The 44272-nt window shown below is 60.9% G+C and carries 54 protein-coding genes and 2 pseudogenes; 12 read left to right on the plus strand and 44 right to left on the minus strand.

The genetic code is table 11. The features are described 5' to 3' along the window. The first annotated feature begins 157 nt into the window (after positions 1-157). Both JJB74_RS16245 and JJB74_RS16250 read left to right on the plus strand, forming a co-directional pair. Complete coding sequence (locus JJB74_RS16245; protein WP_200593347.1) at positions 158-685, plus strand: metal-dependent hydrolase; 528 nt, start codon at positions 158-160, stop codon at positions 683-685. After that, positions 682-1656, plus strand: a complete 975-nt coding sequence (locus tag JJB74_RS16250; RefSeq protein WP_200593349.1) for a DUF5710 domain-containing protein — start codon at positions 682-684, stop codon at positions 1654-1656. The genes JJB74_RS16245 and JJB74_RS16250 overlap by 4 nt, the downstream gene beginning before the upstream one ends. Here JJB74_RS16250 and JJB74_RS16255 read toward each other — a convergent pair. The 3 genes from JJB74_RS16255 to JJB74_RS16265 form a co-directional block, all read right to left on the minus strand. Next, positions 1653-2060: a hypothetical protein gene (locus JJB74_RS16255; protein WP_200593351.1), complete on the minus strand. Its 408-nt coding sequence runs from the start codon at positions 2058-2060 to the stop codon at positions 1653-1655. The genes JJB74_RS16250 and JJB74_RS16255 overlap by 4 nt on opposite strands. Positions 2061-2179: 119 nt before the next feature. Continuing rightward, positions 2180-2833: a hypothetical protein gene (locus JJB74_RS16260; protein ID WP_200593353.1), complete on the minus strand. Its 654-nt coding sequence runs from the start codon at positions 2831-2833 to the stop codon at positions 2180-2182. A gap of 215 nt (positions 2834-3048) precedes the next feature. Then, the gene (locus JJB74_RS16265; RefSeq protein ID WP_200593356.1) at positions 3049-3312 is read right to left on the minus strand and encodes a flagellar protein FliT; all 264 of its coding nucleotides are present in this window, start codon (positions 3310-3312) and stop codon (positions 3049-3051) included. Between the two features lie 158 nt (positions 3313-3470). Between JJB74_RS16265 and JJB74_RS16270 the strand changes: the two genes are divergently transcribed. Next, positions 3471-4058 carry a hypothetical protein gene (locus JJB74_RS16270; protein ID WP_200593358.1) on the plus strand — a complete coding sequence of 196 codons (588 nt, stop codon included), beginning with the start codon at positions 3471-3473 and terminating at the stop codon, positions 4056-4058. A gap of 40 nt (positions 4059-4098) precedes the next feature. On the opposite strand, the gene JJB74_RS16275 is transcribed toward JJB74_RS16270, so the two are convergent. The 7 genes from JJB74_RS16275 to JJB74_RS16305 form a co-directional block, all read right to left on the minus strand. After that, positions 4099-5277: an EAL and HDOD domain-containing protein gene (locus tag JJB74_RS16275; RefSeq protein ID WP_200593360.1), complete on the minus strand. Its 1179-nt coding sequence runs from the start codon at positions 5275-5277 to the stop codon at positions 4099-4101. Between the two features lies 1 nt (position 5278). Beyond that, on the minus strand, positions 5279-7843 hold the full coding sequence (locus tag JJB74_RS16280) for a hybrid sensor histidine kinase/response regulator (RefSeq protein ID WP_200593362.1): 2565 nt from the start codon (positions 7841-7843) through the stop codon (positions 5279-5281). A gap of 142 nt (positions 7844-7985) precedes the next feature. Further along, on the minus strand, positions 7986-8231 hold the full coding sequence (locus JJB74_RS16285; RefSeq protein ID WP_200593364.1) for a hypothetical protein: 246 nt from the start codon (positions 8229-8231) through the stop codon (positions 7986-7988). 10 nt (positions 8232-8241) lie between these two features. Beyond that, positions 8242-8751 carry a DUF1643 domain-containing protein gene (locus JJB74_RS16290; protein ID WP_200593366.1) on the minus strand — a complete coding sequence of 170 codons (510 nt, stop codon included), beginning with the start codon at positions 8749-8751 and terminating at the stop codon, positions 8242-8244. Positions 8752-8781: 30 nt separating this feature from the next. Further along, complete coding sequence (locus tag JJB74_RS16295; protein WP_200593368.1) at positions 8782-9657, minus strand: M14 family zinc carboxypeptidase; 876 nt, start codon at positions 9655-9657, stop codon at positions 8782-8784. A gap of 160 nt (positions 9658-9817) precedes the next feature. Next, complete coding sequence (locus JJB74_RS16300) at positions 9818-10474, minus strand: hypothetical protein (RefSeq protein ID WP_200593370.1); 657 nt, start codon at positions 10472-10474, stop codon at positions 9818-9820. Positions 10475-10483: 9 nt separating this feature from the next. Next, entirely contained in the window at positions 10484-11653 is a 1170-nt protein-coding gene (locus JJB74_RS16305; protein ID WP_200593372.1) for a hypothetical protein, read from the minus strand. A gap of 167 nt (positions 11654-11820) precedes the next feature. Between JJB74_RS16305 and JJB74_RS16310 the strand changes: the two genes are divergently transcribed. Beyond that, positions 11821-12423, plus strand: a complete 603-nt coding sequence (locus JJB74_RS16310; protein ID WP_200593374.1) for a hypothetical protein — start codon at positions 11821-11823, stop codon at positions 12421-12423. Here the strand turns inward: JJB74_RS16310 and JJB74_RS16315 are convergent. Further along, positions 12420-12857 carry a hypothetical protein gene (locus JJB74_RS16315; RefSeq protein WP_200593376.1) on the minus strand — a complete coding sequence of 146 codons (438 nt, stop codon included), beginning with the start codon at positions 12855-12857 and terminating at the stop codon, positions 12420-12422. The genes JJB74_RS16310 and JJB74_RS16315 overlap by 4 nt on opposite strands. Before the next feature lie 15 nt (positions 12858-12872). After that, entirely contained in the window at positions 12873-14360 is a 1488-nt protein-coding gene (locus JJB74_RS16320; protein WP_234484217.1) for a hypothetical protein, read from the minus strand. Between the two features lie 101 nt (positions 14361-14461). Here JJB74_RS16320 and JJB74_RS16325 point away from each other — a divergent pair, with 101 nt between their 5' ends. Then, positions 14462-14800: a hypothetical protein gene (locus JJB74_RS16325; protein ID WP_200593380.1), complete on the plus strand. Its 339-nt coding sequence runs from the start codon at positions 14462-14464 to the stop codon at positions 14798-14800. Between the two features lie 39 nt (positions 14801-14839). Here JJB74_RS16325 and JJB74_RS16330 read toward each other — a convergent pair whose 3' ends face one another. Then, positions 14840-15973 carry an HD-GYP domain-containing protein gene (locus JJB74_RS16330; protein WP_200593382.1) on the minus strand — a complete coding sequence of 378 codons (1134 nt, stop codon included), beginning with the start codon at positions 15971-15973 and terminating at the stop codon, positions 14840-14842. Positions 15974-16070: 97 nt separating this feature from the next. On the opposite strand from JJB74_RS16330, the gene JJB74_RS16335 reads away from it, so the two are divergent. From JJB74_RS16335 to JJB74_RS16345, 3 genes are read left to right on the plus strand one after another with little or no spacing between them, the layout of a single operon-like run. After that, positions 16071-16616, plus strand: a complete 546-nt coding sequence (locus JJB74_RS16335) for a hypothetical protein (protein WP_200593384.1) — start codon at positions 16071-16073, stop codon at positions 16614-16616. Next, positions 16613-16993, plus strand: a complete 381-nt coding sequence (locus tag JJB74_RS16340) for a hypothetical protein (protein ID WP_200593386.1) — start codon at positions 16613-16615, stop codon at positions 16991-16993. The genes JJB74_RS16335 and JJB74_RS16340 overlap by 4 nt, the downstream gene beginning before the upstream one ends. Then, complete coding sequence (locus JJB74_RS16345; RefSeq protein ID WP_200593388.1) at positions 16990-17865, plus strand: Mom family adenine methylcarbamoylation protein; 876 nt, start codon at positions 16990-16992, stop codon at positions 17863-17865. Before JJB74_RS16340 ends, JJB74_RS16345 begins: the two co-directional genes overlap by 4 nt. A 52-nt stretch (positions 17866-17917) precedes the next feature. Here the strand turns inward: JJB74_RS16345 and JJB74_RS16350 are convergent, their stop codons facing one another. Next, the gene (locus JJB74_RS16350) at positions 17918-18448 is read right to left on the minus strand and encodes a hypothetical protein (protein ID WP_200593390.1); all 531 of its coding nucleotides are present in this window, start codon (positions 18446-18448) and stop codon (positions 17918-17920) included. 252 nt (positions 18449-18700) lie between these two features. Here JJB74_RS16350 and JJB74_RS16355 point away from each other — a divergent pair, with 252 nt between their 5' ends. Next, positions 18701-19174, plus strand: a complete 474-nt coding sequence (locus JJB74_RS16355) for a hypothetical protein (RefSeq protein WP_200593392.1) — start codon at positions 18701-18703, stop codon at positions 19172-19174. Between the two features lie 78 nt (positions 19175-19252). Next, complete coding sequence (locus JJB74_RS16360) at positions 19253-20203, plus strand: D-alanyl-D-alanine carboxypeptidase family protein (RefSeq protein WP_200593394.1); 951 nt, start codon at positions 19253-19255, stop codon at positions 20201-20203. Between the two features lie 25 nt (positions 20204-20228). On the opposite strand, the gene JJB74_RS33295 is transcribed toward JJB74_RS16360, so the two are convergent. The 6 genes from JJB74_RS33295 to JJB74_RS16385 all read right to left on the minus strand — a co-directional run bounded on the left by JJB74_RS33295 (position 20229) and on the right by JJB74_RS16385 (position 23219). Next, positions 20229-20423: a hypothetical protein gene (locus JJB74_RS33295; protein WP_234484218.1), complete on the minus strand. Its 195-nt coding sequence runs from the start codon at positions 20421-20423 to the stop codon at positions 20229-20231. A 37-nt stretch (positions 20424-20460) separates the two neighbouring features. Further along, entirely contained in the window at positions 20461-20733 is a 273-nt protein-coding gene (locus JJB74_RS16365) for a hypothetical protein (RefSeq protein WP_200593396.1), read from the minus strand. Positions 20734-20810: 77 nt separating this feature from the next. Beyond that, positions 20811-21215 carry a hypothetical protein gene (locus tag JJB74_RS16370; protein ID WP_200593398.1) on the minus strand — a complete coding sequence of 135 codons (405 nt, stop codon included), beginning with the start codon at positions 21213-21215 and terminating at the stop codon, positions 20811-20813. 3 nt (positions 21216-21218) lie between these two features. Continuing rightward, on the minus strand, positions 21219-21560 hold the full coding sequence (locus JJB74_RS16375; RefSeq protein WP_200593401.1) for a hypothetical protein: 342 nt from the start codon (positions 21558-21560) through the stop codon (positions 21219-21221). A gap of 27 nt (positions 21561-21587) precedes the next feature. After that, positions 21588-22616, minus strand: coding sequence for a hypothetical protein (locus tag JJB74_RS16380; protein WP_200593403.1), 1029 nt, complete (start codon positions 22614-22616; stop codon positions 21588-21590). A 9-nt stretch (positions 22617-22625) separates the two neighbouring features. Further along, a complete protein-coding gene (locus tag JJB74_RS16385; RefSeq protein ID WP_200593405.1) occupies positions 22626-23219 on the minus strand; it encodes a hypothetical protein in 594 nt (197 codons plus the stop codon). Between the two features lie 280 nt (positions 23220-23499). Between JJB74_RS16385 and JJB74_RS16390 the strand changes: the two genes are divergently transcribed. Together JJB74_RS16390 and JJB74_RS16395 are read left to right on the plus strand one after the other, a co-directional pair. Next, positions 23500-24402, plus strand: a complete 903-nt coding sequence (locus JJB74_RS16390) for an HNH endonuclease (protein WP_200593407.1) — start codon at positions 23500-23502, stop codon at positions 24400-24402. A 241-nt stretch (positions 24403-24643) separates the two neighbouring features. Next, entirely contained in the window at positions 24644-27034 is a 2391-nt protein-coding gene (locus tag JJB74_RS16395; protein ID WP_200593409.1) for a penicillin acylase family protein, read from the plus strand. Between the two features lie 172 nt (positions 27035-27206). Here the strand turns inward: JJB74_RS16395 and JJB74_RS16400 are convergent, their stop codons facing one another. The 24 genes and pseudogenes from JJB74_RS16400 to JJB74_RS16505 form a co-directional block, all read right to left on the minus strand. Further along, positions 27207-27533: a hypothetical protein gene (locus JJB74_RS16400; RefSeq protein WP_200593411.1), complete on the minus strand. Its 327-nt coding sequence runs from the start codon at positions 27531-27533 to the stop codon at positions 27207-27209. A 116-nt stretch (positions 27534-27649) separates the two neighbouring features. Next, complete coding sequence (locus tag JJB74_RS16405; protein WP_200593413.1) at positions 27650-27949, minus strand: hypothetical protein; 300 nt, start codon at positions 27947-27949, stop codon at positions 27650-27652. A 156-nt stretch (positions 27950-28105) separates the two neighbouring features. Beyond that, complete coding sequence (locus JJB74_RS16410; RefSeq protein WP_200593415.1) at positions 28106-28498, minus strand: hypothetical protein; 393 nt, start codon at positions 28496-28498, stop codon at positions 28106-28108. Positions 28499-28530: 32 nt separating this feature from the next. After that, entirely contained in the window at positions 28531-28899 is a 369-nt protein-coding gene (locus tag JJB74_RS16415) for a hypothetical protein (protein WP_200593417.1), read from the minus strand. 204 nt (positions 28900-29103) lie between these two features. Beyond that, complete coding sequence (locus tag JJB74_RS16420; protein WP_200593418.1) at positions 29104-30030, minus strand: hypothetical protein; 927 nt, start codon at positions 30028-30030, stop codon at positions 29104-29106. A 12-nt stretch (positions 30031-30042) separates the two neighbouring features. Further along, positions 30043-30504, minus strand: a complete 462-nt coding sequence (locus JJB74_RS16425; RefSeq protein ID WP_200593420.1) for a hypothetical protein — start codon at positions 30502-30504, stop codon at positions 30043-30045. Between the two features lie 335 nt (positions 30505-30839). Continuing rightward, a complete protein-coding gene (locus JJB74_RS33680; RefSeq protein ID WP_267913161.1) occupies positions 30840-30971 on the minus strand; it encodes a hypothetical protein in 132 nt (43 codons plus the stop codon). Between the two features lie 13 nt (positions 30972-30984). After that, positions 30985-31500, minus strand: coding sequence for a hypothetical protein (locus JJB74_RS16430; protein WP_200593422.1), 516 nt, complete (start codon positions 31498-31500; stop codon positions 30985-30987). A 168-nt stretch (positions 31501-31668) separates the two neighbouring features. Continuing rightward, entirely contained in the window at positions 31669-33225 is a 1557-nt protein-coding gene (locus JJB74_RS16435) for a methyl-accepting chemotaxis protein (RefSeq protein ID WP_200593424.1), read from the minus strand. A gap of 45 nt (positions 33226-33270) precedes the next feature. Beyond that, a complete protein-coding gene (locus JJB74_RS16440) occupies positions 33271-33705 on the minus strand; it encodes a chemotaxis protein CheW (RefSeq protein ID WP_200593483.1) in 435 nt (144 codons plus the stop codon). A 383-nt stretch (positions 33706-34088) separates the two neighbouring features. After that, complete coding sequence (locus JJB74_RS16445; protein WP_200593426.1) at positions 34089-34724, minus strand: RES family NAD+ phosphorylase; 636 nt, start codon at positions 34722-34724, stop codon at positions 34089-34091. Further along, complete coding sequence (locus tag JJB74_RS16450) at positions 34721-35599, minus strand: hypothetical protein (protein WP_200593428.1); 879 nt, start codon at positions 35597-35599, stop codon at positions 34721-34723. The genes JJB74_RS16445 and JJB74_RS16450 overlap by 4 nt, the downstream gene beginning before the upstream one ends. A gap of 201 nt (positions 35600-35800) precedes the next feature. Beyond that, entirely contained in the window at positions 35801-36514 is a 714-nt protein-coding gene (locus tag JJB74_RS16455; RefSeq protein ID WP_234484219.1) for a hypothetical protein, read from the minus strand. A gap of 177 nt (positions 36515-36691) precedes the next feature. Further along, positions 36692-37252: a hypothetical protein gene (locus JJB74_RS16460; RefSeq protein WP_200593432.1), complete on the minus strand. Its 561-nt coding sequence runs from the start codon at positions 37250-37252 to the stop codon at positions 36692-36694. A gap of 242 nt (positions 37253-37494) precedes the next feature. Then, positions 37495-38043 (minus strand): hypothetical protein, encoded by a 549-nt coding sequence (locus tag JJB74_RS16465; RefSeq protein WP_200593434.1) that lies wholly within the window; start codon positions 38041-38043, stop codon positions 37495-37497. A 209-nt stretch (positions 38044-38252) separates the two neighbouring features. Continuing rightward, positions 38253-39161 carry a hypothetical protein gene (locus JJB74_RS16470; protein ID WP_200593436.1) on the minus strand — a complete coding sequence of 303 codons (909 nt, stop codon included), beginning with the start codon at positions 39159-39161 and terminating at the stop codon, positions 38253-38255. A gap of 126 nt (positions 39162-39287) precedes the next feature. Then, entirely contained in the window at positions 39288-39728 is a 441-nt protein-coding gene (locus JJB74_RS33300; RefSeq protein ID WP_234484220.1) for a hypothetical protein, read from the minus strand. Then, the gene (locus tag JJB74_RS16480) at positions 39725-39964 is read right to left on the minus strand and encodes a hypothetical protein (protein ID WP_200593438.1); all 240 of its coding nucleotides are present in this window, start codon (positions 39962-39964) and stop codon (positions 39725-39727) included. Before JJB74_RS16480 ends, JJB74_RS33300 begins: the two co-directional genes overlap by 4 nt. 152 nt (positions 39965-40116) lie before the next feature. Then, positions 40117-41673 (minus strand): hypothetical protein, encoded by a 1557-nt coding sequence (locus JJB74_RS16485; RefSeq protein WP_200593440.1) that lies wholly within the window; start codon positions 41671-41673, stop codon positions 40117-40119. Between the two features lie 142 nt (positions 41674-41815). Further along, entirely contained in the window at positions 41816-42628 is an 813-nt protein-coding gene (locus JJB74_RS16490) for a hypothetical protein (RefSeq protein WP_200593442.1), read from the minus strand. 264 nt (positions 42629-42892) lie between these two features. After that, on the minus strand, positions 42893-43249 hold the full coding sequence (locus JJB74_RS16495) for a TM2 domain-containing protein (RefSeq protein ID WP_234484221.1): 357 nt from the start codon (positions 43247-43249) through the stop codon (positions 42893-42895). A gap of 59 nt (positions 43250-43308) precedes the next feature. Further along, positions 43309-43848, minus strand: coding sequence for a type II secretion system major pseudopilin GspG (gspG, locus tag JJB74_RS34185; protein WP_407672360.1), 540 nt, complete (start codon positions 43846-43848; stop codon positions 43309-43311). A gap of 51 nt (positions 43849-43899) precedes the next feature. Then, a pseudogene (locus JJB74_RS33310) lies at positions 43900-44127 on the minus strand (NINE protein); the annotation flags it as partial. Positions 44128-44152: 25 nt separating this feature from the next. After that, positions 44153-44272: pseudogene (locus JJB74_RS16505) on the minus strand (IS5/IS1182 family transposase); the annotation flags it as partial.

A 44272-nucleotide genomic window follows, 5' to 3' on the forward strand; every position in this document is an offset into this window, starting at 1 on the left:
CCTACGTCTCGCAACGGTCAGAGCACGCCATGGCGTGCAGGCAGCACGCTTAAGATCCTCCATCATCAAATCTTTCTCGTTTTATTACCTGGCAAGACTTCAGGCGATACGATTTGTTGACGATAATGCTTTCGGAATCCTGAACGGAAGGTCGACGATGGCATCGCGGCAGGCGCATGTGGCAACCGGATGGGCGGCAGGCGTGATCGCGGCCGCGCTCGTTGCGCATGCCGGCATGGTCGGCCCCTTCCATGTCTGGTGCGTGTGCGCTTTTATCGCCGGTATCTCGGGCGGTACCGCGCCGGACTGGCTTGAGGTCGCCTGGTGGTCGCGCCGGCGCAGGCTGTGGATCAAGCACCGCACCCTGACCCATTGGGGCGTCGCGTGGATTGCCTTGGTCATGGGGTCCTATTGGGCAATGCCGTGCTACCCATACGCTGCGGTTCCTTTCGGCTTTGCCGTCGGTGGCCTGATGCATTTGGTCTGCGACACGCCGAACCCTTACGGCGTACCCTGGCTGCTGCACCGTGTTTCCCTGAACTGGTGGAAGAGCGGACGTTGCGACCTGTTCGTGGTCACGTTCGCATGGGCCGCGGCCGTGGCAGCGGCCGATATGGTCTGGTTTCGCAGTGTTCATGTTCGCGCTGCGATTGTGCTAATGCAGTCGTGGCACCCATTCGCATGAGACGGCTGCGCGTTCACCTCATCAACCAAGAGAATTCGCTCATGGGCCGACATCGATCCCATCTGCGCCATCCGGCGCTCGCCTCGGAAGGATACGTCCTTGCAGAAGGCCTACTGCACACGCTGCGGCTGCGGGCCGAGCACCTTGACCTGGAAGACCACGACAAGCGCCTGATGAACATTCTTGCGCACGCGCTCAAGGGCTTTCGCCGGGAATACGACGACGCGGTGCCCGACCCCCGACACCAACGCGCCTGGGATGAATACTGGCGCGCTACGGGCGATCGCATTGCGGCGTTCTTCAGCTTCCTTGACGTGCCGTACGCGGAAAAGGGCGAGGCCTCTCATCTTGGAGCGAAATTCGAGGAGCACATCAGGAAGTGGTACATACCGCCTGGCCTGCCGCGCGAGCAATTCCGTTGGCCAAGCTACTACCCGACGCCGGACGAAAAGCATGTTCTTGCGATGGCCGAAGCCGAGGGCAAGTTGCGCCGGCCGAACTACGCGGAAGACCCTTCCGAAAGAAATACCGGGCGCGGATTTCATCCATCGCATCTGATGTGCGAACCCCAATCAACAATGGCTCCCTTCGACGAATCGTGGCTAAGGGAACCTGAAATGCGCCTACCGGGTGTGCCCTACGTCGTCAAAGTCAAACGTGGTCCGCACCTGTCATACCGCAGCGCGTTCTTTGCGGCAAAGCGGTTCGCGGAAGAACTGGAGCAGATTGCCGGCAGCCATGAATGCGTCGTCGCAGTTCTGCGCAAGATCGAGCGTATGGGGCTCCTACGCCGGCGTGGTGCCTGGAACCCAGCAACGCCAGAGTTTGTCCAGACGTTTTACGCACAGACCGACTCCGCGGCGAAGGCGGCGATATTAGGAATTGGGAAGGAGGCCACCGGCACGAAGTTTGAGTTGGCGCTTCCGAAAGCTCATCTCGGCTGCAGGCCGGTGTTCCAGTTGCCTGCCTAGCGCAGATAGATCAGCGTATCGCCGTCGACGATCGCAGTCACGCCACCCTTGAGCTGCAGCTGGCACATCACCGGAGCGTCCTCGCCGGCGGGCGGCTCAACCATTACGGCCCTGCACATGGGAACCATGCGGTATTCGAGCATTTCGCCCCTCTCATGCACCAGCACCATGGGGGTACGCCCGGCTCCGCTAAAGTCGCCGGTGCATTGCGGCGTATCGGCAAAGCATACTGCCGTCGTGACATTGACGAACTTGAGCAGAGGTGGCGCGGCCGGGTGGAGGGACGTGATGGCGCCGAGTTCTTCGCCCCGCGCGCGGGCTAGGCGATAACGCCTGCGCTCGCATACGTTGGTTCGACGACTGACCGGCTTCGATGTGGCGACTGCGGGGGATGAAAGGGGCATGGGATTCTCCTTTCACTATCCTCACAGAAATCTTGTCTCCAATCAATATCCTTTTCAAAGCTTGTGCGCTGCGGCGACGCGCGGCGCGAATTGGCGCCTGTGCGGCACGGACCGCGTTATCACAGCGCTTCCCAGCCTTGGTTCGTCAACTTCATGCGCATCGGAACAGCCAACGTCCCGCTACCGTCGAGCACTTTTTTGATTGGAGGATAGGCGGCCTGAATGTCTGGCCGCTTGCTCCACTCGGCAATATCGTTCAGACGATAAGTATAGAAGACCGAGGTCTCTTCATAGCTGCCCAGCTTCATCGGCTGGTCCCACTTCTGCACCTTATCGAGCGTGACCTTGGCAAAACAGAGCGCAGAAGCTTTCACGCGCACCATCGAGCCCTGGTTGTTCATCGATCTGATTTCCTGCTCTCTGGTGAACGGTTTCGCGGCATCGGTCAATGAGTATCGCCGCACGTGCGCCTTGAGCGGTTTTGCTGACATTGAAGGTTGGTCCACCAAAGCATCAGTCGATTGGGTCAGGCCGGCCTGCTCGAGCGCGGCCATCTGGACCGCCTTCCCCTGATGGGTGCTAGCAGCTACGCGCTGGTCGAAGTCTGTGATATCGACCGGCCACTCCATCGCCGGAGCGCAAACATCCGGGGATTTCGCCAACTGCTGCGAGACCACCGCACTAAAGTTCGCATCGTTCGCGTCTGTCTTGTTACCACAAGCGCAAAGCAACATCGCGCTGACTGCCGTCACATACATGCCGCTGACTCGCATCACGTCTCCTCGTGTATCGATGAAGCAATGAGTCACGAGTGTACGTTCAGAAATTCGGCAACTTGATTTAACGGCGAAAGAAACCGCTAAAAAGCGACAAACATTGATTTTGCGCTAGTCGCCCGTGCGGCAATTCATAATAAAAAATTGCTGCAAGGCGTAATTCGGGGCATTCACACAACACACGGCGACGGGAGGGTAATGAGGCAGTCGGACTATTGAGACGCGAGGGATTCGGCGATGGCCTGCAATTCGCGGTCATCTGCCAGCATCGCCCGAACGATTGCGACCTTGCGCAGGCGTTCGTCCGCTGAGAGCGCCGGGTACGGACCGCGAGCTTTCAAAAGCGCGATGAACGTGTCGTAGCAGCTTTGCAGGTAGTCGAAGGTATCCCAACGGCCCTGCCGCGCCGCCTCTAGCATCTGGTGCATCGTCGACGCGAGGTCCTCATATTGCGCGAGAAGCGATGGCTGGCTCATGGCGGTCTCCGATCGGTAGTACTCTCGTTATCGGCGGGATACCGCGGGATTTTAGAGTGGGTGCGCATGTTCGACTTTTGTCAAAGGCGGTGTGACCCATTTGCCTAGAGTGATGCGTCTGTACGCTATCCATGCTCCCGACATCGGAGGATCTCGACATGCTTGATCGATCACCGTTTTATGCGAACTGGCCGCCCAAGCAATGGCAACAGCAATTCGCCCCATTTGAACGTTTTCCTGCACCTGACTTGCGCGTAGCCGACTTTTCGGAGCCGGCGCCGAACGGAGTCGACCCGAAATGGGAAGGATGGGTCTACGTCAAGGCAAATATCTGGCGCGACGAATGCAAGGTCGGCTATACGGACGGACCCATTGCAGGAAGACTCTCCGAGACGGGTGCCCCGGACCTGATCCTTCATGCCGCCTTCGCAGTGCCGTGGAGCGGCAATAACTGGGCTCATTGGGCCGAGCAACACTGCTTCGATCGTCTCGGCCGGCATAACATGAAGCCGCACCTGCCGACTGGTGAGACCAGTGAGCTGTTTCCATGGTCGGCCGAGTACACTACCGAGCTCGTCGCCAGAGCGATGCAGGAATTCTACGACCATCTATGGGCGCTCTGTGATTTTCGAGTCGACGTCAACGCGATGCGATACGAGCCGATCCTCCGGCCAGCGGCGATTAAAAACGCAGGCGTCATGAACGCTCCCTATTTCGCAAGACGGTTTAACCCTTTCGGTTACTAAAATCGGCTATACGCTGCGGGCGTCCAGTAAGACTGCGTGTTCATACTTGCAGGTTCATCGCCCATACCAGGGCGGCAAGATGCGCGGCGTTGACCTGCTCTGCTTCCATGAACAGCCTGTCGGCAAGCCGGCGGCTGTTCCCGCTGTCGTCTTCGCAGCTCTCGGCAAGCGCGAGGAACGGGCCATAGACGCCGCGGCGGTCAGTCAGCGCATGGGCCAGCGGCTCGGCAAGCGGCACCTTTTCCAGTACCTTTTGCATCGGCATGCCAAGCATTTGGTCGAGCAGCGAAAACATTCCCGCGACGAACAGGTTTTCGGATTCGTACTTTGGCACCAGGCCCTGACCGAGAAGCTCGACAAGACGGCCGCGTATGACCGCTGTCTGCATCAGCGCCGCGGAATAGGTGCTCGAAGAAGAGGATGCGAGCAGCACGGACAGCCAACGGTAAAGCGCCCGGTAGCCAAGCATCGTGACCGCATGGCGCAGCGAGGTGATTTCCGCGCCCGGGCTCACGCCGGCCGAGTTGATGTAGCGGAAAAGCTTGAACGACACTGCCGGCTCGCGCTTCAACGCCGCCTCGATGTCGCGCACATCCGCGTTCCTGTTCACCAGGTTGATGATCTGCAGGATGTTGGATTGCGTCGAGTTCAGGCCACCAGCATGAGGTGGCACCGGCGCTCGCACCAGGCGGCCGGCATAGACGTCGATGCCGGCCGCAGCGCAGGACTCGTACTGCGCCCAGCTGGCGATGTTGCGCAGCGCGACGCGGGAGTCACGGCTGCGCAGACCGGCGACGTCAGAGAGCTGCGCACGAAGGTAGGTAGCCGAACCATCGAGTTCAAAGAAGGTTGCGTGTGCGGCCAGTGCCAGCTCAGCCGGAACCCCGCGCACGCCAATTCCGAAGCCTCGCCGCCTGAGCGCAGTGCAGGTGTCGGCATCCAGGCTATCCTCGGCGTCGAGGTTGAATGTGACCGATGGCGCCCAAAGCGTTTGCGGCACTGCGCTGCGCAGCACCTCGGGCGTCGCCGGCACAACCAAATGCCCACGCAGCAGTGTCCATCCCTGTGCGGCGTCATTCAGTTCCGACGCCAGCAGTAGGAGCAGGCGCTCGCAATCATGGCCTGTCGAAGCGATGGCTTGCCAGTTCAGGCTATAGGCGAGCACCTTCCTTGCGGGGTCAAGCAGCGGTTCTCGCGTGAGGAACAGGGGCGCCTGCATGCTACTTCAGGGTCAGGCTTGCGATGACCGCGACCAGCTCTGCCGTGTCTACCGGCTTTGTCACGCTGGCATTGAAGCCGGCGCGAAATATCCTTGCCCGGTCCTGTGCTGCGGGCAAGTCGAACAGCGCGATCGCGGGAAGTCGTGCAATCCCCTGCTGCTTTTCCAGCGCCCGTACCTTGCGGATGAGGTCGAAGCCATCTTCGACCGGCATGGCGATATCGCTGAGGAGAATTTCGGGGACCTCGCGGGCGAGCATATCGAGCGCCGTGCGTACCGACGCCGCGACGGTGACCTGTGCGCCGGCCTGTATCAATGCTTCGCGCAGATGCGCCTGCATGGCGTCGTCGTCATCGACTACCAGCACGCGGATCCCCGCGAGGTCCAGTTCCAGCGCCTCGCCGCCATCGACGTCGACTTCATTGTCCGCCTCCGCGACCTCGCTACCATCACTCTCGGGCAACAGCACGGTGAACTCCGCGCCGCTGCCAATACCCTCGCTGTGCGCCGAAATGGCGCCGCCGTGTTGCTCGACCAGAGCCTTGGCGATTGCAAGGCCAAGGCCAAGGCCGCCGTGCTTCCTGGCGATCGAGCCATCCTCCTGCCTGAAACGGTCGAACAGGTAGGGCATGAACTCCGGCGCGATGCCCCGGCCGGTATCGGCCACGCGCAGCGCGAAGCGTTCGGATTCCCGGGCGACCGATACCGTCACCGCCGCACCTGCCTGGGAAAACTTCAGCGCATTCGACAGCAGGTTCCAGATCACCTGGTGCATGCGAAGCGGGTCAGCGAAAACGATTGCCTCCTGCAGTTTCATCTGCAGGACCACGCGCACGCCAAGGGATTCGGTCAATGGCCTCAGACTTTCCGCCGCCTCGCGCACCAGGCGCAGCAGGTCGACATGGGACATGCGCAACGGCATTTTGCCCGCGATGATGCCGCCCATGGCGAGCAGATCGTCTACGAGCCGGGCCTGCGCCTTTGCGTTGCGCTCGATCACCGCGATTGCCTTTGCGAGCAGCGGGTCGCCGTGGTGGCTGCGCGCCAGGATCGTGCTCCATCCGATGATCGAATTCAGCGGCGTGCGCAATTCATGCGACACCGCAGACAGGAATTCTTCTTTCAGCCGGCTCTCGCGCTCCGCGGCGGCGCGCGCGATCCGCTCCGACTCGAGCAGGCTTTCGCGCATCTCATACAGGCGCGAGTTAACGATGCCGACCGACGCCTGCATGGCGATGCTTTCGACCATGCGCGAATGCCGTTCGGAGAACCTGCCCGCCAGAGCGTGGCCGAGCACGATTGCGCCGTAGACCTCGCCGGCGCTGCCGTACACCGGCACGGCGAGGTAGCTTCGCAGCGGCGGCAGACCGTTCGGAATGTCGCGGCTGAGCGCAGCATCCGCGCTGATATCGTCGCTGCGCCGGATGCCGGATGCGGCGAACTCGGGCGACAAAATTCCGTTGCTGCCCTCCCCGGCCACCTGCGCGAACGCCGCGCGCGGCAGGCCGGATACCGCGTACAGCGAATAATCGTGACCCTCGGCGCTGGAGACGGTGTGGAAGAATGCGCCGAACTGCGCACCCGTGACGCCGACGGCCGCGTCGGTGACAACCTGCATGAGCGGCTCAAGGCGAAGCTCGGAGGCGACCGACGCGCTGACGTGGTGCAACTCCTCAAGCATGCGCACATGTTCGAACAGCGCCATTTCCGAGTTCTTGCACAACGTGATGTCAATAGCGGTGCCGACCCAATGGTCGATGCTGCCGGCATAGTCGAAGCGCGGTACGCCTCTCACCAGGAACCATTTGAATTCCTGCTCGGCTGCGCTCATCAGGCGCAATTCAACTTCGAGCGGCTCGCGCCGGCTGCTCGCGTCGTTCCACGCATCTTTCAGGCGCTCGCGATCGTCCGGATGGACCATGCTGAGGTAGGAACTGCCAAGCGACTCGTCAGGGCGGCAATTCGTCAGACGGTACCAATAGTTCGTGAAATGTGTGATTGCGCCGTTCGCGTCAGCCTTCCAGGCAATCTGCGGCGACATATCAACCAAGTCGCCCGCGGCGTCACCGAGGCTGGACACCTGAAAAATCTGGCGGCTTGCCTGCACGACCGCATCGATGCGTGCGAAGCGCTGCTTTCCCACTTCAACCTGCGCGCTGATATCGGACATGATCAGCATGGCGCCGGCGACCTCTCCGTCAGCGTGCATCAAGACCTGGCCGCGGGCCAGCACTGTGACGATGGGCTTGCCGTTGCGCGGGCGGATCGCGAACTTCATATCATGCACCGCGCCGTCGCGCAGGGCGCGCATCAGGGGGAAGTTGTCGGCGTCGTAAGGGGACACGCCATCGGCATGAAGCAGGTCGTACTGCGAAGGCCACAGTCCAAGCGCGATCGCCGGACCGTCAAGGCCATGAAGCACCGCTGCAGCGCGGTTGAAGTAACGGATGCGCCCGCTGGCGTCGCACGCAATCACGCCTTCGGCAAACTGGTCGAGCATCGCACGGAAAAAGCCATTGTCCAGCGGCAGGTTTCCTAGCGTGGTCGGCTCGGCAAACTGGTGCATTTCGCTCCCTGGAAAATCACCGCTGCGTCACTTGTCCGAGGAAGACATAGCGCAGCTGACAAGGCGAGAGTATACGGCCTTGGCGGAAATCACTGCCGGATTTTTTTCCCTCTGGGCACTAGGAGCGAAACAGAGGCGTGCATTAGTTACACTTTTTCCGAAATGGAAACACGTTGGCGACTGCGTCCGGTTTGGGTGGCGACAGGCGATATGACATTGCGACGCGATCGGGCAGCGGGGTGCCACGGCTACGGATGGCATGTCCGACCAGCGCCAGCAATTCTTCGCGCGACAAGTCCGCGCATTCCGGGTCGATCATTGCAGCCGTGAGGATCGCCTGCAGCCGGTCATCGGACAGGCTGCAGACGGGTGGAATTTCGACGAACATGGGCTACACCTCAAATGGGAGCGGATGCATCAGCATACGCGCCGGCATGCGGCATGGCGACCGGCTTGCGGCGCGAATCGTGATCCAACGCATGTGAAATGATGCCGGCTTCGCGCAGCAGCGCCAGCACTGCGGCATCGCGCCCACCCTCGACAGCCTCTTCGCCCCAGCTACGCACTACCACGGCGGCGCTACGTGCTGCCGCAAGGATGGCGACGTCGTTGTCCGTGCTGCTGCGCTCGTCACCGGTACGCGCGGCGGCGCGACATGCGAAAAGGCAGACGACATAGAACCCGCCGTACCCGGCCTGCTGCGCCAGCTGCTGAAACTTTCGCACCGAGGCATCGTCGCGAGTATCGTCCGCCCCTTCAGGCGCGAGCGCAATGAATGTCACCTTCGGACGTTGCGCGTCCCAGATGCGCCAGAGCAGATAGCGGTAGCGACCACAATCCGAGACGCGTACGCCAACTGTATCCGGCAGCAGCGGCAAGGTCCTCGTATCGAAGAAGAATTGCGGCATGGCGGGATCTCGGCTTGGCATCGGCATTGGTCAGTTCGTTTTCAGGTTTCCTCGCTGCGCGGCACGGTTCGACGTGCTCGGCGCGTTGGCGCTGGCGAGTGTCTGGCGCGGCGCATGCTTCCTTATCCATGCCAGCATGTCGTCCCAGATGCGTTCGACTTCGTGCTGCGGCGGCATATCCAGGGCATGCGCAAGCTCGATCGTAATGACCGGAACTCCCAACAGCACACCGCTGTAATTGCCCAGCGAGCCGGGGTACACGCCGACCGGGTTCAGTGTCAGCGCGCCGAAACGCTTTGGTGCCGCAACGGGACCATCATAGTCGAGTAGCGCATACGGCGCGTGCACAGAGATGATGACGTCTGGATGGAAGCGCGTGATCTCAGCGTCTATCCACCGCGATTCCGGTTCAGACAGCGGCGCCGGGCCCGGATAGCGGCGCGGATCGCGGTGGGTATTGTTGACCCAGTAAGCTGGCGCTTCGGTGCGCCAGTTCGCGGTATCGAAATTGCGGTTCAAGTCGACGCCGCGGCCGTTGAGCCGGGTCGGTCTCCCGGCAAGCATGCCGTCCGGGTTCGCGAGCGGCACGACCTCCCAAACGAATTCGCGGCCGCCATCCGCATGGATGTGCCGCATCCATTTGAGGACGATAGCCGACGCGGTAAGTTCGTCACCGTGGATGCCGCCGATGAGCAAAATACGACGCGGCGGATCTTCCTGTGGCGCCGCAGCGGCGTCGAAGCGCGCGACGAAAAGCGGCACGCCACTACGGGATTTGCCACCTCCCGGCTCGAAGTCGAATTCCTGGCATGGCACATCGGCCACCGGCGCCAGGCGCGCAACGACGCGGCTGCACCATTGCTGCTTGGTCCATGCAGAGCCGCTGCTGGCGCCAGCATGCGCCACATGCACTGCTGTGAAAAGTGCGATAGCCGCGCAAATGCGGAAAAAGGCGGGAGGTTTTCGGTGCGGGTAAGTCTTCATGGAATTTGAATGCGCCTTGACCGTTCATAGGCTCTGGAAGCTGCGAACGGTATGGTGCTTGAGGGTCATTGCCGAAGTGGCCTCAGAACACGCTCGCCGCGGTCTGCGTCGCGGCTTGCCGACGCTGCGGTGCGGCCATGGGGCGCTCCAGAATCGTGTTGGTGCGTGACTTCAGCCCGAGTCGAGAAGCCTCCATGCCGCCGTTCGCAAAGGCATCCGTGATGTTTTGCGCGACCGACTCGCTGGCGAGATAGGTCTGCACGAACGTGCGAACCGCGATCAGGTCGGGCTTGCCGTTGAACTGTTTGGCCTCGACAGTCATCAGCCCCAGCTTCGGGACATAGGCAACGCTGACCCGGTTCATCAGGCGCGGTGCAGCGGCTACGCGCTGCTCGAGCATGCTGCGATACGCATCGATCGTGCCGCGCAGGATAGCGGCGTTCGTGGCGCTGTAGAACAGGTATTCATGGCGATAGTCATGGATCGTCAGAATCACCCGATCCCAGGACTCGATATCGGCGATATGCCGGGTGTCGCCGTCGACTGCCTGTCGCAACGTCAGGAAGCCTGCCGGGTGCTTGATGCACGGCGCATAGGTATTGCCGCTGTATAGCTCCGGCGGAAGAAGTTCGACAGAAAAGGCGGCGAATCCGTCAGCGGCAATGCGCTTTGCCAGCGCCTTTTCAGAAAATTCTGCGCTTGCCATGAACTTGCGCGGCGCGTGCATTGGATCCGACATGGTTGATTCCTATTCGTCGTGGTTTCGGTGAGGCGTTGCGCCAAGGTGCTGGTCGAGGTAGGGGCGCAGATACGGGATGGCGGCGCGCATCATCTCTTCGCACACCATCCGCACGAACGGACGCATCGGATGCGGCTGCGCCGCGTCGGTGTCCTCTACCACTGCGAACGTCTGCGCCAGATGCGCCAGCGCCGGCGCAGGCTCGGAACGAACAGTTGCCTTCGGCGCGGCCTCGACGGAGCGCGCCGGCGCGGAAAGGTGCGCATCGGTTGCCGGTGCGTCGCTGGCGTCAAGCTGGACCTGGCTGGCGGCTTCAACCTTAATGTCGGGCGCGGCGACCGGGGTTGCCGCCGGCTCCTGTGCAAACGCCTCCACGGCTGGCTGTGCGATGGTCGCTTGCGGAGCTGCCGTCTTCGCTTCCGGCGCTTCGACAGCGGTGGCCGGTAGCGTGACAGGCGCTCCCGTCTGTGCCGGAGCAAGCCGGTAATGCGCGCCGTACCGCTGTGCAAATTCCTGTTCGACGGCGCTTCTTCGCTCATCGCCCGCGTTTCCGGGCTCGACGCGCCTCAGCTGCCGCCGCGAGACACTACCCGCATAGTCGGGGTCGCTCTTTCGTAACACATCAAACACGGCCTCAAGCACGGTCATATCCGTGCGCCTGTTTGCGCGAAGATCGTCAAGACTGCGACGCCGCGACGGGGCGAGTGATTCCTGCGCCATGGCGAGCGCGTCCACGGTGACAGCGTGGATCGCGCCGTCTACTCTGAATCCCGGGCTGGCGCGATAGAGATAGGTCGCAACGGACTGCCACTCGTTCGGGTTCCATTTGATCGTTTCCGTTATCGCACCGGGATAGTGCTCGTGCGCAGGCCCAGACAGCATCGCCTGCGCACCCTGAACAGGCGAATCGTCGTTTATGGTCGCGGCCTGCCCCGGCTGCCCGACGATGCGCCCTTCGGAACACAAGCCGCGATACAGCTCGACCAACTTGATGCGCGTGACGTCGAAATTCTGCGCGATCGAGATCAGCGGCCGGCGGCGCTCCTTTGACAGACAGTCCTGCGCTTCGAATACATGCCGGGCCTTTAATCCCCTAGCCGTCTCCAATGCAAACAGGTCCGGATGCTCGCAGTAGATAGCGCTGACAATCTGCTGCAGTTCCGGTTCGAGCCAGCGCACTTGCTGCTGCGCGCGGCGACTGGAGTGGGGGGCTAATACCGCGGCGCTGGCGCTTTGGCGCGACTGCAAGAATGATTTGTTAAGCATCGTGTCGCTTTAAAGAAACGAAAAGGCCGGAGGTATTCAAGCCGATCTCGCGAATTGTGCAGGGGCCACGCGCGCGTCGCATGTACCCGACAAAAAACAGGAAAGATAAACGTCTAAAGGATAAAAATAAGCGACAGCTTTACTTTATGCAAGAGCTTGCGCGTAAAACGATGAAATTTAGCGAATCGGCACGCTCAACGCTAAAGGGCGGGATTGTCGGGGGTCTTTGCGGCGGTATTCGCCGAGCGATCCAGGACTGGCACAGGTTGGCGCTATCCGCCTTCGCAGGGGTGCATGTCTTCAAAGGGTTCGTTGACCTCTCGCCGCCGGCGTGCCTGCTTGGTGCGACGCACTTCGTGGGAGGCGGCGCCGTATGTACCGAAGCCTGCGATGCTGCGATCAAGTTCCGCTGCGAGATCGAATGCTGCCTGCTGGGTCAGCCCGCTTTGCACCGTTTTGCGGTTTTCCGTGCTTCGGGTCTTCATCGGCGGCACATAGACCACACGATACCCCTCACGTTCGGCGCAGCAGGCCTCGGAGTGTCGGGCGACGGCTTCGGTTCGGATAAGCGTTTCTGGCATGGCGGCATCCTGATCTGCATGTCGAGAAAAGGATGCCAGCGGCGAGCTCAGGGCGGGCCGCTGAAAAACGACGAAATTTCACGCGATTCGGCGGCCGTCTAATGCCCCGGTTCGCGAGCCTGGTCAATGGGCAGCATCCCGGTGCGCTCCAGCCAGTAGTCGCCTTCACGCTCAATCAGCTCGCCGCCGACAAGCACATTGCTGTCGTTCCATTGTTTGATCGCGCGCGGCGTCGCGTTGCGGTCGACGGCTTCGCAGATGATCATGTAGTTCGCCGCAGGATTGCCGGCGCCATCCTTGCGACTGTGGGACAGAATGCTTTGCACCTGCTTCCAGCGCTCGTTCCAGCCCCGGTCGCCCGAATGTTCGTTGTAGTAGCCAAAGTCGGTCAGGCGCAGGTACACCTTTCCGTCTTCAAGCCACCGCTGGTCATCCCACACGCGCAGAAACAGTGCATTGTCGGCTTCGCGCACCGCGCCCCACGACCAGCGCACGTTGGAAAGCGGCGCTTGCAGCCGCACGAACAGGTCGCTCATGGAATTTCTGGCCATTCAGCGATCCTCGGACTTGCCAAGGAACGCGACCTCTCCCGCATCCAGGATCTCAGCCAAGCGGCCACTGGGTGTTTCGCGATAGCGCCGCACCATGTCGCAGCAGGCCAGCGCTGCCGCGCGCTCGGCGATGCGCTCGTTCACCGCCGCCATTACCTTTTCGGGATCTTCGGGCGAATCGCTCATTTCACCCAGCAGGAATTCCGTGTCGCCGCCGTCTTCCCCGGTCGTGATGAAATGGTTCTGGATGAATACGGCGACTTCGACGCCAAGCGCACCGGCATGCTCGATCGCCTGCACGAATTCAAGGAAGCGGCGAACCCCCTCCCCGGTCGATACGTCGTGCGCGCGCGCGAAGTCAGCATAATCGGACTTGCCCTTGGCTTCGAGGTAGCTGCCAAGCCGGGCCGGCGCCTGCTGCATGGCATCGCAGACTTCGTTGAACGCCTGCGCGCCCTGCGCGAACTGCACCAATGAGCTACTTTGCTCATCATCGTCATCCGAAAAATCCTGCATTTCGTTGATGAACGTCGCCAATGGCAGCTGCTCAAGTCGCTGCGTGGAAATGACCGCGCAATCCGTGACTTGGTGCCAACCTTCCTCTGCCTCGATTAAGGCCATGTCGAGCATTTCGATCAGGGCGCGCTCTTCGTCCGTGCTGGTCGTTCCGTGCAGCGTCAATGTGATCCCTTCAGCCGCGCCGCAAGGTCCTGTGTCGCATTGCCAGTGGATCGTAGGCTGGTTCAGGTAGGACCGTATTGCCGAACCGACGAATACCAGATCGGGCTCGCTCATTTCGCCGTCGCACATGAACGTCACCAAACGCAATTCGAGATGCGTGATGATCTGCTCCTGCACGATAGGCACCAGGCGGAGCACAGCAATGGCGTACGGGTCGCCGGGGGAAACGCCGTCTGTAGGCTTGCCCGTATATGCTGCCAGAACGCGTATTCCGGTGGCGGGATCGAGGATCGCCGCGCCTTCTTCCTTGCCAAAGGAGAGTTCGGCTAGCGTGTCGCGCTGAATGTCACCGCCGACCACGGCGAGGTATCGCTCACCCTCTTCTTCGGCGGCCGCGGTTCCGGTCCAGCCCTGCGGAAACAGTTGATCGGCCAGTGACTTCGTTGCGTTCAAGCGCAGGAAATACGCTGTTGTCGGCCGGATGCGGGTTACCGCCTGCGCCGCCTCATCTTCGTCAATGCCGAGAAAACGTGCAAGTCGCGCCACCTGATACAGCACGCGGCTTTGAACGACTTCGGTGCTGCAGACTTCGTCCGGCAGCGAAGGGAGTTCATCGCCTGAATCGGTGACGTCCGCCAAGTGCTTCCATGAATCGTACCCGGCCAGGGCGGCGGCGGCATCGCGGGCCTTGCGTATTGGTGCGCGAATGACTGAGGCGACCCGCTTGCTGAGTGCTTCAGCCTGCGCCAGGTTAGCGAAGAAAATGCGCATGATCGATCTCCCGTTGACGGAATGACCGGCGCGCATGCGAGTAAAGCATCGTACGCAGCGCCGGGGCTCTAAGTGCGCAACACATGGCTTCCTGGATCTCAGACTAGCACACCGCAGCCTTTCCGGAAGGCGCAAATGTGACCGTCTTCGAATGTGCTCAACTCGCAAACGGCGAAGGACAAGCGAACCACTCGCGTTGGTATCAACGATATACTGGCCTTTCCGAACAGTTTGCCCACACCGCCATGGCGACGAAGAAACGAACCGATAACACGAGCACAGAGCGCAGCGAGCGTCTGAATGAGAACATCAAGGCCGCAGGTGGCGCCGGTTTCATGGTGCGTTTTCCCACCGCGGAAGAATTCGGCCGACTGCAGGACTTGATCGCATGGGGATATGGCACCAACCGCAACGATGTGCTGCGAAAGTTGGTCGCGGATAAGCACGCGGCTATGAGGAAAAAGCGGTCGCCCTAACGGCCCGAGGGGGGCCTGCCACGGTTGACCGCGCCATCGCTACGCGCTCGGCGGCGCCTTCAATCCGAAAAGCTTGGCGCGATCGTACGACACCATCACCTTGGCCTTCGGGATCACGGCAGTAATGGCGAATTTCCCCTGCGCGGTGTCGCGCGGCACTGGCTCGCCCAGCGGCATGCCATCCGGATTCACGAGGCTGCATACCAGTGGCGTGTGCGCTTGCAGCCCGCGCCGCACCACCACCGCGCTTTCGCCGTTGGCGAGCTTGACGTGGCTTCCTGGCGGATAGATGCCGATTTCCTTGATCAGCGTGCCGGCAAGCGACTGATCGAGACGCGCATCCTGCAACAGTTCCCTCGCGGCGATCTGAGGCGGCTTGGCGTCGCGGTAGGCGCGCGCGGATACCTTGGCCAGATAGATGTCGGCATGGTGTACAAGCTGCGCGATGGCCGAGGAACTTGTCCCGGACTCCAGATCTTCGGGATGGTGCTCCTCCACCGCGCAAAGCCAGTCGGCATCGTGCACGCCCATCGCCTCGAGTACCGCCCTGCTGCGTGCGCCGTGATTGCGCAGGACCTGTCGCTGCGCCGCGGTGATGGGTTGGGTTTGCGCGGCAAGCGACGCCTGCGCCTTCAGGATCGCGATATTCATGGTGAGCGCGCACCGGCAGACGTTGCTCCTGTCCTGCGCGCTCCATTCCAGCCTGGCCGCCATGATCGAGCACAGCGCAGCTACGCGAAGATGGTGGGCAACGACATAGTGGCTCATGTCCATCTGCGTCATCTCGAAGATCAGCACGTCCGGCTTTTTCGCGGCCAGCGCGACGATACGCTCGCCCAGGTGCATCACCTCGTCCACATGCGCCGCAGTCTGCGCGCCGATATGCCGGCAGTCGTCCATGAAGGCGAGCGTGAGCCGGGCAAAGCTCCTGCTGACTTCCTCCCATTCGAGAAAAGGGTCAAACACCTGCCGCTTGAGGTCGGGCTTGGGCTTGGCGACTTCCTGCGCATTCGCGTACATGCCCTTCTCAAGCAGGTGTGCGAGCTGGGTCTCGCTGATGATGACGAATCCGCGATGCAGCAGCAGCTGGCCCTTCGCTGAAAACACGTCCCATGGCAGCGGTTGATGGACCCTGACCTGATCGGGGCCGATCTCGCATAACCGGATTTCCATACAGCTCCCTCTGACAACGCCGTTGATGAGTAGAGATGCCGACTGCAGTAAAGACCGCATCGTGGAATGCGCACCGACCATTTGTTGGAATTCGTTCTTGTGGCAAGCAGCCCGGCCGGTGCAGGCTATGCGCGCTGTTTTTCATGTTGCCATAAGAAAACTTCACCGACAACCCGCAACGTCTGCTTCAACACCCGCGCCTGCAAATCGTCTTGCACCGTACCGAAATGGCGACATGCCGTGCGCTCGGGTTGACGCCGTTGATATCAACGCTATACTTGAATCCATCGATGCGCACACGCATCCAAGCCGAGGAATGACGATGGGCTATGACAATCCGCTTTTCCAACTGCCGGCAGCGAAGAAGCTGCTCGAGCTTCCGCTGGCGCAGCGCATGGAGATTGCCGCGCTGTTCTCCGAACTGCGTGTCCAGGCCAATGAGCAAGCCGAGAACGCGTGGGCCAGGCGTAAAAGTCCGATGGCCGCCTACTGGCGCGCGACAAGCACTTATTGCCGCCACTACTCGCACCTGCTGCGTCAAAAAGACCCGCGGGTGCTGCGTGCGGCGCGCACTGAAGCCGGTGCTGACGATATCGGCGCAGGCGACTCCTTGGGTCAGCTCCTGCAGCAGGATGCGCCATGAGGGGCAACCACCATATCGTCGGCCGCAACGAAGCGCCGGAGTGGCCCGCTATCCATATCGCCTCGGATGGAGAGCGCGTCATCCTCGCGCGGTACCGCATCGCGCCGGTGAGCCTTGCCGCAGTCGCGTGGCTCGACGACAAGGACCGCGCAATGTGCGCCAAGCGCCGCCCAGTTGGCATCTATCGCGGCGACGAACTGGTCGCAATTGCCCGCGACGTCTTTTCGGTGGATGAAACGAAAGTCTATCTGGCCAACGGCATGCGCAGGAAGGTCTTGTTCGGTGTGGCTGGCGAAGAGTTGACGAACTATGACCGCTCGATCCTTGTGGTCCATGAAATGCTATGTGAAGCATCGCTGACGGAGGACTGCCAGTGACGGAAACCCGACCGCTATTTTCACGCGATCAGCTCTGCCAGCGCTGGACCAGGAAGCGCGTCAGCTTTCGCCCGGCGGGAGAGCCTTTCAACACCTCGCGACATGAAGTCGTGCTGATCGGCGAGGCAGAAGCAAAGGCATTTTGCGGCGCACACCACTACTCGGGCTCGATGCCGCCGGCGCGTGTGCGAGTCGGCATGATGCGCAAGATGCCGTTCCAGCGCGACGAATTGGTTGGACTTGCCCTGTTCTCGGTGCCGATGCAGGCAGCATCCCTGTCGAAGTGGCTGAAGGCCGATATGGAGACCGGCGTCGAGTGCGGACGATTTCTGTGCACCGACGTTGTCGAAGGTAATGGCGAGTCCTTCCTGATCGCCGCTGCGAATCGCATCCTGGCGCGTGAAACGCGCATCACGTCTGTTTTAGCCTACGCAGACCCGCTGCCGCGCTATGATGAAGACGCCAACCTCATCAAATATGGGCATGTTGGCGTGATTTACATGGCGTCAAACGCACGCCTGTTGGGACGTTCGAAGCCCCGCACGTTAATCATCACTCCAAGCGGCCATGTCGTGTCCGAACGGTCGCTGGCAAAAATCCGTAAGCAGGAATCAGGGTCTGCCTATGCCTATCGCCAGCTGCTCGTCGCGGGCGCACCTGAACGGCGCTTCGGAGAAGACCCTGCAGATTATGTGACGCGGGCTCTTGCCGAAGGTCCGTTTCGCCGCCTGCCGCATCCGGGGAACTACGTGTACGGCTGGAGTTGCGGCAACCGGCTTGAGCGGCGCATGGTGAACAATCGGCTGGGCGAAGGCCTGCCGTATCCAGGCAGACCTATTCCCCATAGCGAAAGCGTGACCGCGGTAACGTAAGCAATGAGAACGGTTGCGCTGCGCTCGGCTACGTGCGCGCACAACTTCAGCGTCAGACCGACACGTTGATCGTTGAACCCGTAGTGCTGGTCTGCGTGGTGGAAGCAGAGGCGCTATAGGTTGCCATCTCGTCCTGCGTCGAGCTGGAAGACGTGGAGGATTCGGCTGACTCGGTCTTGTGGCCGTGGTGATGGTGGCCGCCCTGAACGTGTTGCGTACCTTGGGCGCCGTGCGTCGGGCCATTAGCTTCAGCCGCCTTATGGTCCTGCTGAAGCTTCGCCAGCGCCTGTTTCGCGGCATCAGCGTCCCCGCTCTGAAGCGCCTGGCCGATCGCGGCCATATCCTGAACCCGTTGGCTGGTGCCGGTGGCGCTGGTAGTCGAACTCGTGGCAGTAGATGCGGACGTGCTGCTGCCGGGTTTGTTCTTTTGCAGCGCGTCGAATGCGGCCTTCGCACTGGTAAGGTCGCCGCTGTTGATGCTGTCGACCAGAGACTTCATGGCGCTACCACGCGACGATCCCTGGTTCGTGGTGGATGACGGGGACTGGTAAGCCGAGCTTGTCGAGAGTGCGGAAATAGACATGGTGTTCCTCTTGATGGGTTTTCAGGAGCGCCGACCGCCTGATGCCGGTTGGCGCTGTGACCTTCTATCGGCATGCCCGGCAAAAGCTTGCGTCTGACATTAAGGCCTTTACACAACTTTACATATCCCGGTACCGGTCGGGGCATGACTGCTGCATCGTTTGCCCGCGCTTTTGCCGCTGCCGGGCGCTGCGCATGTGTCACTCTTGCATCTTGCCGACATCGCAGCAGTGCTGCGTTAACAATTCCGGAAATGAAAAACAAACTGAACCGGCTGGTGCAGAAACTTGCCCTTGGCGGACTGCTCGGCGCCTTCTTCGGCACCTGCGCCGTCCTGACGATAGACCTCTTTTCGACATCGTTCCTGCATCGCTACGGCATTGCGGTGATCGGAATGTCGATCATCCTGTTGGCGGTTGCCGCCGCGCTCTGCCCCGAATGGATGTTCCGCCTTTATGGCGCAAGCGCGGATGTCATGACATTGCGGCGTGAGCCGCCGGAGACGGTGCTATCCCGCCTGCGATACGTCATTGGGCAGACCGAGGGCGGACTGGACGCACGCATCAACGCCTGCATCGAGATGCGTGCCCTGCTCGCTGCGTCGGCGCCTGAGCTACTGGCCGCGCATTCCAACCTGTTGGATTGGCTCGCCGCCAACGAGCGCTACCTGCGGCAAATTGCGAGTGCACTGCCCCGCGAGCGCAACGCACCGCGGAATCCTTCCTAAAACGCGAGCGACTTGCCGCCCCGTTGTTTCCATCCATAAATAAAATTGTTGCCCTGGACTCCTCTACAGGTGCAACAAATGATTCGATTCATCGCCACGCTCGCCCTCGTCTGCGCTGCCGCGAGCGCAAGCGCGTTTTCGCTCGGCTCGCGCCATGCGCTGGTCATCGACGCGCAGTCCGGTGAAGTGCTGCTGGAGAAGTCGCCCGATTCGGTGGTACCGATTGCCTCGCTTACGAAGCTGATGACCGCCATGGTAGTGCTCGATGCGATGCCAGACATGGATGAGCAGGTCGAAATCACCGATGACGACGTCGACACGCTGAAGCACAGTTCGTCGCGCGTCCCGGTGGGCGCGGTACTGCCACGGCGCACGCTGCTCGAGCTGGCCTTGATGTCGTCGGATAACCGAGCTGCGCATGCACTGGCCCGCACCTACCCGGGCGGCATGCAAGCCTTTCTGGACCAGGTCCATGCCAAGCAGCAGGAAATCGGCATGGAACATACCGTGCTCATCGAGCCGACCGGCTTGTCTCCGCACAACCGCTCTACGGCGCAGGACGTGGCCAGGATGGCACTGGCCGCCAGCAACTATCCGCAGATCCGGGAAATCACCACTTCCGCTGCAGATGACATCGAAATCAATGGCGCGGATCGACCGTTCCACAACACGAACAGGTTTGTGGGCAATGCAAAGTGGAACATCCTGCTTTCAAAAACTGGCTATACCCGTGAGGCGGGGCGGTGCATCGTCATGCATGTGCATGCCGCCGGCCGCAACGCGATCATGGTGCTGCTCAATGCCAGCGAGACGGTCGTACGCTCCACGGATGCAATCAAGTTGCGAAGCCTTGTCGATGGCTCGCCGTTTCTGGAAGCCTCGTACACACCGCCGTTGCCGAAGGTGCGGCTTCATCACGTCGTTGGGGTGGTAAAGACCAGTCACCACCGCCACATGGAAGCCGTGCATGCGCGCGCACAGCACCATGCGGGCAGGCATGCCGCTACGCGGCACAAGCACAAGCGATGAATCTGCATTGAATCGGCCCGGTGGGCTACCGCACAGGACGCGGCGGCTTGCGCTGTGCCAGACAGCGATTGCAGGTGAACTGCATCTGCCTGCCCCGCGGGATGAATGTGCCTTCGGTAATCGGCACCATGCCGCCATGATTGACGCAGGAACGCCTTTCGACGGTGGCAGGCTGCGAGGTCTCGGCGGTAGCGGCAGGGGACGGATCTGGATGCGTCATGGCGAAAGGCTGCGATATGGTTGAAGGAAACTCCGGCCTACTTGCCGGGGATCTGAGCGGCATTCGCGGCGCGCGGGCGGCTACGTTCCCATTCCCGGCGAAATTGCCACGCTCTGTTTGTCAGAACCACGCACAGCAACTCGGCCAGTATGCCGGTCCAGTGAAACCCCGCTGCGGCAAACAGCACCGAGACCAGGATCAGGAATAGCGCAAAGTAGCGAAAACGGGATTGGCTCGCAGGCACGGTCGCCCATACCGCGGTCGTATTCAGTGCCGCAGCGACCATCCAGAAGCCAGCGGATATATGCATGCGATTCCCAGATTAGATTGGTGTCACGTGAAGGTATGGCGGCGGGTACGGCTTCACAACGACCATCATCCGCACCATCACAGTTGCGGCGGCCGGCCCGTGACGACGTAGGCGATCAGCTTTTCCAGGCGCGTGGGCGTCTCAATCCAGCCAACAGGCGCGTCGTCGATCGCAGTGTTATGGGTGCTCAGCCACTGGCGCATCAGCGTGTCCTCCGGGAATTTTAAGCGTAGCGCGTCGAACAGTTCGACAAGCAGTGTGGAACGCTTCCAGCGCTCCTCTTCGCTGCGCCGAAGCTGGAACTCCCCGGTCAGCACTCGCGCGGCGACGCTGTTTTGCAGGTTGAGCAAAGCGCCCACCGTCATTGCGGTCAGGCCCATGCTGACTGATGCGCGACTCAATTTCGCGGAGAGGTCCGCGGCCTCCTGACGCTTATGGGTAGGCGCCGTCTCGCCGGCGGGGTAGGTAGATGCTGATGCCATTTGTTATTCGTCCTCATCGACTGTTTTTATTACTGAATGACCGTGCAGGCGCTTGATAGTTCGCTCGCGCTTGGCGGCGTCCTGCGCGCACTCCTGGCTACAGAAAAGACTTGGCATGATCTTCGTCGTCACGTTACGCCCTTCTGCGAAGGCAGCGGCCACCTCTGCGGCGGTCAGCGCTACCTCGAATTCCTCCACTGGCGTGCCGCATCCATTCAGGCAGGTGCCGTCTGCATTGCGCAGCGACAGGCCGTATTCGCGCGCGGCCGCGTTGAGCTGCTTGGCGATCTGGGAGTCGAGGATTTCCTGTGCGCGCTGACAGGCATAATCGGCTTCATCGGGCATGGTCGTCGTCTCCGCGGCAGCGTTCCGTCAGCTTACGAGATAGCCGCTGGTGGAAAGGGCCATGTCGTGCTGAAGTTTGGTGATGCAGGCCTCGGACTGCGTATCCTTGAAGCGGTCCATCGAGGCGATCAACTGGCGCGGCCAACGGTTTTGCTGCGATTGGTGGTTGACCAGGTCGGCCAGAAGCGTCAGCGTGCCGGCATCCCACCACACGTCCGACGGCACGCTGACGGAAACGAGTTTGCGGCGAAGGCGGGCGAGGAGCTTGTGCGACAGCGCAGCGGACCGGGTATCGACGCAACTGTTGCGCACGACCGTAAAGAAGTGATGCGCGCTGCCGCCCTTGGGAAGTTTCGCCATGCACTTCTTATGCATGGCCATCAGCAGAAAGGCGAGCTGCAACCGCTCGGCCCAGCCCCACGAAATGTGGGGCGGCGCGAAGGCAACGATTGGCGAGATATGGTACGCGTCTTCGGCGAGCAAGCCGGCGCGGTAGTAGGCGATTTGCATGATGGAATACAGGCGCATCCATTCCCACGGCCGTAATCGCGTATCCAGCTCGGGATTGCGGCAGAGGGCTGCCACGTCCCCTAGATTTCTGCCGTCCTTGATGCGGTTTGCAGCGCTCGAAATCATCATCAGGTTCTGCGGCGTATAGCCGCCATCGTTGATGATGCGGTCCACCGACCAGTCGCTTCCGCCGAGCGTGCCGACGGTGAGCGGCACGCGCGTAATCGGGCAGTGGGATGAACAGATGCTGTGCAAAAATTGAGGCGTGACGGCATCGTCGAAGACGCGCCGGCGCAAAAGGGCATTGAAGCGGATCTGCAGCCACTTGCGCACGAAAAGGTCCGTGTCGATGGTGCCGCGCCGGAAATGCTGCGCGCCCTCGGCATGGCCGCGCAGCACGCACGCCTCCTCATCGCTGGGTGGACGCATGCCGTACGCCGCGTAATCCCAGCCGAGGTTGTAGCCGATATGCTCAAAGGACAGGCGCTCGGGCGCGGGCTCGGCAACGGCCTGCGGGATGGGTTTGTCAGTGAGCACGGCGGCCATGATGTTCCCCTATCTAAGCATGCGGTCCTGCGCCGATTGCCGTGAGACCACATACAGCGGCGCGTTTGCAGACGGCATGAACATGGCCAAGCGGAATTCCCCATTCGCATCAACATAGCCCACGCGCACCGAATGCTGCTGGCCGCGTGCGCGCATGAAGGCGGCAGTAGCGCGCCCTTCGCAGGATTGCTCGGGAACGGCCGCGGAAAGTTGCCGGCCAAGGCGCTCGGATTCCCAGACGTTGTTCTGGCGCAGGTAGCGGAATAGTTCGACCTGTCCCGGCGCTTCCCGAGGGTCGCGCACCGCCAGATCCGGCTGGGCATAGCCGCCGATCCACGCGCACTGCCCCGGCATCTCGATGAAGAACACGCGCTTGAATACCCGGTCGATCTCGCCGTTGCGACTTGCCGTCAGCGTGGCGGTGTACGCATGCACGCCGGAGGTAGTCATTCCGACCTCATGGCAATCGGATGCCTCGAAGTGCAGCTCGCCGCAGCCATGCGTTACCCCGCTGCCGACGGCGCCGTGTCCGGAGACGCTGCCACCTTGGCGGCTGAAGAAGCGCAGCATTTTTGCGCGGAATTCGCAGGGGCGGTTTTGCATGTCTGACACCAATCGAAGTCCGCGCTTGAGCGTTTTACACGCCGGCTCGCGCCGCGCACGGGATGGCATCGATTATTGAGCAGCAGGCATCCACCGGATTTTCGAATGGACGCAAGTTTTTCGCGGATTTCGCGAATACCGAAGGCGGCCATGAGTTGGGACACGCCTTTGCAACTGTCGCCGGAAAAACTACGCGGTCGGATCAAATCAAGATCGGCGCGGCGATACAGATATAAGATAGGCAACTTTAGCGTCCCTCACTGTCCACCGGAGACGAACCATGGATCGCACGGTCAAGCACTGGAAAGACGTACCGAAGCTGCACAAACTGCCCCTTCTTGCGATTAACGTGAAGAACGACACGCAAGAGCGTCTGGATAAGAACGAGCCGCTTTTCAAGCAGGGCAAGGCTGGGGATTGGCATCTGCCGGCGGAGGTGATCGCCTCCCCGAAGGATACGTTCGTCATGCTTTTCTACGGAGTCAGGCTGCGCGACAAGCTGAAGGAAAACCGCAGCATCATCTATGTCGGAAAGATCACACGGATCAAGGAATGCGAATCCGCGGGAAGACGGCCGCGCTACGTCATCTCCATCGAAAAGCCCTGGCAGAAAGTCGCGATGACGGATGTGAATTTCAAACAGTTCATGGAGGGCTTCGTCTTCAGCCCGCAAAGCGCCACGCACTGGATCGACGGCAGGCTCGCCTCGTCGGTGCCGCAACTGCGCGGCGCGGAAGTAAGGCAAATGGCGCGCGAGGGACAAGCAAGCGTAGAAGCAGTTGTGCTGCGACGCATGGGCCATCACCAGTACGCCCGAGAGGTCAAGGATAAGTGGGACAATCGCTGTGCGTTGACCGGCGCTGATTCCGGCCACTTGCTGGAAGCAGCGCATCTCATCCCATGGGATCACTCCGGCAGTGGCGACAATGTCAACGCCAACAATGGGTTGTGCTTGTGCTCCCATTTGCACAGGATGCTCGACAGATTTCAGATAGCCTTCGATGGCAACGGCCGCCTGCACATGGACCGTCGACTCAGCACAGAGACGCGTGATGTGCTGCTCGCCTCCGGTCATATCAAGCTGCGCGAAACGAATCACCAAGCGGAGCTGCGGAAATTTTTGGACAAGCACTTTGCCAATGCGAAGCTGGAGAACCCGGATCTTCGCCTTGTGCGCCGCTAAGCAAGTACTTGAACCTTCCCGCCGACCGTTGCTATGCCCGCCACACCCGCAGATGCGGTACAAGGGTGTTCCGTCAATCCGAACATTTGCGCCGACCGTCCGGGGCACATGCAAATTTTTTCCCTTTTTCTTCCCTGAACACGCCAAAGATTGTATTTTCGCTATGCGGTTTTGAGTTTTAAAATCGCTACGCTGTTATGTCGCCACGCGGCATCCCTATACATAATTTTTGGAGAATCATGTGTTCGATCTTTCGAAGCATCGCTACGGCTCCATCCTTTCCAAACTCACCCACCGCACATCCGTCTTCGCCGCTGCGCTTGCATTGACCGCCTGCCATGGGGGTGGGGATGGCAGCGGCAGCACCATCCCTGCCGTTGCGGCAGATACTGCACACCAATTCAAGGTGACCCGCACCACGGAAGGCATGGCGCAGATCACGGCGCCGAACCTCGCCGCAGCCTCAGCAGGCCTCGGCTACTCGTACGCGCAGGACAACTTCTGCCTGCTGCAGGATTACCTCCTGACCGTCAACGGAGAACGCTCGAAGTACCTGGGTCCTACTGCCACGGTACTTACCCAAGTCGCGCACGTGCAGACCAAGAACCTCGAGAGTGACTTCTTCTACAAGTTTTATGTGGACGCGGCCAGCGCTGACGCGCTGTATGCGAAGGTCGACCAGGCATCCACGGACATGATTGCCGGCTATGTCGCCGGCGTGAACCGCTATTTTCAGGAGACGGGTGCGGACAAGGTTGACGCGACCTGCCGCGGAAAGCCGTGGCTGCGTGCCATGACCCTGACCGACATGCACAAGGTGCTGGTCGACAAGGCGATTTTGTCCAGCGGCGCGAACTTCATCGAGCCTATCGCCGGCGCACAGCCGCCTGCCGCGGCTACTGCGGCGCTGGCAACGAAGATCAAGCTGGCTGGCGCAACGCCGGCATCCCTTGGCCTGCCGCCGCCGCCGATCGCCAGCAACGGCTGGGCGTTCGGGCGCGACAAGGTCGAAGGCGGCGGCGCTGTGCTGATGGGTAATCCTCATTTCCCGTGGGTAACGACGAACCGTTTCTTTGAGGCGCGCATGACCGTTCCCGGTCTTTACGACGTCACCGGCGTGGCGCTGGGCGGCCTGCCGATCATGAGCATTGGCTACAACAAGTCCTTCTCCTGGTCGCACACGATCTCCACCGGCAAGCGCTTCACGCTTTACGAGCTGGCGCTGAAGTCGGGCGATCCCCGCACCTATATCGTCGACGGCGTCGAAAAGCCGATGACTCCGGTCGATGTACCGGTCGACGTGCTCAGCAACGGCGCGGTGACGACGCAGACCCGGCGCCTGTACAAGACCGATTTCGGCGCGATGCTGGTCATTCCGACTGCCGGCCTGTCCTGGTCCGCGACCCGCGCCTATGCGCTGTCCGATGTGAACCTGACCAATAACCGCTTCCTGCCGACGTGGCTAAAGCTCGGACAGGCCACCACGGTGCGCGAGGCACAATCCGTCCTATCGCAGACCCTTGGCATTCCGTGGGTGAACACCATTGCGGCCGATTCCACCGGCGAGGTGCTATACGCGGACATCACGCCGGTACCGAACATCGACACGCCGGACCTGACGCGTTGCGCGCCATCGCCGCAGGCGGCTGCTCTGCTCAATATCGCGGGTCTGGTAGTGCTCAATGGCTCGACGGCGCAGTGCAAATGGACAGTCGATCCGACCACGCCGGTGCCGGGCGTGATCCCGGCCTCGAAGCTGGCCTCGGCGGTGCGCACCGATTTCGTCTCCAACGAAAACGACAGCTACTGGCTTGCGAACCCGGCTATCACCTGGCCGACCTTCTCGCCAATGCTCGGTCCGGTGAATGTGGCCCAGCGCCCGCGCACCCGTGCCGCGCTTACCACGTTTCAGCGCCGCTTCGCCGGCACCGACGGCTTGCCGGGAAATCTGATGAGTGCGGACAAGCTGCAGACGATCTGGTACCGCAACGAGAACTACATGTCCAGCATCGTGCTCGACGACTTGCTTGCGCTGTGCGCGTCGAACCCGACGGTCACGCTTGCCAGCGGCACCACGGTTTCGACCGCTGCTGCCTGCACAGCGCTGTCGGCATGGGACAGGCGCAGCAATCAGGAGTCCAAGGGCGCGCATGTCTTCCGCGAGTTCTGGCGCAGCGCTAGCACCGTCGCGAACGTGTACGCGGTGCCGTTCTCGGCAAGCGATCCTGTCAATACGCCGCGTGGCCTGAACACGGGAGACGCGACAGCGAAGGCTGCGATACTGCAGGCGTTCGGCAAGGCGATCGACACCTTCCAGACCGCCGGTGTCGCGATGGATGCGACGCTTGGATCGATACAGTATGTGACGGTCAACGGCCAGCAAATTCCCTACAGCGCAGGTGAGGAATTCGAAGGAACACCCAACAAACAGGAGTCCTACGGCTTCGTCAACGGCCACTACGAGCCGCTGCTAGGTAGCAGCTATGTGCAGTTCGTCAATCTCGCCCCGTCCGGCACCACGGTTCAGGGCATCCTTACCTATTCACAGAGCACCGATCCGTCCTCGCCGTACTTCGGCAACCAGGTAAAGACCTACTCGGCCAAGCAACTTTACACACTGCCTACGCCGTAGTCCTGCCGGAAATGCGCCGCGCGCCGCGGTGTCCAATGGCCGGCGCTGTCCAATGCCGTTGGACGGTATCGCCGGCTGGACGAAGCTGCTTGTGACTTCATCAGGCAAAAAAAATGCGCCCCTCCCGAATTCGGAAGGGGCGCAGTCGTTTTGCAGGTCGCACTTGCCTATCTCATGCAGTCGGCGTGGCGAACTTGACCAGCTTTTCATGCAGCTGCGCGAACTGTGTGCAGATCTGCGCAGGCGGTGTTTGCTTGACCGTAGGGCGGCTTGCCGGCGACTGCTGGAATTCCCAGTGGACGTCGACGTGCACATGGCCGCATTTCTTGTCGCAGATTGCTTCGCGCCGCCACGTCTGCCCTGCCCCGCCTTCCGGCGAAAAGATCAGCGCAACGTGACGCCAGTCGCGGTCGTCGGAAACAACGATCAGCTCGTACGGCGCCGGCCCGGTTGACTGCGCGGCGGGTTGAAGCTGCTGCGGTTTGGTGATGGCGTTCATTTTGTAGGCTCCAAAGAAAAACGCGGCATCACGGCCGCGTCTCATGAAAATTGAAAAGCCCCGGGGATCCGGGGCTTGTGGGGATTGAGGTTTGCCGCGCTTGGCGGCGGGAATGGCTATACGTAGACGAACTGGCATTTGGCCGGTGTGACGGCCAGAATCGCGGCCACGATAGCGTCCCACGTTACCTTTCGGCTCGGCTTGGCGACGGTGACTTTCATGCGCCATTGCATGCAGCCCTGGGCTTCCCAGTCGATGAATTCGGGAGGCGTGGTTTGCACTTCACAGTGCCCGACTTTTTCAAGCGTGGCGCGCAGCGTCTTGATGCGTCCGTCGAGATGGAGCAGCAGCCCATCCTTGTCCAGCGGCAGGCGCCGCGAGTCGGCAATGTGCATCATGGTCAGAACGCGAGGCATGTTCGGTTACTCCTTTTGCTAGGTACGGCAGCTGGCAACAGCGCGCTATTCTGCGGACTCCACGCGCGCCGGTGCCGGCAATTGCATCGGTATTTTTTGCCGCATTACACTGGCGAATGGCGGTGACACCCCGCCAAGCATGCCGCCCGGTGAGCGCTACGCGGCTTCGGCAAGCCGCAATTCGCGCGCCGGACAAACGACTTCCTCGACGTACCGAATGCGCAGGGCTGTGCGCTCCTCTTGCGGCAGGGATCGAAAATGCGCCAGCGCATGCGGGCCCGGAAAAACGTAATCCGCGACAGTCTGGGCTTCCAGGTACAGGAAGTCCGTCAAGCCATAGATGATTTCTCCCGCAGCACGCGCCTTGGCAATCTCCTCGCCCCGCACACGCTCGGCGACGTCGCGCTTTTCAAAATACTGGGTTTCGAAACCGTCGTCGTAGACTTCGATCGGAACGCCGTTGGAAAGCGCGGCCTCGATGCGCGTACGGACCAGGCGGTAGCGGATACCGGGGATGCGGTGAAAGTAGGTTTGCACGACGAAATTCATGGGGACTCCTTTCGGTTGATCGGGGCCACCGCTTATGCTTCGTCGACCTGGACGCGGTCGACCAGCACCTTGTCGTAGCTGACGATGGCGGCATCGAGCGCCTGGCTGCAGCCGACGTACTCGACGCCGTGCTTGCGCAGCAGTTCGAGCAGCGTTTCATCGGCAAAGCCATCGTGGGAATCGAGGTCGCCGATGTTCAGGTCGCAGCAGCTGAAATCCCACACGTCGCGGCCCTTATCGGTACTGGCAACCCACTCGGTCACCGCAGCCTTCAGGGCTTCGACGGCGTCGGAAGGCTGTTTTTCGGTGCGAAGGCGCAGCATGCAAAGGTTTTCAACCTCGCCTTGGCCATTGCGCAGGAATACGAGCGTCAGAACGGAATCGTTGGTCGGGGAATGCATGGTCGGTCCTTGTCGGAAGCGGCAGGGTTGCTGCCGCATGGTGGATGCGCTGCCCATAGTGGCCACAGCGGTGTCTTTCCGTGCCGCGTCGCGGCTGGGGAAATCGACTGGACTGCATTCCGATGCCGGCGGCATGAAAACACAGGTGCGAAAGGAAAGCGGGGCGCAGACGCGCCCCGCGAGGTAGTCGGAGATGGAGTGATGTCAGGTGGTGAGCGAACTGCCCGTCCTCACCGCTTTGGCGATGATTTCTGCTTGCAGCCGCGCCACAGAGGCCAAGTCGGTGCCGGCAAGCTCGAAATCCCAGTCCACGGGCGTATAGGCGCGCAACGCGACGCATCCGGTGTCGGTCGCATCGGCGCAGGCCACGGTCAGCTCGGCTGCGGGATAGCGCTGCTGCACGATGTCGAGTTCTCGTGCAAATTCTGCAAGCACCTTCTGGAACAGTTCGGAGGGCCAGTAGTGGCCGCCGTTGCGAAGGTCAATCGCCGCCCTGGCATTGCCTCTCCAGTGGGGCAGCGCGATTTCGTGCATCACGCCCAGCGTGCTTCCGTACCCGGCAAGGTAGGACATGCCAGCCACAGGGCCGAGGAAGCGGCGCGGATCGTTCGACTTCGGCGCGGCCGCGTCGGGAAACATCTCGCGCAGGTACAGCGCCACATCGAAGCCTTCGACGAAGAAGGTGCGGTCACTGTTCCAGCGGCCCTCTGTATCGGTCAGGCGCACCGGCCGCGCAATCTGGGCGGTGACGATAGGCGCCTGCATCGGCATCGCATCAGGGTCGTGCACCACGAAGGTGTCCTCGAAGGAATAGGCGGCATCGTGTGCAACGGGCTCGCAGCGAATGAACTCCACGCCGCTGGTATGCAGCGCGGCGACAAGTGCCGCATCGCTGAAGGCGTCGTGTGCGACAAGTTCGCCGATCGTCACGTTGCCAAGCGCTGCTTCCCATACGCGGCGCCCGCAAGGCGTGGTGGCAACCCAGCTCGTGACCGCAGACCTGATTGCCTTGAAGGCTACATCGTGTCCATGTGCGGTGCGAACGACCAGCAGCACAATGCCGCGAACCTCCGTGCGCTCGATGCGGCAGAAGGCCAGCGTAAGCACAGGCTTGGTGATGGTGTTTTTCATGGTTCCTCCGCGTTATGCAGGTACGGCAAAGGCGTCCGCGTCGGTCCATGGAAGATTCACGCGCGCCGCGGTGGCCTGGCGAAGACGCGCCGGCATGGTAGGCGCTGGCAGTTGGACCTTCTCGGGGTCCACCAGCACGCGATCGATCGCGATGTTCGGCTCGTCGTAGGTACCGTGGCAGGCTTCGAAGTCGATGCCGTGATTGCGCATGCAGGCGCGCAGCAGGGCATCGTCAAACACGTCCGTTGCAGCCAGGTCGGAGATGAAGATCGCGCCGCCGCATTCCTGCCACAGCGCGCGGCCCTCTTCGGTGCTGGCAATCCATTCGGTGAGCGCGGCAGACAATGCGCGGGTGGTCTCTTCCATGCTGGCCAGTTCGGTGCGCACAATCAGCAGACAGCTTCTGGCGACATTCCGGCTGCCCTGCTCGGTGAAGACGATGAACATCGTCGGCTTTTGTTCGGTGGGTTTCATGACCGGTGCTCCTTTCTGGTGCCGGGAGTGCCGCACATGGCGGGCATCGGCAACGATTGGGAAAGGGTCAACGCGCAGGCTGCGCAATCGACCGGATTCGATTTCTGCCGGGACCGGCAGGAAAAGAAACCGAGCGGGGGGCTCGCTGATGCAGTCGCGCATGGGCGAGCCGGTGTGTGGAGGTCAGACAGGTGATTCTGCCGCGTGGCGACGATTCGAGCATAGTCCACTCCACCGTTGATTTCAAGAAAATATCCCGTAAAACCCGACTGGCCGACTGCTCCGTTTTCTACGCAACGCGGCATGGTGCCAAGCCGCACCTGTTCTTCATTCGCCTACGACCGGAGCGCGCCCACGGCCGACTGCGGCGGCTGTCCGGTGGCGATCCAGCGCACCAGGTCCGGCCCGATCTCGTACGCAAAGAAAAGGACCGTCGCCAGCACGCCGAACGCAAGCATGGATCGCATGGCGAGTCCTCGATCAGCCTGCGGCTGGCGGCGCAGGATCCTGCGCGCCGGTATCCTTCGGCGGGCAGGCGTTCTTGCCACCGATGCCCAGGCGCTTGCAGAGCGCGCCGTAGAGCTGCGCGCCCGGCGAGCGGGACAGCACTTCCCGCTGCAGTTCATACGCATGCAGGTTGCGCAGTAGCTCGCGCTGCTGCTCGATCTCCCGCCGGTGCATCGCGAGCTCGTCCTGCAGATGCGCGATGGTCTGCTGGTTTTTCAGGTGATTGTTGACCAGTTCGCCGACCAGGCTGTTGGCGCCCGAGTCCATGGCCACTTCGATGTTTTCGGTGGTGATGCCGCGCATGGCGCGAATGCAGGCGGTAAGGCGGCGTGCATTCGCGCTGCGAATCGTCGCGTCACCGAACAGCACGCCGATCTGCACGCCGGCGCTGTTGTACAGATATTCGCCATCGCTGCGCCATTCGCCGGTAGTGACATCGCTGGGCGGCGCCGGGAGCGGATGTAGGGCGGGTTGGTTCTGATGCGTCATCGCTTTCCTCGCAGTTTCACGAAGGAAATTGTATTCCGCGGTTCAGTTGCTGCGGCTGGCGAAACGCGCTGTAAAAGCGGCGGTACTTGCGCGGCGCTTTTGAAATGCAAACGGCGGAACCGACAGGCTCCGCCGTTCCCGTTACAGCACTACCGGCGCGGCTGTCGCTCAGGCTCCATCGGGCGTTTTGAAGAAGCCCACTTCGTTGGCCAGGTGCGCTGCTTGGGCCTGCAGGCTCTCGGCGGCCGCAGCCGCCTCTTCGACCAGCGCGGCGTTCTGCTGCGTGACTTGGTCCATCTGTCCGATGACGGTATTGACCTGATCGATGCCGGCGCTCTGCTCCTGCGTAGCGGCCATGATCTCGGCCATGATGTCGGTGACCCGCTTCACGCTCTCGACGATTTCGTCCATCGTCGTGCCGGCCTGGTTGACCAGCTTGCTGCCGGCGTCGACCTTCTCTACCGAGGTGTTGATCAGCTCCTTGATTTCCTTGGCGGCTGCGGCACTGCGTTGCGCGAGAGTGCGCACCTCGGTGGCAACCACGGCGAAGCCGCGGCCCTGCTCGCCGGCGCGCGCCGCTTCCACTGCTGCGTTCAACGCAAGGATATTCGTCTGGAAGGCAATGCCGTCGATGACGCCGATGATATCGGCGATCTTGCGGGCAGAATGGTTGATGGAGTTCATCGTGGTGACGACTTCGGACACCACCTTGCCGCCCTTGACTGCCACATCCGATGCCGACACAGCCAGCGTATTTGCTTGCCGGGCGTTGTCGGCGGTCTGTCGAACCGTGGAGGTGAGTTCCTCCATCGAGGATGCGGTCTCTTCGAGCGAGGCCGCCTGTTCTTCGGTACGCGAGGACAGATTGAGGTTGCCTTGGGCGATCTCGCTGGAACGGTTCGCCACTTCGCGCGCGCTGGCCTGCACGCCGGAGACAACGCGCAAGAGGCCGGCGTTCATTGCGCGCAAGCCGCCCATGAGCCGTGCGACTTCATCGCGGCCACGGTCGTCGATGCGCGTGGTCAGGTCGCCGTCGGCGATGCTGCCGGTGACGGCCACGGCGATGTGCAATGAGCGGGTGATGCTGCGGGTAATCAGCGCGGCGCACACGATGGCGAATGCGGCCAGAAGAATCGTCAAGCCAACCAGCAACTTAAGGCCGGTCTGGTATGCCTCGTTGATCTGCTGTGCGTACTGGTCCATCTCCTTGCGCTGGTACTGCACCATTTCGCGCAAGCCCTCCTCGTATTTCGTCGAAGACGGAACGTAGCGCTCTTCCAGAATCCGGTTCGAGCCCTCGATATCGCCGTCGTTCTTGAGTTTGATGGCATCGTTGCGGGACTTCAAATATTCTTTGCGCAGCTCCAGGATGTGGGCGTAGACCGCCTTTTCCTGTGGCGAGATCAGCACGGCCTCCAGCTTCTTTTGAATCTCGTCGTTGCTGCGGGTGACCTCGGCGGCATCCTTGGCGAAGTACTGCGCCAGCGACAGGTCGCTGCTCTTGATGATCGCGTTCGTGCGGCGCACCGAGCCGAAGGTATTGCGGTACATGTCGGCGGCAAGCCGCTCCTTGGCGATTGGCTTTTCCATCATCTGGCGCGTTGCATCCGCCACAGTCTTGAGCTGTGCGATGCCGACCAGGACAGCGACGATGGCCAGCAGCAGGACGATGCCGAAGCCAAAGATCAACCGGGTGCTGATTTTTACGTTGGAAAGCACTTTCATTGCAGGAGTCCTTGGAGGGTCGAGATGAAACGGTGTGGGGCGGGCTTAGTCGATGAGGCCGAAGTCGGCGGCCGATACCATGGCGTCGATGTCGATCAAGATCAGCAGGCGCTCGGCGATGGCGCCCAGGCCGATCAGGTATTCGGTGTCGATGGCCGAGCCCATGTCGGGAGCCGGCTTGATCTGTTCCGGGGCGAGCGTGGTGACATCCGACACGCTATCGACGACGATGCCGGTCACGCGGCCATTGATGGACAGGATGATGACGACGGTGAAATTGTTGTAGACCGGCGTGCCGATTTTGAGCTTGATGCGCAGGTCGACAATCGGCACGATCACGCCGCGCAGGTTCATCACGCCCAAGATGTGCGCCGGCGCGCTGGCGATGCGGGTGACAGCCTCAAAGCCCCTGATTTCCTGCACCTTCAGGATATCGATGCCGTATTCCTCTTTGCCGAGCCGGAAAGCGAGGTACTCCATCACCGCCTTGTTCGGCTGAGCGGGCAGTGCTTTGTCGGTGGCGTTCGTCACATCTGGTCCTTGTTTAATTACTTGGATTTCCACTCGGCAATTATGTTTGCCGATGGATCGATGTGGCATTCCAATGCGTCGGAAAAAGCGGAACGATTCGTTGGCTTAAAGAAATGATGAGGCCTGCGTGAAGCGGCCTGCATGGCGATGCGTACCTGATGTGCAGTCGGAAGAAGATCGTGTGGCAGCGGCGCGAACGAGACGCGCGGTGGGCCTGCGCTTCGCGCGAATGCACAGGCCACCTCTGCCTGCGCGCATCAAGGCAAACCCCGGCGTGCGCCAGTAATCCTCTAGGCTGTTTGGCTAATGCCAAAGGCCGGCAGTGCAGCCCGTTAGAAAGCGCTGGGACCAGGTGGTGTGACGGTAATACGGTACCGGCTCAGCGTCATTGCAAGCTCATTCCATCGCGCCATTGGCGTGCTGGCGCGTTTGAGGATCTTCGGCGCGGCGCGATCGAACAAGGCGATTGCCGGGTGGCCGGTGAACCGCGATCGGTAGTAGATGCCGTCGACGCCGTCCTTGTGAGAGTGGACAGCAAGGCTCCACAGGTTAGGGACGTCATACGGGTAGGCCGTCGTAATGGAGTTGTCGGCACGGCACTGGACCAATCCCTCGACAAAATCGACAAGCCTGAGCTCCTGCACCACTTCAAGTCGCGCCACGGAGCGCGAAGTGATCGCGGCCTGCGGGAGGCATACATCCTCGTTCCCGGGTATCCGCGAGGGCAAATCGCGCAACACCGTTTCGGCGAAACACACGGCAAATTCCTCCGCGCAGTACAAGACGCCGAACTCCCCAGCCGGCGCATCAAAACGATAACGAACGTCATCCACTCCGGCGGGAGGCCGGTTGAAGTAGATCGGGTCCTTATCGCTACGGTGCGAGCGCAACAAGATGCTTCCCGCATCCACCTTCTTTACCGGCAGCGGAATACTGTCGAAGTTTGAGGGCGGCTGCGGACAGGTCATCCTTCCTCTCCGAGCATCGTGGAGATGTAAGCGCTGGCCGCACGCACCACCTTTTCGATATCCACGCCCGGGTCGGCAATGACTTCCTTGGGCGCAAGCCCGTCAAGCCTGTAGTTCGGCTGCGTCATGAACGCATGGATTGCCCAACAGTCCTGATACCGCTCCTTGAATGGCGCCAGCACGCGCGCCAACCGCGTAGTCGGCACGTCCAACTGCCATCGCGGGTAACGGTGACCGCGCTGTCGCGACGGCTCGAGCAACGCATACAGGCGAGCGCTCTTGCGCGCATCGTTGACTGCCTGCTCACTCATGCCACTGACGTTCGCCGCTTCCGAAAGGCTCAGATTTTCGGCTGCATCCGCCATCTGTCTTTCAACGTACTGGCGGCCACGCGACAGGCTCTCGCGCATTTGATGGCTAGGAAACTCCTCTTCCTTGCTTTGCGCCTGCACGGACTCCGCAGCAGACGGCGCATACGAGTACATCCTGAGCGGTGCTACAAGACTGCCGAACACCACATCTGCGGCCAAATCAAGTCCCGCACGCTCGATCTCTTCCCTTTTCTGGGGGTCCTGAAGGAGCACGGAAAGCTCTGCAAATAGACGATCCGCGACGTTCCTGTAGAGCAAGCCGATCTTTTTATCCGGCTTTTCGCGCGTCTGTGCCACCGGGACCAGGACTACATACTCGCCAACGGCAAGGGACTCCGCGGACTGCGCATCGACTGCGATTGCCTCGTGACGCTCGTCGGCCTCAACATCTGAAGCTGAGATAAGTTGCAATTTGCGTTCAGAATGGGCGCGAGATTTAGACTCAGCAAGGCTCCGCTCTAACACCATAAGCACGGGCCGGTTGTTGTCTTGCTGGGTATCCATAGCTATCTCCTGTATCTGAACTAACTAAATTACATAAAGTTCATAAACCTATTATGGCCTCATCCAGCCGATAGTCAAGAAGCTGGAACCCGGCGAATTTTGTTTCCGAGCAGACGGATCGATTGGCTTTGCCCGGGATATGGACGAAAAAAAAGCCGCCCGGAAGGCGGCCTTTACGCAAGGCAACATACGCCGAAGCGTTTATGCGTTGTGTTGCTGGCTACTGCGGTTGTTCGCCACGTCGTCGGCGCAAATGAAGACAAGCAGTGCATGCGCATCCACGGCTGCCCATCCGGCTTCCAAACTCTCTTTGGCATGGTAGAACATCATCTCTGCGACCTGCAGCGTCAGCTCGTCGTCTTCTATGTGCTCGCCATCGTCGGGCCGGTATCCGACATTCTCCTCGTACCAATCGTTCTGCTGATCGCGCGTCATGTGCGCCGCGTCACGGATCATTTGGAATGGCGTCACTTGCGGCTTGAATGCTTCGATGGCGCGGCAGATTTCGACGAAATCCTCTGAATCGAGAAGATCACGCAGATGGCTTATTTCGTGATCGTAGAGGCCCAGCGAGAACCGCATTCGTTCAGAGAACTCGCGATCGGCCGCTTCCTTGAAATCAATCCAGATCCGCAAGTACTGGCCGTTTGGCAGGAGCTTGTCGAAGGACGGGCAGGCGTCGTTGTGCCAGGAAGCGTCCTCAAAGCCTTCGGGCAGGGACACGCCAAGGTCGCCGAAGCCCGGAAACTCCCGCTGATACAGCGGCATGTCCGGCTCGGTTGCGGCACTTGCGCAGGTAGAGGCCACATACTCGCGGTCGCGGTAGCCGCATCCCGGTGCAATACCGTAGCAGGCGATATCGAGGTCCTTGTGCCAGTCGGGCGCAAGGCCGCACTGGCGCGCATGTTCGGCCAAGGCGCTGTTGAGCGCAGCGCGCGCCACTGTCCGTAGTGTCGTAGCCGTCGAAGTTGAAAGGGCCGGCCTCAAGCACGGCGCGGTAGAGTGTTGCGCAAACGGGTTGGTTATTTGTCATGGCGATCTCGAAAAGAAAAGGCCGCGTGAAGCGGCCAAGGTGTTTGCAATCTCGGTGTGTCAGAGATCCGGGTAGACCAGCTTGCCGTGGATATCGATGGCTGGCCCCAGCAGCGATTCGTCAGCGCCGTATCGGGCCATCTCGATATCGGCAAATGTGGCCGGAATGCCGTCGCCTTCGTTGTCGAACACCAGCAGCTGCTGGCCGGTGGAGGGGTCGTCGATGCGGTAGACCATCACGCCGCCGCTGTTGTATTCCTCGAACCCGAGATCGAGCAGAAATTCCTTCGGGTCCTGATGCAAGCGATCAGGGTCGCTTGCAACCGCGCGCAAGACGCTCGCCTTGATGGCTTGCAGGTCTTCGAAGCACTGCACCTGCGTGCGCTCGTAATGCAGGTTGTGCCGGCGCAGCATTCGCGCATGGTTCTCGGTCATACCATAGAAATACGGCTCGGCGCCGAAGCGGCCGCATTCGGAAACGGTCGGGTCGTGGATGGCCATGCCGTTTTTCTGCAGCAGGAGAGCGACGCGCTCGGCCCCTTGGTGCGTGTAGGCGAGCTGCTCGAACGTCATATTGGGATAGGCAGCGGAAAGAAGCTGCTGGAGTTGGTTGGTGTCCATGTTGACCTCGGAATGCCGTGTTTCGGCGTTGGGAAAAGCATGCGGGAAGCATTTCGGAGCGCAACTCCGAAATGCGTCTTGACCACTCAACGCATAGCAAAGTGCGTCGCAATCCTTGCGCGGTCGTTTGGAGACGAAGCTTGATTGGGGGATTCGTCAGAAAGACGGTGCGTCAAACCATTAAGACAGCCGCAACCGCCATAGATCGAAAAAGGCATGTGGCGCTGAGCGTCCGGGGCTGTTCAGGTGTTTGCGTCTAATGCTCTGCCATTGATGTCGATTGCGTTGCCCAGCTGCTCGCCATCCTGGTTGAAGCGGCATATCGCAATGTCGGCAAAGGTTTGCGGTACACCCGTGAGTTTGCTATCGGAAACGAGCAAATAATGGCCTGTTGCAGGATCGTCGATCCGGTAAGTGGTCTTGCCGTCGCGCTCGATTTCTTCAAGCCCGAGGTCAAGCAGGAAGTCCTTGGGGTTCTTCTGCAGGAGAGTGGGATCGACGGCGACCGGGCGCAGGATCTGAGCTTGGATCGCCAACATATCCGCGATGCCGTGGACCTGCGTACGCTCGTAATGCAGGTTACGCCGACGCAGCATGCGCGCATGCAGTTCCTTCAAACCGAAAAAGGGAGGAACGTCCGGCCCGAATGATGTCGGGTCAAGGATAGCCTTATCCCGGTGTATGAGAAAAATCGCGCAGCGTTCCTCGCCGTCATGCATATAGGCATGACGTTCGAACTTCAGATCGGGATAGGCAAGTTCCAGGAGACGGTACAGGTTGTCGTCTTGCATGATCCGAACTCTCTTGCGAGGCAATTCCGCGAGCGGTTTTTGTAGCCGCCAAAGCCATTCAGCAAATTCTATAAGTGCTCCGAGCGGCCCGAGGCGATATTGCTCAATGCTTAACGCATGTGCACGCAGCAGGTCCCTACCTTCTTCTGGCGAAAAGGGAGGACCGCCTAAGCGGTCCTCATGGTTATGGAAAGTGGCTTGCGGGGGCGCTATGCCGGTTGCGACTGGCCTGACTCTTCGCGCTGCGAGCGTACGAAGGCGTCGACGCCGGCGCGGTTACGCTGCGCCGCAGCCCGGATATGGCAAGCGCGATCGGCGGACGGCAGGCTGAAAAAAGCCGGACCATGCGGCCAGTCATACGCGTATTGCATTTCGACGTCTTCGAGCGTAATGCCCTCGGCTTCGAGAAGTTCGTCCTCGATCTCGCTGTAGGTCGCGCCGGATCCGGCGATGGCGCCATTTGCCGAACCTTCGGCATGGATATCGACGATCACGCCTTCATCGGTGCGCACCACATGCACGGCTGCGGAGTCCACGGAAATCCAGCAGGACTTCGCCTCCGGCTTCAGCACGTAATCAGACCCGGATTCGGCGGCCGGATGCGGTGACAGTACTTGCGGCTCGTTGGCGACTTCCTGGACCTGCATCGAGTATTCGGCCACCTGCGCCGAGCTCGATCCCGTAAGCATGCCGTTTTCGATTCCTTGGGCGGCTAGCCGCTCGAGCATTTCGGCCAAGCGCTTCGGATTAGTGCCGTTGACGTAGTAGCTCACGTCAAGCGTCAGGCGCATCCGCATCGTCGGCAGCTCGTCGGACAGCTTTCCTTCATACGAATAACGCAACGAGTCGCCCTCCGCATCTGTTGGCTCTTCCTGGTCGAGGTAAATCTGCCGGACCGGATCGAAAACGTGAAACTCGAAGTCCTCCAGCACCTCGACGCCGTTTTTCTCGTGAAAAGCTTCCAGCGCTGCCCATGCGGCAAGGCCGTCCGAAACGTCCCTTTGGACAGTAACTTCATACGTCCCGGGAATTTCTCGATCGTCCTCGTCGAGGTCCTCCCGCGGCACGACTGCGACGGCATGGATCTGCAGGGTTTTCACTTCGGTTGCTTTGTTCATGGTGCACTCCTTCAATGGTGCCGCGATGCGGCGTTGGGAAAAGGAGGCGCTGGCGAAGCATTCCCATGCGCTGCATGGAAATGCCTCTGGGAGGCATGGTCGGCGCCACGATGGCGCGGTTGCGGTCTAGCGAACGTAGCCGCAGGCGCGGCTGTATTCGATGTTTCCCGGGCCGACGTAGATGAGCTCCACGTCGTCGGCCAGGCACTGCCCGCCGGCAAAGTCGAAGCGCTCCCCTGCTTCGATCGCCTTGAGGTTGGTGAGCGTTTTTCGGAACAACACGAAGCCCCAGCGTTCCCCTTCTCGCATCGAGAAGCGCGGAAACTGAATGGCGCGCTTGAACCGAATCACGGCGTGCAGCTTATCGCGGTCCTGCTGCTCGTCAGCGGGATCGACGATACGCAATTCCGTCACCTCGGCCAGCGGCAGGCATTGCTGCTTGCGCCCGCCGTAGTAGACGAAAGTCTCGCCGTCGACGATCCAACCGCGACGCGAGACGCCATCGACGTTGGCGCGTGCCGGCGTGCCGGTTGCTTCAAGTTGCATGTAGCGGTACAGGGCTTTCATTGGGCGTCCTCCGCGATCCGGCTGGTTATGCAGTCTCCGATCAAACCGAGGCGGCTCAGCGTCAGGAACGCGCCGGCGCGGCCGGTGCCGAGAAATTCGCCGACTTCGCGCAGCGAAGCGCCCTTCTCGTACAACCGGCCTGCTTCGAGTTGGGTGCGCCAGGCGAGGTAGCCGGCATCGTTGCAGCCTTCGGACTGGCTTGTGGTGGAAGATGCTGCTTGCTCTTGGGTGCTCATGACGTTCTCCTTGGTCGTGCCGCAGCGCGGCGTGGTAAAGGCGTCATTGAAGGCATTCGGACGCGGCCACGGTAGGCGGCGTTCGAATGCCCCGAAGGGCATCCGTACTACTTGGAAGAAAACGTCCCGCGATGCTGCTACGGGACGGCGTTTCAGGCGACGTTTTGCTGATTGCCGAGCTGCGCGATCGCCAGCCGGGCATAGGCAAGGGCGCCATGCTTGACCCGCAACGGATAGCCGAAATTGGAGCTAGGGTTGCGCAGCCAGTACTTGGCCGCACTACCCTGCTTGCTCTCCACGATTTGCGTATAGCCTTCGCTGATCAGATCGTCGATGTACTTGCGCACGGTGACGATTTCCCCACGGGTACCACGACGGCATTCGACCGATTCCACCTGCTTGACGATCTCCTCGGCTTCCCGCTTGGCACGGGTATCCTCAGCGACCGCTTTGCGCTCGGTTTCATACGCCTCGCGGCTTTCCTTGTTGAAGCCGCAGAACAGGAAAATCGCCTCCTTGCGTTGCGCGGCCTTGAGCCCCAGCGTCTTCAGGCCAACTTCGCGATGTAGCACGCGCTTGGTTGTCTGATTGCGGTCGTCCGGCGTATCGAACAGTTCCAGCAGCATGCCGATTTCCCGCTTTTCCACCGCATCAGCCAGGCGCCGCGGGTAATCGAACGCCCGCGGACCGCTGCTCGCCTCTGCCATTGCCAGCTCATACTCGGCGTGACGGCGGGTCATCTGACCCTTGGCAAGCTCGCCCTGAACGCGATCGACCGTCATCTTCCTGCGTGCATCCACCAGGGCCGTATGCAGCGCCTTGGCAAGTGCCGGAAGCTCCGGGTCGGCTTCGGCTGCCGGCATCGCAGGAACCTGCTTTGCCTTCAGGATGCCGTGCGCGTAGAGAAAGTCGTCCATCACCACGTAGTTCGGGTCCGCATCCGGCAGTTGCTGCATGAGCCGAAGGAATCCATCCGCGTTCTGCTGGTTCAGTTCGATCTTCTCGCAGTGCAGGACCGCGCAGAGTTGCCGCAGCTTATCCACCGGCATCTGTCCGCGCAGGTGAGGCACGCGCAGCAGGACGCCGAACCAGTCACCGACGCCATAGCCGCCACGCTTGTCGTTGTCGCTGTCGCGATAGTCACCAAGGATCCATTCGGGAACGTGCTTGCCGGCCGCCAGAGCGTAGGCAACATGGATCTCATGGCGGCAGTTGGTGTCGCCGGCGCCATCGTATGACGGCCCGTTGTGACCCCAGCCGAAGCGTTGGAAGAACAGTGCGTTGCAGTAGCCTTCGACACGCGCCTCGCGGGGCTGGCCGTTGACCTCGTACTCGATGCGCTCGCTACGCTGATCCACCGTGAAGCACGGGAAAACGTTGTAAGCCGCGCTGCCGATCGCAACAACAGCCTCCCAGCTGCTGCGCGTCATCTCGTGCGGGCTATAGACCACGTCGCCGGGCTTGACATAGAAAAGCTCGACTTCGCGCATCATCGCTTCCATGATGGTTTTCGCACTTCCGGGCTGCTCGATACCGATTGCGCCATAGCTGTTGCGGCGCACCGTCATCGGCTGGTTATGGTGCAACACCTTCACTTCACCTTTCTTGGCCAGCGTGCCCCATTCATCGCGCCGGTTGAGTGCAGCAAGCACGTCGCCCAACGTCGATTTGATCCGCTCGGTACCGTTTTCGAAAATGATTTTGTACATCTGCTTCTCCTAGTCGTTGCCGCGGTGCGGCGTTGAAAAAAGGAGGAACTCGTGTGGAGCATTGCGCTGCGGTGCAGGGCAATGCCCGTTAGGGGCATTGGCGGCTCTCGGGAGAACCGCATGTGTGTGGCGTGGGATGAACTCAGTCCAGAAGGCTGGCCAGATCAAACGCGGCTTGCTGGCCGGCTGCGATCGACGTCACCGCGCCGGAGGCCGGCTGGAACTGCACCGCGCTGTCGGCGTCGCCGATTTTCTGCGGGGCGGTGCCCTCGGTGTAGTACTCAATCTCACCGCGCACGTAGATGCGATGTCCGTAGATCGTGGCCTCTTCCGCGTACCGGATCGGCCGGAAATCACGGTCGGTGAACAGGTGGACGCGATGCGGGTTGAAGCTGATCTCGATGCCGGAAAATTCCGGATGCTCGGCTTCGTGTAGCACACCGTCGACAGACGCCATCGGGTGTTTCGAGTCGAGGCCGGAAGCGATCTTGTGGCGGCCGCTCTGGCTGACATTGAAGAACGCGCCTCGCAGGGTGACATGCTTGCGGTACGCGAGCACGCTGCCATTGAAGAAGCCACGGTTGTTGCGGTAGCCGTCGCTGCGATTGCCGGCATGGATGGTCTGCACCAGCACACCACGGCTCTTGAACACGTTCAGGTTCAGGCGCACGCCGACCAGTTCGCCAGGATGCACCTGCAGATCCTTCGCCATGATTTTGGCTGCGGCGCGGTCAGCCCGCAGCGCAGCGTCTATCGTGTCGTCGGACTGCATCGCGATTGTGCGGCTTTGATAGAGGGCGCTGTGGCGCGCGTCAGCGAGCTTCATGGCGCGGCCTCGTGCACTGAATGGGAATTGCTCATCGATTTCTCCTTGTGGCGTTTCCGGCAGTCGCCGGAAGTGACAGGAATTGCCGGGGTCCGGCAATACAAGGAATTGAGCATCGCGCTCATCCATGCCAAGCGCAGGGATCAGCGGATTGGAATTTGCGAGGAAGAGTCAACCTGCCGCGTAGCGGCTCAACAAGAATACACCTTTTGCCGCTGCAGTCACACGAAAATGTTTCCGGAGAACCAAGCCATGACATGCCTGACATGGTTGACTTGGCTGACATGCCTGACCTGGTTGACACAATCCTGAGCGCGGTCGTGAGGAAACGCTCTCATGTAGCCTCGTCGCAGATGCTGGAATATGGTCGCTTCAGCGATGTGGCGATGATAGTCAGAAGTCATATCCGGCAGAGATAGCCACCACGATAGCTGCTAGGAGCAGCATTGGCAGCACGATCAAGACGATCGGTAACCAGCGAGGCACGGGTTTCCCACGCTGGCCAGCGTTGTATCGATTGGCCCAGTCCTCGGGGCTCATGAACGCGAAGTGGAAAGACTCCAGCGACGCCAGAACGCCCGGCACGCCGGTCCAGCAGAACAGCAGGTACAGCACGCCGGCAACCGGCTGGCCAAGGTAGAAACGATGCAAGCCAAAGTCGCCAAGCAGAGCCGCGAGAAGCACCGCGCTTGTCTGGTCCTTCAGGCGATTGCGCTCAGCATCGGGGGAAGTGTCTGCTCCAGTATTCAAAAAGACCCCTACGCTATGTTGGTACGGTGATACCGGGGCCGGAAGTAGGAGCCACGCTTCTACTGATCCTGCCAGGATCCAATATCGGCGTCAAAGCCTGCGCCACCGGGCTGCCCATCAGCGCCTAACGAGAAGATGTCGATCTCCCCATGTATACCGGGAGACAAATACTGATAAGGCGTGCCCCACGGGTCGAGCGGGAGGCTTTCGATATATCCCCCCTCCTTCCAGTTTGTCGGTATCGGACCCGTCTCCGGACGGCGGACCAGCGCAACCAAACCCTGGTCTGTTGTCGGATACCGCCCGTTGTCCATTTCGTACATCTTCATAGCTGTCATCAGGATACCTATGTCCTGACCAGCGGCGATTACCTTCGCTTGGCTTTTGCGGCCACCGATCATGTCGGAAATCGTCGGCCGATACGTGGACGCATCCTTGCTGTAAATGGGAGCGACAGCGGTTTCGGCCGGCTTGCTCTTCACGGCGGGAACAACAATGGCCGCTACGATGCCAATCAAGATTACAGCAGGAATTACCGTAATCAGAACCAGCAGCGGTTTAGGCACGGGCTCGGTTACTCGTCCTTGGTTGTATTTCACCGCCCACGCACTGGGTGCCATGAATGCGTAGACCAATGTTTCGATGAGGGCGATCAGTGAAGGCAAGCCAGTCCAGCAAAATAGCAGGTAAAGCACGCCGCTAATCGTCTTGCCGAGGTAGAACCGATGTATGCCTATCCCGCCGAGAAAGGCTGCGAGCAAAACCGCAACCGTCTGACTTTTTGCGGGAGCCGGGTTCTGCAGCGCACCGCACTGAGGGCAGCTGATCGCGGATTCATGAACCTGATGGCCGCAAGCGCGGCAGAATGCCATTCCCATTTAGCGCTCCCTGAGCATTAAGAGCCTATTCCAGTAGGCCAATTGCACGCCAGGTAATAACAGCGCACGCCAAATGAAGAAACGCAAGATAGGTTTTCGCCAGCTTTTCCCAACGAATCAGAACGCGGCGGAATCGGTTCATCCA

Source organism: Noviherbaspirillum pedocola, from assembly GCF_016632335.1.
GTDB lineage: Bacteria > Pseudomonadota > Gammaproteobacteria > Burkholderiales > Burkholderiaceae_D > Noviherbaspirillum_A > Noviherbaspirillum_A pedocola.

Coding starts and splice junctions, on each gene's coding strand:
- JJB74_RS16265 (WP_200593356.1), bottom strand. CDS start 3,312: ATGAGCCAGCCATCGCTTCTCGCGCAATATGAGGACCTCGCGTCGACG.
- JJB74_RS16410 (WP_200593415.1), bottom strand. CDS start 28,498: ATGAATTTCGTCGTGCAAACCTACTTTCACCGCATCCCCGGTATCCGC.
- JJB74_RS33680 (WP_267913161.1), bottom strand. CDS start 30,971: ATGCGATCCATGCTTGCGTTCGGCGTGCTGGCGACGGTCCTTTTCTTT.
- JJB74_RS16280 (WP_200593362.1), bottom strand. CDS start 7,843: ATGCACCAGTTTGCCGAGCCGACCACGCTAGGAAACCTGCCGCTGGAC.
- JJB74_RS16320 (WP_234484217.1), bottom strand. CDS start 14,360: ATGCGCGCCGGTCATTCCGTCAACGGGAGATCGATCATGCGCATTTTC.
- JJB74_RS16250 (WP_200593349.1), top strand. CDS start 682: ATGAGACGGCTGCGCGTTCACCTCATCAACCAAGAGAATTCGCTCATG.
- JJB74_RS16435 (WP_200593424.1), bottom strand. CDS start 33,225: ATGAAAGTGCTTTCCAACGTAAAAATCAGCACCCGGTTGATCTTTGGC.
- JJB74_RS16340 (WP_200593386.1), top strand. CDS start 16,613: ATGAGGGGCAACCACCATATCGTCGGCCGCAACGAAGCGCCGGAGTGG.
- JJB74_RS16360 (WP_200593394.1), top strand. CDS start 19,253: ATGATTCGATTCATCGCCACGCTCGCCCTCGTCTGCGCTGCCGCGAGC.
- JJB74_RS16255 (WP_200593351.1), bottom strand. CDS start 2,060: ATGCCCCTTTCATCCCCCGCAGTCGCCACATCGAAGCCGGTCAGTCGT.
- JJB74_RS16315 (WP_200593376.1), bottom strand. CDS start 12,857: ATGAGCGACCTGTTCGTGCGGCTGCAAGCGCCGCTTTCCAACGTGCGC.
- JJB74_RS16420 (WP_200593418.1), bottom strand. CDS start 30,030: ATGAAAAACACCATCACCAAGCCTGTGCTTACGCTGGCCTTCTGCCGC.
- JJB74_RS16450 (WP_200593428.1), bottom strand. CDS start 35,599: ATGGATACCCAGCAAGACAACAACCGGCCCGTGCTTATGGTGTTAGAG.
- JJB74_RS16445 (WP_200593426.1), bottom strand. CDS start 34,724: ATGACCTGTCCGCAGCCGCCCTCAAACTTCGACAGTATTCCGCTGCCG.
- JJB74_RS16470 (WP_200593436.1), bottom strand. CDS start 39,161: ATGAACAAAGCAACCGAAGTGAAAACCCTGCAGATCCATGCCGTCGCA.
- JJB74_RS16375 (WP_200593401.1), bottom strand. CDS start 21,560: ATGCCCGATGAAGCCGATTATGCCTGTCAGCGCGCACAGGAAATCCTC.
- JJB74_RS16260 (WP_200593353.1), bottom strand. CDS start 2,833: ATGCGAGTCAGCGGCATGTATGTGACGGCAGTCAGCGCGATGTTGCTT.
- JJB74_RS16480 (WP_200593438.1), bottom strand. CDS start 39,964: ATGAGCACCCAAGAGCAAGCAGCATCTTCCACCACAAGCCAGTCCGAA.
- JJB74_RS16365 (WP_200593396.1), bottom strand. CDS start 20,733: ATGCATATATCCGCTGGCTTCTGGATGGTCGCTGCGGCACTGAATACG.
- JJB74_RS16350 (WP_200593390.1), bottom strand. CDS start 18,448: ATGTCTATTTCCGCACTCTCGACAAGCTCGGCTTACCAGTCCCCGTCA.
- JJB74_RS16490 (WP_200593442.1), bottom strand. CDS start 42,628: ATGGATGAGCGCGATGCTCAATTCCTTGTATTGCCGGACCCCGGCAAT.
- JJB74_RS16390 (WP_200593407.1), top strand. CDS start 23,500: ATGGATCGCACGGTCAAGCACTGGAAAGACGTACCGAAGCTGCACAAA.
- JJB74_RS16430 (WP_200593422.1), bottom strand. CDS start 31,500: ATGACGCATCAGAACCAACCCGCCCTACATCCGCTCCCGGCGCCGCCC.
- JJB74_RS16415 (WP_200593417.1), bottom strand. CDS start 28,899: ATGCATTCCCCGACCAACGATTCCGTTCTGACGCTCGTATTCCTGCGC.
- JJB74_RS16405 (WP_200593413.1), bottom strand. CDS start 27,949: ATGCCTCGCGTTCTGACCATGATGCACATTGCCGACTCGCGGCGCCTG.
- JJB74_RS16440 (WP_200593483.1), bottom strand. CDS start 33,705: ATGGAGTACCTCGCTTTCCGGCTCGGCAAAGAGGAATACGGCATCGAT.
- JJB74_RS16310 (WP_200593374.1), top strand. CDS start 11,821: ATGTACCCGACAAAAAACAGGAAAGATAAACGTCTAAAGGATAAAAAT.
- JJB74_RS16400 (WP_200593411.1), bottom strand. CDS start 27,533: ATGAACGCCATCACCAAACCGCAGCAGCTTCAACCCGCCGCGCAGTCA.
- JJB74_RS33300 (WP_234484220.1), bottom strand. CDS start 39,728: ATGAAAGCCCTGTACCGCTACATGCAACTTGAAGCAACCGGCACGCCG.
- JJB74_RS16370 (WP_200593398.1), bottom strand. CDS start 21,215: ATGGCATCAGCATCTACCTACCCCGCCGGCGAGACGGCGCCTACCCAT.
- JJB74_RS16465 (WP_200593434.1), bottom strand. CDS start 38,043: ATGCAAGACGACAACCTGTACCGTCTCCTGGAACTTGCCTATCCCGAT.
- JJB74_RS16425 (WP_200593420.1), bottom strand. CDS start 30,504: ATGAAACCCACCGAACAAAAGCCGACGATGTTCATCGTCTTCACCGAG.
- JJB74_RS16355 (WP_200593392.1), top strand. CDS start 18,701: ATGAAAAACAAACTGAACCGGCTGGTGCAGAAACTTGCCCTTGGCGGA.
- JJB74_RS16485 (WP_200593440.1), bottom strand. CDS start 41,673: ATGTACAAAATCATTTTCGAAAACGGTACCGAGCGGATCAAATCGACG.
- JJB74_RS16380 (WP_200593403.1), bottom strand. CDS start 22,616: ATGGCCGCCGTGCTCACTGACAAACCCATCCCGCAGGCCGTTGCCGAG.
- JJB74_RS16460 (WP_200593432.1), bottom strand. CDS start 37,252: ATGGACACCAACCAACTCCAGCAGCTTCTTTCCGCTGCCTATCCCAAT.
- JJB74_RS16275 (WP_200593360.1), bottom strand. CDS start 5,277: ATGCAGGCGCCCCTGTTCCTCACGCGAGAACCGCTGCTTGACCCCGCA.
- JJB74_RS16300 (WP_200593370.1), bottom strand. CDS start 10,474: ATGTCGGATCCAATGCACGCGCCGCGCAAGTTCATGGCAAGCGCAGAA.
- JJB74_RS16270 (WP_200593358.1), top strand. CDS start 3,471: ATGCTTGATCGATCACCGTTTTATGCGAACTGGCCGCCCAAGCAATGG.
- JJB74_RS16290 (WP_200593366.1), bottom strand. CDS start 8,751: ATGCCGCAATTCTTCTTCGATACGAGGACCTTGCCGCTGCTGCCGGAT.
- JJB74_RS33295 (WP_234484218.1), bottom strand. CDS start 20,423: ATGACGCATCCAGATCCGTCCCCTGCCGCTACCGCCGAGACCTCGCAG.
- JJB74_RS16385 (WP_200593405.1), bottom strand. CDS start 23,219: ATGCAAAACCGCCCCTGCGAATTCCGCGCAAAAATGCTGCGCTTCTTC.
- JJB74_RS16285 (WP_200593364.1), bottom strand. CDS start 8,231: ATGTTCGTCGAAATTCCACCCGTCTGCAGCCTGTCCGATGACCGGCTG.
- JJB74_RS16245 (WP_200593347.1), top strand. CDS start 158: ATGGCATCGCGGCAGGCGCATGTGGCAACCGGATGGGCGGCAGGCGTG.
- JJB74_RS16330 (WP_200593382.1), bottom strand. CDS start 15,973: ATGGAAATCCGGTTATGCGAGATCGGCCCCGATCAGGTCAGGGTCCAT.